The organism is Xanthomonas sp. F14, from assembly GCF_014199865.1.
This window is the reverse complement of the sequence record NZ_JACHOM010000003.1, coordinates 340,860-398,530: the sequence shown is the minus strand read 5'-3', so window position 1 is coordinate 398,530 and position 57,671 is coordinate 340,860. Positions and strand designations below refer to the sequence as shown.

Here is a 57,671-nt window from a genome sequence, read left to right as displayed (position 1 = left end):
CCCGAGCAGGTGCAGGCCTTCCACGACGCTGCGGTGGCGGCAGGTGGCATGTCCATCGAAGATCCACCGGGTGTGCGTGAGAGCCGCATGGGGCCGGTCTGGCTGGCCTACGTGCGCGACCCGGACGGCAACAAGCTGTGCGCGGTCTACCGGCCTGCGTAGGCTGTAATCCCTGCGCTGCTGCGACTGCCGCGGCGCGAGCGCGCACCGAGTCATCGCTTCGCTATGGCGACGGTGGAACAGCCGTCGCCAGGGCGCGCCCTGTGGTTGCAGCGCGCGACAGGCTTAGGTGAGTGACGTCGCGCTAGTGCTTGGCCGCGTCGCGCATGATCAACGTCGCTGCGCCCACCGTGATCGCGTCTTCGACCACGCCGGTGCTCGTCTGGCCGTAGCGGTCGATCGCACGCATGCGCAGGTTGAAGGTGAGATAGGCGGCCGCCACTGCGGTGGACGCGCCCAGCAGTGCGGCGACGCCGCGCTGGTGGCGCGGAGCCAGGGCCGCGCCGACGATCACGCCGGTGGCGATGCGCGCGATCATGCCGGGCAGCACGATGCGGTCGGGCGCGGTTTTCATCTTGTCGCCTGCCAGCTCGCCGCCCGCAAGCGCGAGCATGCCGGCCGACGCCAGCGGATTGGCCAGCAGCGGCGGTGCGCCGTTCTCGGCAGGAAGCTTGCCGGTACGCGCAGCATTGGTCACCGCCGCCAGCGGCGTCATCGAGCGCATGCCGGCGACGGCGCCCATCAGGATGGAATGAATCAAAGCCATGTACACCTCTGCGTGTGCTCAACAATCGCAGGCGGAATGCGCTGCGTGCGGCACGCTGTATGGATGTGCACACACTAGGCCGGCGCATGTATGGGCGTTGGCAAGAGCTTGTGCATGCCGTGCATTGGCGGCGCCCGCACGGCACTGGATGTGCTTGCGATGCGCTGCCGGGAATGTATCGGCTTGCGCCGCGCAACCAGGCGCGCGGCATTGCACTCAGGGAGCCTTGGTGCCCAACAGGAACTTCAGCCCATGGGTGATGCCGCGCGGCGCGACACTCAGGTGATCTTCGTCGTTGAGCACCTCCAGCTCCAGCTGCAGCGACGGATACTGTCTCGCGCGCAGCGTCTGCACCAGGTTCCTGGCATCGATCACCATGTCGTACTGCTTGTTGTAGCGCACCTGCTCGTACTCGCCGACATACATGTAGACCCGTGCCGGCGCATCGGTGTGTACCGCAGCGAAGCGCTTTTCCTGCGCGGCCGTGGCGTGCTCGCCGTACCAATACGAGGGGCTGCCAAGCAGATAGCCGGAAAACATCTGCGGTGTGCTCAACAGGATCTGGGTGCCGAGCAGGCCACCGTAGGAATGCCCGAGAAACAGGCGCTTGCCTTCGTCGGTTCGGTAGCGGCCGGCAATGAAGGGCAGCACCTGCTGGCGCAGGTAGGACGCGTAGGCCGTACTGCCACCGTGGGTTGCATTGGGCGGTGCGGTGCCGCCATTTTCCAGCGTCGGGGTGTAATCGCGCCGCCGGCTGGGCATTGGCTCATCGCCCACCGCGTAGGACAGCCCGACCAGGATGAAGTCCTCGATCGCCGGCCCGTCGCCGTTCAAGCGGCGCGCGATCTGCCGCACCACCGGGAACGCATAGTCGCTATCGGTGACGTAAAGAACCGGATAGCGACGCTCCGGGTGGTTGGCGTAGCCGGCCGGCAAGCCGACAACGACCTGATAGCGGCGGCCTGATGCCGGATCCGGGACATCCCAAACCTGGCTGTCGACAATCTCGTACGGCTGGCCTTCGCCGCGTTGCCCAGCTAGCGCGGTCGCCATGGCCGCTTTGGCAGGTGCCGGTGCTTGCTGCGGCACAGCCGCCTTTTCCTGCGGTGCGGGTGGTGCATTGATGCAGCCAACCAGTGACAAGGCGAGCAGCCCTGCCGGCAATGCCTTGTTCAACACTTTCTCCTGACCACGCGCGGCATTCCCGCGCATCAATTCAAACGGCCGACATACGCCAGCACGGGAGCGGCCGCCATATCGTTCGGGTTGGTGCCGGGCAGGCCTTGTGGCACGTCCATGCCCTTGCTGCGGTAAAAGTCGGTCCAGTACTGCGAGATCTTGCCGGTCTGCAGGTTCTTGAAGTTCATCGGTTGCAGGACGAACACGTGTTGGGCGCGAAACGCGCGTTCGATGAAGTCCGAGCAGTAGTAGCTGTTGTCGTCCTGCACGTAGGTCTGGTTGTAAGGCTTGCCGAGCATGCGCCGTGCCTGCGCGATGGCGCCGGGGATCGCATTGCGCTGTTCTTCCGTCAGCCGGTACACATGGATCTGCCGATGCTTGGCATTGGCTTCTTCGACGAATGCCTGCAGCGGCTGCTGCCGCGAGCCTTGTTCGTCTGCGTGCAGCAGCACCTGTCCGGTACCGTCATGGGCGAGCAGTGCCACATGATCGAAGCTGGGGGCATCCTGCCTGGCGGTGGCATCGTCGATGGCACCGCTCAGGCCGGTGCGGGCGGCGGTGACGAACAGCAAGTCGCCGTCCTGCAGCTGTACGGCGATGGAGGTGGTGGGCAGCAGTGCCAGTGCAAGCACGGCGAGCAAGAAGAGGGTGCGCATGGGAGGCCGGCAGGTGGTGCAAGGGCCACCATTATCGCCAGGAACGCGGGCCGGCTGCCGATGCGCGATGCGCTCTGTAGAATGCAACTGCCAGCGGGCGTCGCCGCCGCCATCGCGTCGCGGCAATCCCTGTCCGTCTGGAGTGTTGCATGCGTGCTTCTTCTGCGTTGTCGCCGATCGGCCGGCTGTTTGCGGTGGCCGCCTTTATCGAGGGGCTGACCTGGGCCGGGTTGTTGCTCGGCATGTTGCTCAAGTACGGCACGCACACCACCGAGCTTTTGGTGTGGCTGTTCGGGCGCCTGCATGGCGCGGCCTTCCTGTTCTATGTGGCGGTCAGCGTGCTTGCCGCGCTGCGCCTGCGCTGGCCGTGGTGGGCGTGGGCGCTGAGCCTGCTGGCCGCGTTGCCGCCGCTGGTGACGGTGCCGCTGGAAATGTGGTTCCGGCGTATCGGTCTGTTGGGCCCGCGCGCACGCACCGGTACCTGAGCACGTCGATGCAGGCCAGGCAGCATTGATGCCGCGTGCTTTGCATGGCATCGCGGCAGACGATGGACTCCACAAACCGCCTTTGCCACCATAGGCGGACCAAGGAAGAGGCGGAGTGTCGCAATGCATTATTGGATGAGGGTGGCGACTGCCGCGCTGGCAGTGGCAATGACCATCACAGTGCCGGCTCGCGCGCAGACGCCGTCGCAACCGCTGGATCTGACGCCCTATCTCAAAAGCGACCAGTTCGAGCGGATCAAGATCTCGCCGACGGGTGAGTATTTTGCACTCACCATGCCGCTGGAAGATCGCACCGTGCTGGGCATCGTACGGCGTCAGGACAAGGTGGCCACCGCGAAAGTCACCGGTGGCGCCAACAGCGTGGTGGACGATTTCTGGTGGGCCAGCGACGACCGCATCGTGGTGTCGATGGCGCAGCGGCTGGGGTCGCGCGACGAGCCGATGGCGATCGGCCAGCTGCATGCCATCGACGCCGATGGCAAGAATGGCCGCCTGTTGGCCAGCCCCTATGGCACCAATCCGGATATCAACGGCGTGCAGTTGAAGATGGACCTGGAGCCAGGCACGTTCATGCTCGATACCTTGCCGGGCGATCCGCGCAACATCCTGGTGTCGACGATCCCGTTCGTCGGCGACCCGAACATCCGCATCGACAAGCTGGACATCCAGACCGGCCGGCGCAGTACCGTGGCGACCTCGCCGGTGCGGCGCGCAAACTTCGTGACCGATCAGCAGGGACGCATCCGCTTTGCCAACGGCGCCGACGTGAGCAACGTCAGCAAGCTGTATTACCGCGACGACGATGCCGCACCGTGGCGGTTGGTCAATGATGCCGCCAGCAGCGGGCATCGCGAATTTCCGCTCGGTTTTGCGGCCGATGGCAGCCAGGCCTATCTGCAGGTGGAACAGGCGAGCGGCACCGATGTGCTGGTGGGATGGGACCCGGCCAGCGGCAAATCCACGCCGTTGTTGCACGACGACACCGTCGACCCCTACCGGATCCTGCGCGATCTGGACGGCACCACGCCGATCGGCGCGTCCTACATGAGCGACCGGGTGCGCAACCGCTTCTTCGACGAGAAGTCACCGACGGCCAGGCTCTACCGCAGCCTGGAAAAAGCCTTCGACGGCAACGCGGTCTACATCACCTCGGCCACCCGCGACCGTCGCCTGGTGCTGGTGTACGTGTGGAGCGATCGCAATAACGGCGACTATTACCTGTTCGATACGGTCAGCAAGCATGCCGACCGCGTGTTCAGCCGCCGCGAGTGGTTCCCGCCCGATGCCGTCCCGGCAAGCAGGCAGGTAAGTTTCCAGGCGCGCGATGGCTTGCAGTTGCACGGCTATCTGACCCAGCCGCTGCATGCCGAGGCAGGCACGCCGCTGCCGTTGATCGTGATGCCGCACGGCGGGCCGTTCGATGTCTTCGACAAATGGGAGTTCGATGACGAGGCGCAACTGCTGGCCGCCGCCGGCTACGCGGTGCTGCGCGTCAATTACCGCGGTTCGGCCAATTACGGGCGTGCCTTCACCCAGGCCGGCGCCAGGGAGTGGGGCGGGCGCATGCAGGACGATCTCACCGACGCCACCCGCTGGGCGATCGCGCAAGGCGTGGCCGATGCCTCGCGCATCTGTCTCTACGGCGCCAGTTACGGTGGCTATGCTGCGCTGATGGGCGTTGCGAAGGAGCCGGCCCTGTATCGCTGCGCCGCCGGCTATGTCGGCGTCTACGATCTGGACATGATGGCGCGCGACACCGCGCGCTACGCGCGCTGGGCCAAGAACTGGACCGGCGACTGGCTGGGCGCCCGCGACACCCTGGCGGCACGCTCGCCGGTGATGCTGGCCAGGCAGATCAAGGTGCCGGTGTTTCTGGCGGCAGGCGGCAAGGACGAGCGCGCGCCGATCGAACACACCAAGCGCATGGAGCGCGCACTGAAAGGTGCCGGCGTGCCGGTGGAGGCGCTGTATTTCCCCAATGAAGGCCACGGCTTCTACACCGAGCCGCATCGTCGCGAATACTACACCCGCTTGCTGGCGTTCCTGAGCACACAGTTGGGTGGCAGTACGGCGAAGTAGGCGGGTGGTGGTTCCATCCGGCGTTGTCCGGATGGAACGTGTGGCCAAGCTGCGCAGCGATCGGTGAGTGTCGCGGCCGGGGCCGCTCCTACGTGGCAGGGGCCTTCGGGTCGCCGGCCCCCACCCGTGCGTGCGCTCAGTTCTTGGGCATCGGCTTCATCTGGTAGTCGGCCGGTGGCGTGGCACCGAGCAGGTGTTGCACGAAGTAGTCCCAACGGCGGCGGCTGACATACGGGGTGAGTTCGCCATAGCCGTGCTTGGCGTTGGGCAGCATCAGCATGTCGAAGGTCTTATTGGCCTTGATCAGGGCATCGGCCACCAGCAGGGTGAGATACGGCGGCACGTTGTCGTCCAGGGTGCCGTGCACCAGCATCAGCTTGCCCTTGAGTTTGCTGGCGTGGGTGGCGTTGGCCTGGTCGTCGTAGTTGGAGCTGCCGTCCTTGTTGACGATGTGCTCACCGTGATACTTCTCGGCCCAGTCGTCCTCGTAGCCGCGGTTGTCGTGGTTGCCGCTTTCCGACCAGGCCACCTTGAAGAAGTCCGGGTAGCGCAGCATCGCGGCGGTGGATGCATTGCCGCCGCCGGAGTGGCCCCAGATACCGACGCGGCCCAGGTCGATCCACGGATAGCGCTGGCCGAGTTCCTTCAGACCGGCCACCTGGTCGGGCAGGGTGTTGTCGCCCATGTTGGCGTACCAGGTGTCGTGGAAGGTCTTGGAGCGCCACGGTGTGCCCATGCCGTCGATGGCGACCACGATGAAACCCAGCTCCGCCAGCGATTGATTGTCGCCATGGCCGGCAAGGAAACTGCGGCCGCGGACCGAACCGGTCTGCGGGCCGGGATAGACGTAATCGATGATCGGATATTTGCGCGCCGGGTCGAAGTTGCTGGGCTTGAACATCAAGCCGTACAGCGTGGTCTTGCCATCGCGCGCCTTGACCGTGATCGGCTCCGGCGGCACCCAGCCGGCCGCCTTGAGGCGGCTGATGTCGGCAGTGGCGATCGTGCTGACCGTGCGTCCGTCGCCGGCATCGCGCAGCAGCGTGACCGGTGGCGTGACCGAGGTGGAGTAGGTATCGACAAAGCGGGCGCCATCGGGTGCCAGCGCAATGCTGTGATCGGCGACTTCTGGCGTGAGCAGCACCGGCTCACCACCGTCCAGGCTCACCTTCCACAGCTGCTGGTAATACGGGTCCACGCCCAGGCTGCGGCCGACGCCGACAAACCACGCGGTGCGCGTCACCGGGTCCACGCGCAGCAGTTCGGTGACGTTGCCCTGGCCGGTGGTGATCGCGCGCTTGGGCTTGCCGGTGGCCAGGTCGTAGAGATACAGCTGGCCCCAATCGCTGCGCTCGGAAAACCACACCGCCTCGTTGCTGCCGGGCAGGTACGCCCAGTTGGCGGCGACCTGGCCGCTTTCGTAATAGGTCTTGGCGGTTTCGTCGAAGGCGGTGCGCACGTCGCCGGTGGCGACATCGGCAATGCGCAACCAGGCCTGCTTGTGGAAGCGCGAGGTGGACACGAAGGCCAGCGTCTTGCCGTCCGGCGCCCACTTCACATCGTCCCACAGGCCCGGCGAGCAACTCACGTCATCGCACAGGGTGGAGCGGTGCTGGTCGGGCGGCAGTTTAAGCCGCAGCACGCTGCGCGTAGGTACGTCGATGACCACGCGCTCGATCATGGTCACGTCCTTGTCGCCGGCCAGCGGATATTTCCACGACTGCAGTTCCGGATGCCCGAGCTTGGTGCTGACCAGGTACATGTCGCCGGTCTTGCGCTGGTCCTGCTGGAAGGTGGCGATCTTGCGCGAGTCCGGCGACCACGCAACGATGGCGTTGTCGCTGTGCTGCCAGCCGGCGTTGTCGGTGGCGTAGCCGAAGTTTTCCACGCCGTCGCGGGTGAGTTGGGTCTCCTGGCCGCTGGCGAGATCGCGCACCCACAGGTTCCAGTTGCGGATGAAGGCTTCGCTGCGCTTGTCCGGCGACAGCACGCCCGGCTCGGCCTTGTCCTTTGCATACAGCTTGCTGCAGCGCGCACGCGCATCGCAGACCACGGCGGTGTCGCGCACGTTGAGGCGGTAGCGGCTATCGGCGGTGCGCTTGACCGCCGGCGCGAAGGTGTCGGCCTTGAGCGGCTTGTCGCCGGTCTTCAGCAGCGTATTGAGCGAGGCGACCAATGCGGACTGCTTGAAGATCGGCGCGCTCCTGCCGGTGGCGGTGTCCAGCTGCAACAGCTGGTTGCCCTTGGCATCGTGGTCGACATAGACCACGTGGGTGGCGTCCAGCCAGTCGATGCGGGTGGCCTGGTGATCGACCAGCGGTTGCGCCAGATAGCTGGTGAGGCGCTCGGCGCGGGCGTAGTCGGCCTCGGTCACGGCGGGCGTCTGTGCGCTGGCGAGTGCCGGCAGGGTGGCCAGGGCGATGGCGGCGAACAGCTGCCGCAACGGCAACGGGGTGGGCATGAAAGACTCTCCGGGACGAAAGGAGCGCGCAACGCGGTCGGCGCGACCGTCCGATGCTACCCGCCAGATGGGCCGGGCGCCTCTGCCAGAAGTCGTGCTCGCGCCATTGTCGACTGGGGCGGGCCGCACGCGTTTCGGCGGCCGACGCGGGGCGGGCCTGTGGTGGAGCGGTTGCCGAGCGCATCGCCCGGTTCGGCATCGCCGCAGCGTGACCGATGAGGTTCGTCGAGCGCGATGCCCATCGAGGGAGATCACACCCGTGGACCGCACGCGCGCCGGTGATCGGCCAGCCACTGACTGCGGGAATGTCCCGGCATGAACTACGCTTCTCGGCGTCCACACAGGGCCATGCGGCACGATTTGGGTTTACTGCACGCACGCAACGTTGACTGGAGGCCGTCTGATGTCATGGTTCCGCCGCTTGGCACTGTCCCCCTTTATCAAGGCACACCCGCCGCGCAAGACGCAGCCTGCCCCGGCGGACCTGATTGCCGCCTATGCGCCGGTGCTGCCTGCCAGCCTGCTTGAACTCTGGCGCCAAAAAGGACTGGGGCACTATGGCGACATGCAACTCGCGCTGATCGACCCCCGGCAATGGCAACCGGTGCTGGATCGCTGGATCGTCTCGCCACCCGATGCGGCGCGGCGTATTCCGATCGCGCTCACCCCCTTCGGCGCGCTGCTGTACTACCGCAAGCTGACCGCCACCGACGAAGACGTGGTCTACCTGGACCCGGTCTCCAAAGACGCCGCTGACCTGAGCTGGAGCCTGGACGACTTCTTCAACCAGTCCCTGTGCGAGGCGGAATTCTGCGACTCCCTGATCCCACCAGCCCTGCTTGCCGCCGCACGCAAAGAGTGCGGGCCGCTCGCGGCGGGCGAGGTCTACGAGATCGATCAGATGTTGTTTTCGATGCAGATGTTGCGGGTCAACAAGGTCGATGCGTTGGCGCTGCACACCCGGCTTCGCGATGCTGTCGACGGCCCTGCAACCGTTGCCGATGCAGCGACGACCAATGGTGAGGCGCTACCCACAGCGCAGCGCTCCATGTTCGAGGACCTCTTCAACGCGCCACAGTCCGGCAACGACCTGCACGGCGTGTACCTTTCGTCGTATATCGATTGGCATCGCATGCTGGCGCTCGAGCCCAACGGGCAGTATCGCCTGCTGTTTTGGAAAATCGATCATCGCAGCCTTGCACGCACCGATGTGCGTGCGTATGCGGGCCGCTACGAGGTAACGCAGACCGAGATTGGCGACGAACACGTGACGCTCGATATTCGGTTGCGCAGCGACTCCAGTGGTAGCGATGCCAACGATGCGCAGCTGGTGGTCATGCGCTCGGGTACCGACATGTTCCTGCTGCGCGCCGACGAGCTGGCAGACATGGCAACGGCCATGGATGGCTCGAAAACGCTGGGCCGCAGCGAGTACTACTTTCGCAAGGTGAGGTTGGGCGATGCATTTGTCGAGGAGCCATCCGGTGGACGCGCTGCGCCCCCGCTTGCCGATCTTCCACGCGCGTTACAGCAACGGGTGACTGCCGAAGCGATCATCGCCACCATCACCCATGTGGACGACATCGACCCGGATGCTGAAGACGACGGCGCCGGCACCGTCATGTGCACACTGGACCGAGGCCAGGACGATGGGCTGCGCATGAACATGCCGATGCGCTCGCCGCCAGACACCGGGCGCGCCCTGTATGGCTGGGTCTGGGAGATGCACCCTGCCGCGTGTCGGGTCGGCATCAACTATCAACGCGGCAGCGATGGCAAGGTGGAACATGGCCCTGTTGTCGGCGATGTGTTGACCAGTCGCCTGAGCGGGGAATGAGATGGCGGTGCGCAGCGCAGGCAGTGCTCGCAGCGCGGCAAGCCAGTCGCTTACTTGCCCATGCAGCGCTTCCAGCGCTCGTTCACGCGTTGAGCGAACCAGGCGGTGGTGAGGGTGCGGGTGATCTTGGGGCTTTCCAGCGTGATGCCGGGCAGCACCGCGCGCGGCAGCGGCTTGCCGGCACTGCGCTCGGCCAGCGCGAAGACCTGGCGATACAGCGCGGTGTCTTCGAAATCGGCAGAGTTGCCGGCTTCCAGGGCGCGGCGTAGCTGCCGGTCGCTCATCGCCAGCTGGCTGCCCAGGGCGCGTGCGGCGCGTTCAGTGCCGCCGGGGGCATCCAGGCTGGCACCCGGTGTCAGCAGGTCGCCGTCCAGGGTCAGCGCGATGCCGCTGGCCCTGCTCAGCGCCGCCTGGAAGGCGGCATTGCGGCTGGCGTACCAGCCGGCATTGAAGTCGGCAAAGCGGTACAGCAGGGCGTCGTAACTGGCCGGATACCCGAGCAGGTGCCTGGTGCCGAACCACAGCCCGCCGCGACGGCTGAACACCTCGTGGCGGATCGAGTCGCCGGACGGATACGGGTAGCGCTCGGCATGCTGCTCGGCAAACGCGATGCTGACCTGCATCGGCCCGGCGGTATGCACCGGGTTGAGCCCGTCGAACAAACGCGCGCCCAGCGGCACGCTGCCGGTGAAGTCTTCGAAGATGCGGCTCAGCTCCTGCTCGGTGCGCGCGCTTGCGATGCGCGTGGCATAGCTGCGGCCGTCGGGCGAGTCGATGCGCAGGGCGGCATCGACCATGAAGCCGGGGATGTGATGCGCGCTGGCGCGGCGGTCGATCTCGGCACGCGAGATCTTGCCGAGATTGGGTACCACCGGGTTGGCCTGGTAGGTCGACTCCTGCTCGGTCACCGCCAGTACCGCGCAGATGTGCTCGGCGCTGGTGTCCAGCCCCTGCGAGGACAGTGCCACGTAGACATCGTCGGCCCAGCCGTTGCGATCGCCCAGCGTGGCCGGCAGGCGTCGCGCGATGTCGGCCTTGACCGCGTCCGGGGAGCGCTGTGGCGCACGCGGCGCCTGGGTGGCGCAGGCCGACAGCAAGGCGACGGCGAGCAGCGTGAGCAGGCGGGGCAGGCGGGATGTCACGGCGTCTCCAGGATCCGGGGGGCGGCGGCAGGTGCCGTGTCGCAGTTTACGTGGCTGTCGCGGGGTGGTTGCATGCGGCGATGTGCAGCAGCCGCGACGGCGCGGGTCGCCCGCCGGTGCGATCTGCAGGCCGATTCAAGCCCGCTGCATGCAGGCCGCTATCGATCTTGACGCATAGCGTGGCGATCACATGACCTGCCGTGTTCGCCGGTCATCATGACCGCGTGTTTTTGCATCGAAGTGGCGTCAGTCAGACGCCGACATCGCCCCGATTCCACTGCCAGCCAACCATGGGAGAGCTCGAGTGCCGCAGCAACCAGCAAACCCGATGCGGGCCGGGCGGCGCTTGCTGTGCACGGCAGCCATGCGGTGTGGCTCATCGTCGCCGTGAGGTGTCGATGAGCAGTGCGACGCCACGCTGGCGGCGCATGGCCGTGGGGATGGCTGCAATGCTGTTCAGCGCGATGCTGTGGGCGCAGCCGCAGCCGTGGAAGAGCATCGAGACCGCCGCGATCGACGACCCCAGGGCCGCCCTGCAGGCCGCCCAGGCCGCGTTCGAGCGTGCCCGCAGCGATGGCGACGCCGATGCGCAGTTCTGGGCCTTGCTGGCGCAGGCGCGGGTGCTGATTTCGCTGGAAGAGACCGAGCGCCGCCAGACAGTCCTGGCCCAGGCGCATGCGATGCTGGAACGGGTGCGCGGCAACGCGGCGCAGGCGCAGCTGTGGCTGGCGATCGTGCAGGCGCTCAGCGATGTGCGCGAGAGCCCCAACCGCGGCATGCTGGCGCGGCTGGAAGCGCTGCGTCAGCAGGCGCGCGCGCTGGGGCGCAACGATCTGCTGTGCGAGATCGAAGCGGTCGACATGTGGAGCATGCTCGCCTCCGGCAGCAGCGACGAGGCCTGGAACGCGGCGCAGGCCAGTTACCAGTGCGCGGTGCGCGAACACAGCTTGAGCCTGGAGCTGGATGCCCTGACCCAGCTCGGCTCGCTGGCCAGCCGCGTGGGTGGTCGTTCGGCAGAAGACAACGACGCCGAAGACTATCTGCTGCGCGCCCTGGCGCGCCTGCGCGGCCAGCCGGCACGCTTCCAGCGCAGCCTGATCGAATACGAATACGGCACTTCGCTGGCAGCGCAGCAGCCGGACGCGTCGCTGCTGCATTTCAGGCGTGCGCTGGCGCTCAGCCGCGAGCTGGGCGATCAGGCCGGCGTGGCCGCGGCATTGACCAGCGCCAGCGAGGTGCTGATCGACGCCGGCGATGCTGCTGCAGCACTGGCAATGGCGCGCGAGGCGCTGCCGTTGATGCAACGCCAGGGCAATGTCGGCCGCGTGGCCGCCTGCCATGCGGTGTTGTTGCAGGCATTGACCGCGCTCAAGTCCGGCAGCCTCGGCATGGAGATCATCGCGGCCCGGGCAGCGGACGACCCCAATCTGCCGTTGGTGCGGCGCGCGCGACTGCTCGATGCCATTGCCCAGGCACTGGCAGCGGAGGGGCGGCATGCCGAGGCCTACCAGGAACTGCAGCGCGCCAACACGCTGCGCGCGCAGAGCCTGGATCGCCAGCGCGATACCGTGATGCTGCGCCTGCAGGCGCGTTATGAAGATGCACGCCGTGGCGCGGAAACCGCCGAGCTGCGCCGCCGCAGCGAGACCGCGCAACTGGCGTTGCAAGCCCGCGAAGCCGGGCAACGCGCCTTGTGGATTGCGCTATGCGCGGCCTGCCTGCTGTTGCTGGGCGCGCTGGTGGTGCTGGCCTTCGGTGCGCGCCACCGGCGGCAACTCTCGCGGCTGGCGATGCGCGACGAACTCACCGGCCTGCCCAATCGCCGCGCCATTCGCGCCGAGGCGCAGCAGCAGGTCGAGCAGGCGGTGCGCTCGCAGGTCCCGTGCATGCTGGCATTGATCGATCTGGACCACTTCAAGCTGATCAACGACATGCATGGCCACGCCGCCGGCGATGCCGTGCTCAAGGCGCTTGCCAGCGCCTCCAGGTTGGCGCTGCGCACGCAGGATCGGCTGGGCCGGCTGGGTGGCGAGGAGTTCCTGCTGGTGCTGCCGGGCTGCAGCGCAGAGGAGATTCCAGCGGTGTTCGCACGGCTGCGCAACGCGGTGGCCGCGATCGAGATCGCCGGCCTGCCCGCCAACCAGCCGGTGCGTTTCTGCATGGGCGCGGTGAGCGTCACTGCGGGGAGCGGCCTGGATGTGCTGCTGGGGCAGGCCGATCTTGCGCTGTACGCCGCCAAGACCGCCGGGCGCGATCAATGGGCGGTGGTTTGACTGCCGCATGCGCGGCTGCGCGGCACCGGCTGCGACATCTGCGCGGGGCTGCGGCACAATCGTGCGGTGGCCCCGCCACGTTGCCTTCCGTCGATTGAGCGAACCGAGACCGCGTGCGAACCGATAGCCGCCTTTCCCGCATGCTGCATGTGCTGTTGCACATGGCCAGAAGCCAGCAGCCGATGACCTCCGAGCAGATCGCCGGCATGCTGTCGACCAATGCGGTGGTGGTGCGTCGGACCATGGCCGGATTGCGTGCTGCCGGCTACGTGCAGTCGAGCAAGGGCCACAACGGTGGCTGGCATATTGCGTGCGACCTGACCCAGGTGACATTGCTGGACGTGCACCGTGCAGTGGGCGGCCCGCATCTGTTTGCGATCGGCGCCGATCACCCCAACCCGCAGTGTGGCGTGGAGCGCGTGGTCAACGCAGCCATCGCCGACGCGCTGGCCGAGGCGCAAGCCGTGTTGCTGCAGCGCCTGGGCACGGTGACGCTGGCAACGCTGGCGGACGAGTTCGATGCACTGTGCACGGCAGCCGCGCTGCCCGCCGGTTCGCCGACAGGCAAACGCAGGCGCTGACGCACACCAGCTGTTGCATACGCCGTTGTACATGGCGTGCAGCCGGGATGGCAGGCGCGCGGTGTGCCTGTGCTTGCAGTCCCGTGCGGCACACGCATGCGCTTTGCGGCAGCTGGTCGGCATCGATCGCAGACAGGGCGCGCTTGGCCAGGCGCAGTTGCCAGGACGCTGTCGTTTCCTGACGTGGCGTGTACATGCGCACCCGCGCAGCATTGCCACGCCGCACTGCCCATTGCTTTCAGGCGATAACGCGAATCGCAGCCGATCACGGCAAGCGCGACAGCAGGCAGCGCATCGGCCCTCGGTCGCACACGCAATCCTTCAACCATCGAGCAGGTAGCAACGTCAGTACAGCGCGGTTGAATCGCCGGTCTTTTCATGTAACATCGAAAAGTACATAAAGCGGATTTCAACCGGGAGCGGACATGCAGCACGACGTGATCATCATTGGCGGCAGCTATGCCGGGCTGTCGGCCGGGCTGCAGCTGGCGCGTGCCCGACGTACGGTCCTGGTGATCGATAGCGGCCAGCGCCGCAATCGCTTTGCCACCACCTCGCACGGGTTTCTCAGCCGCGATGGTGCATCGCCTGCGCAGATTGCCGAGGCGGGACGCGCGCAGCTGCTGGCCTATCCGAGCGTGCAGTGGGCCGACGGCCAGGTGATACAGCTACGCGGCGAGGCGGAAGCCTTCGAGGTGACGCTGGCCGATGGCTCCACGCATACCGCGCGTCGCCTTGTCCTGGCGATGGGGGTGGTCGATCGTCTGCCGGCACTGGCCGGCCTGGCAGAGCGCTGGGGCACGCAGGTGTTCGCTTGCCCGTACTGTCACGGCTATGAGCTGGGCCAGGGACGCATCGGCGTGCTCGCCACCTCCGCCTTTGCGGTGCATCAGGCGGCCATGCTGCCGGACTGGGGTGCAACACAGCTGTTCTTGAACGACGCGGTGGTGCTGGACGAGGCGCAGCATGCGCAATTGCAAGCACGTGGCGTGCACGTGGTGGGCGGCGCAGTGGCGGCGCTGCAAGGCGATGGCGACGTGCTGGAGCTGGTGTTACGCGATGGGCAGGTCTGCGCGCTGGATGGCCTGTTCATCACCACCCAGACCGAGCTCAGTGCCTTGGTCGCATCGCTGGGATGCAGCACTAGCGATGGGCCGCTGGGCCGTCATGTCGCGGTGGATGCCATGCAGGCCACTTCGGTGCCGGGTATCGCTGCCTGCGGCGATGTGGCCAACCCGGCGGCATCGATCGCCTTTGCGGTTGCCAGCGGCGCAATGGCCGGCGTGGCAACGCATCGCTCGTTGATGTTCGGTCTGAGCAACTGAGCGGCGTGTTGCGATCGCCCCTGCAGACCATGCCGGCCTGCAGGGGAGATCGTGGCTGCGCTGCTTACTGGCTGACTTCCTGCATCGCAATCTCGTGCTGCTTGGAATACGCGCGCTGCGCGGTATTCAGCGCTTCCATATCGGTGTTGAGCTGGGCGGACACGGTTTCCAGGTCCTTGGCCAACGGCGCCAGCTCGGCATTGCCGTAGCCGTTGGGCAGGGCCGCCACGCGTTCAAGCGCGGCCATCATCGCGTCGGCACGCTTGAGGTAGGCCGACAGCTTGCCGTCCAGGTCCTTGGCGTTGTCGGGCACGCCCGCGGCCACGGCGGTATTGGCCTGCGCGTTGGCGGCCAGTGCCTTGCGCTGGCTGCCCAGTGCGGTCTTGTAGCTGTCCAGCGGCTTGTGCGCGACGGCATCGGCCACCAGGCTCTGCCCGCGATCGCCCGACACCCACGGGTCGATGATGGTGACTGCGCCATTCCAGACCGAGATGTTGTGCAGCAGGTAGTCGCTGGAGGAGAGCTTGGAGGCGCCGGTGGTGGTGCCGCCACCGCAGGCAGCCAGCAGCAGACTGAAAGAGACAAGCAGGAAGGTGGTGAACGTCTTCAAAGCGAAAGATCCTTGGTACGAGGCCGTTGTTGCCACTGCATGGCGAAGACGGCAAAAACCCCAAGGAAGCGCCCGGACAATCCATGTTGCACTGTTGCTGGCCATCTTCCCTGAGACGAATGCAGCGTGGAGCATTCCATTCACTCTGAGCGAGTGCGCTGCGCCATCAGTATAGCGGCCGCGTGCAGCCGGCAGGTGCGTGTCATGCGCTCGTTGCGCGACCACCAAGTGCTGCATGCGTGCGAGCGATTGCGTTGGCCGGTTGCGCTGCGCGTACACTGCGCCGCCACCATCGAACCGATGCCTGCGTGAAAAAGAAGCGGCCCAAATCACCGCCACCTGCGCCAGCTCCCGCAGCATCCCGGATCCACGAATGGATCATCGGCGGGGGAGCCGTTGTCGTGGCAATCGCCTGTTGCATGCGGCTGTGGCTGGTGCTGGAGGCGATCGTCACGGGGCGCTATATCAGCGTCATCCGCGGCCGGCCGACCAGGATCTTTTACGCGGATGCAGACCCGCAGCGGTTCTGGATCGCCGTCGGCTGGGATGCGTTGCTGACCAGTGTGCCGTTGGCGCTCATCGCCTGGTTCACCTACGTTGCCTGGACCACGTACCGACGCGGCAGGCGGTGACCTGCGTGGTCGTTCCACAGCATGCGCAACTGCGGTGCCGCGGTGCCGCGCTGTCGACGACGACGCGGCTGCGCAGGCGTGCGGCAAGCCGCTGTTGAGTACACGGTGTTGATCAGCCGTCGGGTCACACGGCCGTGGCAACCGTTTGCGCCGATCGATGCCTGCGCATCATGTGGCCATCAGGGCTGTGTCTGCTTTTGCTTGCGTGATGGCGGCTGCGTCTCGCGCTTGGGCCAGGTGTCATAGCTGTAGACGAACTGCTTCTGATCGGCTCCCATGGTCGGGTCGCAGTGCCAGGAAGTGGCGACGCTGCCGGGTTCCAGCACGCCATCGACTTCGCGCACGGCCTGCGCTTCGAACGCGCAGATCGCCCCGTACAGCTTGATATCCCAGTCCGGCGCAGAGGTGGGGTGGGCGTGCTGCACCAGCACGATGTCGCTGCCGTGGAAGTGGTGCACCTGGGCGCCGTGTTGGCGATTGGTGCTGAAGTAGCACGGTGCGCCGATACCCAGCGGGAGCACTTCGTCATCGCGCAGGATTGCGCACTTGCCGGCGTGTTCGCCCAGGCGAATCGTACGCCTGGCAAGGACCGCGGTGATCACCGGATGGCGGGTGGTGACTTCGGACATGGGCTGCGGCGGCGACGTCTGCGGCGCGGTCTGCGCGTGTGCGCCGGTCATCACCAACAGCGCGGCGAGCAACCAGGTCGGAAAGCGGATGCGCATGCAACGTCCTTGTCGTGGGCGCTGCAGTATCGCAGATCCGTTTGCTGGTCAGGCGTGGCTGGCACGCAGGCCGCACTTCAGTCAGACAGCGACGGCCAGCACCCGGGTCGGCATCTGTCTGCTGCATTGCGGTTTCGCGTGCAGCGCCGACAGGCAGCTGGCGGCGACTGACGGCGCGTTTTCGGTTGCGGCAAACATCCTGCAATCAGCGCCGTGCCGGTAGCGTTGCCAGCACACCATCCAGCGCCAGTTGCGTGCTGAAGCCGGCCTTGCTCAGGCGTTTGCTCACTTCGTTGGGCACATCGCGTCCGCTGGTGAGCCGGTTGGGCGCGCCGGTGTAATGGAACAGGCGCCCGCCACGCCGCAACACCCGCGCCAGCTGGTCGTAGAACAGCTGCGAATACAGCTCGCCGGCAATGCCGAAGCGCGGCGGGTCGTGCAGGATGGCATCGACCGAATCGTCTTCCAGCGTGGCGATGTGCTGCGAGATATCGGCGTGGGTCAGCTGCAGGCGTCCGCCGTAGGCGGCATCGGCCGGGTCCGGCGACCAGGGATTGAGCGTGCGCAACCACAGCACGTCGGCATTCTTTTCGAACGAGTGCAGCTGCGCCACCCCGGCTTCCAGGCAGCAGGCAGCGAAGTAGCCCAGCCCACCGCAGGTATCCAGCACGATCTTGCCGCGCGGGTCGACCAGCGCCACCTTGCGGCGCGCATCGTCGAACGGCGACAGCTGCGCCGACGGCAGCATCTTGATGCCATCGATCTCGAAGGTGGGCGCACCCCATTCGGTGGGAACGAGCTTGATCAGCGCACCGCTGAAACGCGAGATCGGGGCGAAATCGTCACCGTCCCAGAAGTACAGCGTGCGCTCCTTGAACTTGCCCGGATACGGGTAGCCCCTGCCGCGCCACTGCCAGGTCTGCGCATCCAGCTGCGCGGTGCCGGTACTGCGGCCCAGGTCCAGCGAGCCGGTCCATTGGGTCAGACCGCTGCCGCGCGCGGCAAGCAGCGCCTGGGCATCGGAGGAAATGAGGAGTGGGCCGGAGTAGTGGGGCACGAGTCGCTGGTCTGGGTGGGCAGGCGTCACGCGCGCTGCGGGTGCGAGGGATGGACTGGCATCGTAACCGACCCCATCACGCATGCGCATCCAGCGCACCGCCGGCATGATGGCGCGGCGGCGCAGCGGCGGTCTCTGCAGCGACGTGGGGCGGCGGGCCGTCTGCAATGGTGTGCCGGTGGTGATGCATGAGCCGTCGTGCCCTGATGCATGCGCCGATTCCTCTGACGCACGCCGCACCGCATACTGCGCACTGCCCCCGTCGACATGTTGTCCGATTGGCGCCAACTGTGGAGGATCGGCAATGCTGAAGGGTGTGTTGTTGGGGTTTGCCTGTTATGCGGCCTATTCGATCAGCGATGCGTTCGTGAAGCTGCTGGAAGGCACGCTGCCGGTCTACGAAGTGCTGTTTCTCGGTGCGCTGCTGATGCTGGTGGCCGTGCCATTTTTGAAGAAGCCGGACGACCGGTTGCGCGAACTGGTGATGGCCAAGCAACCCAGCCTGTGGCTGTTGCGTGCGCTCACCGGTGCCATCGGCAATCTGACCTCGGTGATTGCGTTCACCACCTTGCCGATGGCCGAGGCGTTTGCGCTGATCTTCCTGATGCCGATCTTCGTCACCGTGCTGTCGGTGGTGTTTCTCAAGGAAGAAGTGCACTGGCGGCGCTGGTCGGCGGTGATCGTCGGCTTCATCGGTGTATTGATCGTGCTGCGCCCGGGCTTTCGCCATCTCACCCATGGGCATGTGGCCGCGATCGTATGCGGCCTGGTCGGTGCGATCTCGGTCATCACCCTGCGCATGGCCGGGCATAGCGAAAAACGCCTGACCTTGTACGGCGCCGGGGTGATCGGCCCGTTGGTGATGGGCGGGATCATGATGTTGCCGACCTTTGTCTGGCCCACGCTGTATCAGTGGGGGCTGTTGGCCGGCTACGGCCTGCTTGCCGGCCTGGCGGCGATCTGCCTGATGTACGCCACGCGCATGGCGCCGGTGAGCGTGGTTGCGCCCACGCAATACAGCCAGATGCTGTGGGCGATCGCCTTCGGCTACCTGCTGTTCCATGACCACCTGGACTGGCCGATGGCGGTCGGCATCGCACTGATTCTGGGCGCGGGCCTGTTCACGCTGATCCGTGAGGAGCAGGTGTCGCGGTGGTGGCGGCGGACGAAGATTGTTTGAGAGCGGGGATTGGGGAATCGGGATTCGGGATTGGCAGCGGCAAGTGACACCAGCGACAACACGCTTTGACGCCGTTACCAATCCCCAATCCCGACTCCCCAATCCCGGTTTTTACGGGGGCGAAGTGGATCCCTTGCGCGGTGCGCGCCAGGTTTCAACGATGCGCGCGTACTCGCCGCTGGCCTTGCTCAGGTGCAGCCACTGGTCGACGTACGCTTTCCAGGGCTGGTCGTTGCGCGGTAGCAGGAAGGCTTTTTCGCCGTATTGCAGCGGCTGCTCCGGTGCGATTGCGCACAGGCCGGGCAGGCGTGCCTGCTGGTGGAGCGCTTCGGAGGCGTCGGTGATCATCACGTCCGCGCGCTGCTGCAGCAGCTCCTGGAAGATGGTGGTGTTGTCGGCGAACAGGCGCAGGTGCGCGCGCGGCAATTGTTGGCGCGCGAAGGCCTCGTTGGTACCGCCGGGCGGTTCGATCACACGCACCTCGGGGCGATTGAGTTGCGCCAGGCTGCGGTAACGCGCCTGGTCGGCGCAGCGCACCAGCGGAATCTTGCCGTCCACATCCAGCACCGCGCTGAAATTGGCCTGGCGTTGCCGCTGCAAGGTGACCGAAATGCCACCGACCGCGATGTCGCAGCGATCGGCGAGCAGGTCGGGCATCAGTTGCGGCCAGCTGGTGCGGACGAACGCCACGCGCGCGCCCAGGCTGCCGGCCAGCTACTGCGCCAGGGCGATATCGCTGCCCTCGAACTGCCCGTCGGCACGCAGCAACGAGTAGGGGCGATAGTCGCCGGTGGTGCAGACCCGCAGCACGCCGGATTGCAGCACCGCATCCAGGCGTGAGGCAGGCTCGGGCGCGGCTGCGTGCGCAAGGCCGCAGCTGAGCAGGAACGCAAGGCAGATGCGATGGCGCATGACGTGGCCTCGGAAAGATGCGGCCATGATAGTCGTGGTCAATGCGGTGTGGCCGACGTCAACGGCATGTCAGCACGATCCTGCCCGGGATCACGGTGCGGTAGCGCTGCGTTGCGCACTGTCGTTGCTTCATTCGAACCGATCGGAGTCACCCTCATGCAGCTCAATCCACGCACTGCGCGTCCGATGACCACCGCCATTGCCGGGCTGTCGGCACACGGCACGCCCGATCCGGATACCAATGAAGACGAAATCCCGCTTGAAGAACAGACCCCGCAGCAGGGCGGTTTGCGCGAGGAGGTGGGCGATCTGGAAGAAGACGACGATCAGGCATTGCCCGGCCGCGTCGGTGGCGGGCTTGCGGGTGGTTGATGCGGGGGGGTAAGAGCGGCTAACCAAGCACTTGAGTAGCCACCAGGCGTGTGCGGCCGACACTGAGATTCTTCAGCATCGTCTGGAGGTTCCCAGGCCGGATGGTCGAGGGCGCGATGCCCTCGTCAAGGGAACTGCACATGCCCGGGTTCGAAGTACAGAAGTACACCGGCGTGTTGCCGTCTTCGGGCAGCGCGGGGATCGTGTCCAGGATGGCCTTACCGCGGATATCGGTGATCCGAATGGACAAGGGTTGGTTGCCGAGCTGCTCGCCGAGGAAGTGGTTGTAGTCCATCTTCTGCAGGCTCTTCCAGCTGCTGCCTTGTTTCACTTCGAACTTGACCACCGGGTAGGCGTGATTGCGCACCTGGATCGCCGCCCACCAGCGCGAGCTGCCTTCCTTGATGCGGTATTGCACGTTGCCGGTGGTGGGTGCGCGCACGATCTTCCAGCTGATCGGGATGCGCCCCTGCACGGTGTCGCCGATGGCCGCGAAGGCGTTGGGCGATAGGTCCAGGCCGCCCGATGCGCCCTCTGGGTACAGGTCGGTGACGTAGACCACGGCCTTGCCCTTGGGCCCGGTCACTTCCAGATAGGCGCCGGCCAGTGCGGCCCTGACCCCGCCGAAGTTCATCTGGGTTGGGTTGAGCGCGGTGATGAAGGCATTGCTTGGAATGGGATCCAGCAGCACCGCGCCGCCGGAATAGCCGGAGCTGGTGTAGGTCGCGGTGCCGGTGAAGGTGCTGTTCCAGCCGGTGGCCTTGCTGGCATCCGCGGCAGCGGCCGTCTTCGCTGACGGCGTGGCGACGCTGGCGCTCGTCAGCCCCCAGGCCTGCTGCAGGACCTGCAGCTTGTCGGCACGCGGACTCCCATCACTGGCGAGCAGGCCACCGTTGTTGGCATTGCCCACCTCCCAGCTACCGAGCACGGCACTGCGCATGCCGGTGTTGCGCAGATACCCGCTCAATGCGTGTTGCCATGCCCGGTCGCGTGGATCGCCATCGCCCAGGCCGCCGCCCAGGCTCACCGGCAGCACCGCGTGATCGGCCGAGAATTGTCCGAAGTCGCGCTGCCAGCTCGCCGGCAGGCTGCGCGGAAAGTCGGCCGCTGCAAACGCGTCCGCCGCGTCGCGATCCGGCCCGGCCAGCTTCGGCATCAGCAGCAGATGTGCGCGCGGAATGCGCAGCGGCAAGCAGGCGAGCGGCTGCAGATTGCTGCCGGCGGCCTTGCGTGCGGAATCGCTGCAGACCGCGTCGTTGCCCACGCCTTCCACACCGATCACCCAGGCCGGCGCCTGCTTCAGCACCGCGGCCGCTGCTCGCGCGGCGATGCGGTTCCAGTCGGCGTCTGCCGCATTGCCCGCCCAGTTGGCATTGCGGTAGCCGCTGCTGCCCAGGTCGATCCCGAGCACGCCCGCGGTGCTGCCGTAGCGGCGCGCGAGCAGGCCCAGGCCCTCCATCCAGGCGTCGTGCTGCGTGCCCAGCTGCGGCGCCGCATCGTCGCAAGCGCCATCGGCAAAGGCGAGCAGTACCTGCATGCCGCGTTGGGTGCTGGCGCGCACCACGGCGTCGAGCAGTTGCAGGGACGTGAGGCCAGCCAGCGCGGGGTCGCCGGCCACCTCGGCGGCGGCCACCGGTCTGGCTTGCAGGGTTGCTGCGCAGATCGGCACGCGCACGGTATTGATGTCCGACGCCTGCATCTGATCCAGCAGGTGCTGCAGCGTATTGCTGTGCAGTCCGGTGGCCACAAGCGCTGCGCGATCAAAGCCGGGCCAGGTCACGCCGCGTACCTGCAGCGCCTGGCCGCGCGCATCGGTGAGGTGTCCGCGTGCATCGACCTGCACGGCCAGTGCGGTCACGGGAGTCAGCAAGGCCAGGCCAAGCAGCAGATGAGCATGAGAGCGCATGGGAGTGTCCTGAGGGATGGCCCGCGCAGGAGACCAGCGATCGTCGTGTGCGGTCCGTGCGCCGGGTCAAGGAAGCGGGCAGGAGTGTGGGAGCCGCGGCAGGCGAGCGGCCGCACTGGAATGGGGATCGCGGTTTGTGCGGGATGCCGCGCCGCGGTTTTCGGCTGTGTGCTGATGCATCGCCGGCCAGCGGTGACGATGCTGCGTTGCGCTGGTGACCGACGTAACGGCAGGCATGGCGTGGACGTGGTCGAAAGGCTTTGCTCGTGCGCTGGTAGTGCATGTGCATGTGCTGTGCGAGTGGACAGCGTTGCAACGCACCAGTGCCAGGCAGGGCGATGACTGCTCCGGCGATGCGTTGCGCGCATCCCCGATGGCTGTGGTTCCTCAATGAACGCAGCGGTGGACGCACGGATATGCAGCGCACCACGATGGGGCAAGCCAACCACGGTTCGCCTGCGCACGCTGCGGCCTACCCGGCGCCGCAGCGCAAACCGCTGGTGCGCGCTGCCGCGATCTCGTATTTTTGACGGCTTGTTCACTTGCCGGTGCCGTGCCCCATGTCCGATCCGTCCGCGCCCGATCATCTGCAACGCAGCCTGTCCAATCGCCACCTGCAGCTGATCGCCATCGGTGGCGCGATCGGCACCGGGCTGTTCATGGGCTCGGGCAAGACGATCAGCCTGGCTGGCCCGTCGATCCTGTTCGTCTATCTGATCATCGGCGCGATGCTGTTCTTCGTGATGCGCGCGATGGGCGAGCTGCTGCTGTCCAACCTGGAGTACAAGTCGTTCATCGACTTCTCCACCGATCTGCTCGGGCCGTGGGCCGGGTTCTTCTGCGGGTGGACGTACTGGTTCTGCTGGATCATCACCGCCATCGCCGACGTCATCGCGATCGCCGCCTATGCGCAGTTCTGGTTCCCCGGATTGGCGCCGTGGATTCCGGCCATCCTGTGCGTGCTGTTGCTGCTGAGCCTGAACCTGGTGACGGTCAGGTTGTTCGGCGAGATGGAGTTCTGGTTCGCGCTGATCAAGATCATCGCCATCTGCGCCTTGATCCTCACCGGCGCCGGGCTGGTGGCCTGGGGCTTCCGTTCGCCGTCGGGCAACGTGGCCTCGCTGTCGAACCTGTGGAACGACGGTGGCATGTTCCCGATGGGCATTGGCGGCTTCTTTGCCGGGTTCCAGATCGCGGTGTTCGCCTTCGTCGGCATCGAGCTGGTCGGCACCACCGCTGCGGAAACCGCAGACCCGCGCCGCAACCTGCCCAAGGCGATCAACTCGATCCCGGTGCGCATTTTGATTTTCTACGTGCTGGCGCTGATCGCGATCATGGCGGTGACGCCGTGGCGGCAGGTGGTGGCCGACAAGAGCCCGTTCGTGGAGCTGTTCGTGCTGGCCGGCGTGCCGGCGGCGGCGAGCCTGATCAACTTCGTGGTGCTGACCTCGGCCACCTCGTCGGCCAATAGTGGCATCTTCTCCACCAGCCGCATGCTCTACGGCCTAGCCGAGGAACAGCACGCGCCCAAGGGTTTTGCCAAGCTCTCGCGTGCAGCGGTGCCGGCACGCGGCCTGCTGTTCTCCTGCCTGTGCCTGTTGCTGGGCGCGATGCTGGTGTACCTGATCCCCAACCTGGTCACTGCGTTCACGCTGGTCACCACCTTGTCGGCGGTGCTCTTCATGTTCGTGTGGTCGCTGATCCTGTGCGCCTACATCGCGTACCGGCGCAAGCGGCCCGAGCAGCACGCGGCATCGGCGTTCAAGATGCCCGGTGGCGTGTTGATGTGCTACGTGTGCCTGGCGTTCTTCGCCTTCGTCATCGTGCTGCTGACCTTGCAGGCCGACACGCGCCAGGCCCTGCTGGCCAGCCCGGTGTGGTTCCTGATCCTGGCGATCGGCTATGCGGTGAAGCGGCAGCAGACGCGCAGCGGCTGAGCGCGCGTATCAGCCAAGACATCCAGCGTAGACCTCATCAAGGCCCCGCACTGCGGGGCCATGGCGTCTGTGGCTGCACGGCGCTGCGATAAAGGCCACTGGCAGCTAAGCGCGTTTTGCGCGCGACGTTGACGCGGATCGGGTGGAACGGGATGCTCGCCGCCATCCATTGCCACGGCCCATCGCATGATCACGACGCACCCGATTGCCGGAACGCAGCACACGCAAGGCTGCTGGGTCGACCTGTGCCAGGCCAGCGCGCAGGAACTGGCGCAGGCCGCAGACAAGGTGGGCTTTGCGCTGCCGGATCGCGCGGCCATCGGCGAGATCGAATTCTCCAGCCGGGTGCGGCGCCAGGGCGAGGTGCTGTTTCTCAACGTGCCGCGCTTTCAGGACGACGATGGCCCGACTGCGCCGCTGGGCTTTGCGTTGTCGCCGACCATGCTGGTGACCCTGCGCGAGCAGCACATGGGCTCGCTGGATGCGGTGGCCGCGCGTCTTGCACATGAGCCCTGCCATAGCGCCGACGACCTGCTGTTGCGCATCTTCGACCAGTTGGTGGGGCGCCTGGCAGACCGGCTGGAATCGCTGGAAGCCGAGGTCACCGACACCACCCGGCAGGTGTTCGACAACCCGCACAAAACCAAGGACCTAGAGCGCATGCTGCATCAGGTTGGAGGCATGGGCCGGCGTCTGGGCGGGCTGCACAATGCCGGGCAAGGCCTGCTGCGCCTGGTCACCTATCTGGACGGTGCCGCGCCGGACTGGTTCGGTGCCGATGCGGCCAAACGCATCGGCTTGCTGCACAAGGACCTGACCACCTTGAGCGAGTTCCAGCAGCACATGGACGACCGCATCGAGTTCCTGCTCGACAGCGTGCTGGGCATGATCAACATGGACCAGAACAACGTGATGAAGGTGATGGCGGTGGCCTCGGTGGTCGGCATTCCGCCCACCGTGCTGGTCGGCATCTGGGGCATGAACTTCGCCTACATGCCCGAGCTCAAGTGGCATGACGCGTATTACTGGGCGCTGGGCGTGATCGTGCTGAGCATGCTGGTGCCGCTGGCATGGTTCCGCAAGCGCGGCTGGGTGTGATGCATCAGAGCCGGAAACCGTAGGAGCGCACCTGGGCGCGATATGGCGTTACCGGGAAGGCCCTCGCGCCCAGGGGCGCTCCTACGAGTGCCGTCAACGCAATCATCTGTTGCCTACGGTTGCATGACTAAGCAATGCCAGGCTAGGGCAGCGCGGTAGCTGTGCAGCGCGCGGCAGACTGCAGGAAACCCGTAGGAGCGCACCAGGGCGCGATGCGGCGTTGCCGGGACGACGCGGCGTTACCGGGAAGGCCCTCGCGCCCAGGGGCGCTCCTACAGAGTGCCGTCAACGCAATCATCCGTTGCCAACGGTGGCGTGACCACGCAATGCCAAGCTGGGTCAGCGCGGTAGCTGCGCAGCGCGCGGCAGACTGCAGGAAAACCGTAGGAGCGCACCAGGGCGCGATGCGGATTTACCGGGAAGGCCCTCGCGCCCGGGGGCGCTCCTACGAGGTGCCATCAACGCAATCATCTGTTGCCTACGGTGGCGTGACTACGCAATACCAGGCTAGGGCAGCGCGGTAGCTGCGCAGCGCGCGACAGACTGCAGGAAACCCGTAGGAGCGCACCAGGGCGCGATGCGGCGTTACCGGGACGACGCGGCGTTACCGGGAAAGCCCTCGCGCCCAGGGGCGCTCCTACGAGGAGCCGTCAACGCAATCATCCTTTGCCTACGGTGGCGTGACCACGCAATGCCAAGCTGGGTCAGCGCGGTAGCTGTGCAGCGCGCGGCAGACTGCAGGAAACCCGTAGGAGCGCACCTGGGCGCGATGCGGCGTTACCGGGACGACGCGGCGTTACCGGGAAGGCCCTCGCGCCCAGGGGCGCTCCTACAGGGTGGGCTGGGATGCGCAGCTGTCACTGCGCACTGCGCCGAGACCGGAAAACTGCCCAGCTGCGTAGCGTGCGACCAGGCGAGACGCATTGTTGATTGCTGCCGGGCGGCCTGGATCAGCCCTTGGCCTGGAAGCTGGCTTCCTCGTACGGCTGCACCACCACCCAGCCTTCGCCGGCAAAACGCATCTGCAGGCTTTCACCCGAGCCTCGGCCAAACAGCGTGCCGATCGACACGTCGGTGACCAGCTCCGGGGACAGCGTGCCCGACCAGGCCACGGTGGCATTGGGGTCGGTGAACACCGGGCCGCTGGCGGCGGTGACCGGCAGGGTCAGCGGCTCGTAGTGCGAAGTGATCGCCACGATGCCGTGGCCGCTCAGGCGCACGTTGAACAGGCCGCCGGACAGCATGCCGGCCACCTTGCGCATCATCGTGATCTTGTGCTCGACGCCGGATTCGAACGCCAGCACGTCGTTGCCGTTGACGAAGATCGCGTCGCCATTCAAACGCAGCAAGGTCACCAGCTTGCCGAGGTCGGCCAGATACACCCGACCCTGGCCTTCGGCCTTCATCAGCTGCATGCCTTCGCCGCTGACCGCCTTCTTCAGCAGGTTGCCCAGGCCCTGTTCCAGCAATCCCTCGCGGGTGAACTTGACGTTACCGGTGCGCGCGACCATGGCGCCAGCCTTGGACCACACCATGCCGTCGAGGCGCACCTCCAGCAGGTGCGGATTTTCCAGTTCGAACGGATCGGGGCTGACGTCCTTTTCCTTGGAATGGGCGAGAAATTCGTTGAGCGTGCGTACGGCCATGGGTCCGTCCTGGAGGGTGAAAGAGTGCGCATGATACGCGGCAGGCCTGTATCTTCGAAGCATACTGGTGTGCGCGTCGCTGTGCGTCTGCACAGATGGCGCGCCGATGTTGCGGCGCACATGGTGCTCAGTCAGCGCGTCGCGCGCGATGACTGCTACAACCAGGCGACCCTCCATCAGGATCTATGCGTGGTGGCGAAGTGGTACTGCAGCTTTTTGCAGCGTCATGGATGCGGGTTGGCATCGACGCACTGCACGGCGATGAAGAGATGACGCCGATACGCCACTGGTGCAGTGACTCTGTGCGCGCCACGTTACGACGTATGCAATCCCAGCTGCATTACACAGTTCGGCACGAAGGCACGTCGCAAATAAAACAACCGCTCGGTTTGCACAACGCTTCTGAGATCGGCGTCGGATTCGTGGCATTGTTGCCGGGCTAGATTGATCCTACAGAAAACGTCTTTACGTTGTTCAAGGAGTGGGGCGATGGGCGTTGTGGGTGGCAGTCGAGTGGAAGGTGGCTGGTCTGGAATGTCTCTGCGTAGTCGCGCGATTGCGTCGCTGTTGGTCCTGGCTGCTGCTGCCACTGGCTTGCATGGCGCGCCCGCGCAAGCGGCAGTGGGGCCGGGTGTGGTGAGCGGCGACACCATCGTGCACGACCCGTCGATGCTCAAGCTGAGCGATGGGCGTTACTACATCTATGCCACCACCGGCGTGGTCACCAGTACCGACCGCACCAAGTTCAGCAATGCGGGCGCGATCTTCAGCAGCATGCCGAGCTGGGTGCGCAGCTACAACCCGGACAACCAGCTATGGGCGCCGGATGTGTCCTTCCATGGCGGCAAGTATCTGATGTATTACACCGCCTCCAAGTTCGCCACCAATACCTCGGCGATTGCGCTTGCCAGCAGCAGCACCGGCAAGCCTGGCTCGTGGAAGGATCAAGGCATCGTCTACACCTCCAAGAGCAGCGACGACTACAACGCCATCGACGGCAATCTGGTGGTGGACGGCAATGGCAAGTGGTGGTTGGCGTTCGGCTCGTTCTGGTCGGGGATCAAGCTGATCCAGCTCGACCCCGGCACCGGCAAGCAGCTGTCCGGCAACACGACGCGCTACAGCCTGGCGAGCCGGCCGTCCCCGGGCGCGGTGGAGGCGCCTTTCATCCAGCAGGCCAATGGCTGGTACTACCTGTTCGTGTCGTTCGATGCGTGCTGCAAGGGCGCCAGCAGCACCTACAAGATTGCGGTGGGGCGTGCGCGCTCGGTGACCGGGCCGTACCTGGATCGCGCCGGGGTGGACATGCGCAACGGCGGCGGCACGGTGATCCAGTCCGGGTTGGGCAGCATGCATGGGCCGGGCGGGCAATCGGTGTTCCGCGATGGCGACGGCGACATCCTGGTCTACCACTACTACGACGACCGCGGCGACGCGCGCCTGGGCATCAACCGGCTGGGTTATGACGGCAGTGCATGGCCGGTGGTGCAGTAGCAGCAATCAAGCGAACACGCTGCTGCGCGCTGCACTGGCGCAGCGATCAGGCGATGTTTGTTGCAGCGATCCGCTGGCGTTGCCGACTGCCAGAACCGCGAGGCTGCCAGCGCCGCCGGGCATGCCCGGCAGCGGCTGGCGCACACTCATCGCGTGGCCGCTTCGGGCTTGCGCACGCGTTTGACCGGCGCCGGCTTGCTCGCGGTGTCCGGATACAGGTTCAACAGCATCAAGGTGACGCCGTTGGTCCAGCCGAAGCCGTCCTGCAGCGCGTATTCGCCACCGCCACCGCCGGCGGCATCGGCTTCCAGGCCGTATTTTTCGACCAGCTTGTGCTCGCGCGCGAACAGCGCCTGCACCTGGGTGAGGAAGCGCTCGCCGATGGTGCGCGCCAGCGCGTCTTCGCCGTAACGGCGCAGGCCGTCCACCGCCACCCATTGCAGCGGTGCCCAGCCATTGGGCTCGTCCCACTGCTGGCCGGTCTTCACTGCGGTGGTGGCCAGGCCACCGGGGCGTAGCAGGCGCGCACGCACCGTGCTGGCGGTGCGTTTGGCGTGCGCGTCGGTTGCCAGGCCGGTGAACAGCGGATACAGCGCCGCGGCCGTGACCTGATCGCTGAGCTTGCGGGTCTGCCAGTCGTAGTCGGCGTAGTAACCGGCCGCATTCCACAGGTGCGCATCGATGGCCTGCTTGCGCTGCAGTGCCAGCGCCGCATAGTCCTGCGTGCATTCGGCACCCGGCTGCGCACAGGCCTGGGCCAGGGTGCGCTCCAGGTGATACAGCAGGCTGTTCAGGTCGATCGGCACGATGGCGGTGGTGCGGATGGTGCGCAGGTTCTGCCCATCGGCCAGCCAGCGGCTGGTGTAGTCCCAGCCGCTCTCGGCACCGGCGCGCAGGTCGCGGTAGACCTCGGCGGCCGGGCGGTCACCGGCCTCGGCGGCGGTGCGGGTGTCGTGCAGCCAGGCTTCCGGGCGCGGGGTGTCGCGCTCGTCCCAGTAGCGGTTGAGCAGGCTGCCGTCGGCCAGACGCACCACATGGCGCGCGGCCTGGCCGGGCTGCAGGTCTTCGCTGCCCTGCATCCAGTAGGCGTATTCCTTCCGCAGTTGCGGCAGGTAGCGCTGGTAGACCGCTTCGCCTTCCACGCCGGCCTGCAGTTCCACCATGTAGGAGAAGAACGGCGGCTGCGAGCGGCTGAGGTAGTAGCTGCGATTGCCGTTGGGGATATGCCCGTAGGTGTCGATCAGGTAGGCGAAGTTGTCCAGCATCTGGCGGCTGAGCGTGGTCTCGCCGCTCTTCACCAGGCCCAGCATGGTGAAGTAGGAATCCCAGTAATACACCTCGCGGAAGCGCCCGCCCGGCACCACGTACGGATGCGGCAGCGCCAGCAGGCTGCTGTAGGGCGGCACGTGGGTCTGGCTGCGCACCAGCTTGGGCCACAGCTCGTCGATGTGTTCGCGCAGCGCGGTGTCCTGGCGGATCGCGTCGGTCTGCACCGGCGGCGACTCTTCGAAATTGGCGTCCACGAACTTGCGCAGGTCGAAGCCGGGGTGATCGTGCTGCGCCAGATAGTCGGCGTTGATCAGCGCCGGGTCGCGCAGCGGCAGGAAGTCGACGAAGTGCTTCTGGTCGTCGAACAGCTCGCCGCTCTGCACCGCCTGGAACAGTTCCGGGTAGGCCAGGTCGGGCGTGGGCGGTGTGGCCGCCGGTGCGTTGACGACCGGAGTGTCCATGGGCGCGGCGGTCAGCGTGCAGGGCGCCACGAACATGCTCAGCGACAGGCCAAGCAGCGACGTGCAGCACGGGGGCGCGGCAGAACTCATGGCATCTCCAGAACGGGCAGTGACGTGCGGCATGGTAAACGACCGAAGTGGCGGGCGGGGCCGGACGACGGTGTCGGCAGGCCGACAGGCTTCGCACGGAGACGACTGGATTCAGCAAGGTGATCCGGCGCGGTGCTGCAGGTGGTTGCGCGGGTTGGGTTGCCGATTCAGGCCTATCGGCCCGGATCGAGGCAGCTTGAGCCACGTGCGGACCGCGTCGGATTGCCGACATCGCTGCAAGATGCGCGCCACAGCGCGCGGCGCGCGGCAATGCCTGTGCACGGCAGCTGGCGTACGTGGGAATGGCCTGCGGCAGCGCGGCCTTGCCCGTCTGACCGATTGCAGCGGCGTGGACGCACCGGTGGCACGCCGGATAAAGCCAGGTGGCGTGCCGTCCTTGCGCGTCAGCCTTGGCGCGGCCGACCGGTCTGCAACAAGCGCTGCAGCTGCAGCGCGTTGGGCACCGCCAGCCCGGCGGCGGTGTTGTCGAAGATCACCCAGCATTCTGCCTGCGGGTGCGCTGCGTTGCGCACCGCGTCGGCCAGTGTCTGCAGCGCACTGTCGTCGTAGCTGCTGTAGTAGATGCGCGGTGCGCCATGCCAGCGCCAGTACTGCGGGCCGGCTGTCGCACCCGGTGTGGCGGCGTCCGGCACCGGCGCCGGATCGGCGGCGCAGCGTGCGATGCGGTGGCGTGCCAGCAGCGCCTGTGCCTGCGGGAGAAACCAGCTGGCATGGCGCGGTTCGCAGACCACGCCGCCGTCCCAGCGCCGCCGCAGCATGGCGAAAAACCTGGCCGCCACCGGCGCATCGAACACAGCGCTGGGCGGCAGTTGCAGCAGCAGGCAGCCCAGTCGCGTGCCCAGCGCACCGGCCTGGGCCAGGAAGGCATCCAGCAATGCACCGGTACCTTGCAGGCGTGCATCGTGGCTGATGCTGCGCGGCAGCTTGACCGAAAAGCGGAAATCCTCCGGCACGCTGTCGGCCCAGCGTGCGTAGGTACTGGCACGGTGCGGACGATGGAACGAGGAGTTGATCTCCACTGCATCAAAACGTGTGGCATAGCGCTGCAGGACGCTGGCACCATCGCCGAATGCGGCGCGGTCGGCGGCCGGAATCGACCAGCCTGCGCAGCCACAGCGCACGCGCGGCAGGGCGATGGATGAACGAGCCTGCATGAGGTGTACGCAAGACGGGTGGGCAGCACTCTATGCATGCGCGCGTGTCAGCGTTGCGTGTGCACTGCGCTCACGGCCGACTCACCGACGACTTCGATACTGGGCGCATGCCAGAAGGTCCTTCCCTTGTCATCCTGCGCGAACAGACCGAAGCGTTTGTCGGCCGCAAGATCCTGCGCGTGTCCGGTAACAGCAAGCAGGACATCGCGCGGCTGGAGCAGCAAAAGGTGCTGGCGTTACGCAGCTGGGGCAAGCACTTCCTGATCGAGTGCGCGCAGTTCAGCGTGCGCATCCACTTTCTGTTGTTCGGCAGTTATCGCATCGACGAGGACAAGCCGAATGCGGTGCCGCGTCTGCGCCTGGAGTTTTCCAAGGGCCAGCGGTTGAATTTCTACGCCTGCTCGGTGCAGTTCATCGAGCGCCCGCTGGACGAGGTCTACGACTGGACCGCAGATGTCATGAACCCGCTCTGGGATGGCGCGCAGGCACGGCGCAAGTTACGCGCCGCACCCGGCATGTTGGCCGCCGATGCATTGCTGGACCAGACCATCTTTGCCGGCGTCGGCAACATCATCAAGAACGAAGTGCTGCATCGCATCCGTGTGCACCCGGAAAGCACGGTGGGCGCATTGCCGGCGCGCAAGCTCGGCGAGCTGGTCACCCAGGCGCGCGACTATAGCTTCGACTTCTACACCTGGAAAAAGGCCTTCGTGCTGAAGAAGCATTATCAGGTGCATACCAAAACCAGCTGCCCGCGCGACGGCGCGCCGCTGCAGTATCGAAAGCACCTGGGCAAGGCCGGGCGGCGGGCGTTTTTCTGCGAGGTCTGCCAGCGGCTGTACCGTCCGGAGGATGACTGAGCATGTGCGGCCCGCACCCTGGCCAGCCGGCATCGACCGCCGTAGGGCGAACGACCGCCGGCACAGCCTGCAGGATCAATGCCGCCGGGGCAGGACAGTGCCCGTCGGCAAGCAGGGAGAGTCGACCGCCACGCTCGCTAATGTGAATGGCGGCTGGCGCCTGCGGCCCAAACAACGAATTTCAAACGCGCGCAAACGCCACGCCCGCTAGATTTGCGCGTCCTGCACCGGGTTCACGGTGCAGGACGCGCATCTCTCATCTCATCGGTCTCCCGCATTGTGATTACCCGCAGGAAGGAAACGCTTGTCCCGCATGTCGCCGCTGTCGCATGCACGGGCGCCATCCTGTTCTTTCTTGCCTGTCTGTTGCTGTATATGCCGCCACCGCGCGACACGGTGCGACACGACGACAGTTTGCAGGTGTATTTCGTGCCGCGCCCGCAGTTGACGCTGCCGGCGCCGGCGCCGGCGACACCGCCGCAGCAACGCGACTCCACACCGCGCGCGGCCCCTGCCGCGGCCTCATCCGCGCGCAGTGCGCCACCGCCGACACGCACCCCACCGCCGCAGCGGCAGGTGGCGGCCGCCAACGTGCCCGCTGGCGAATCGATGGCGGCCCAGCTCTACACCCGCGAAGGCCGCTTGCGCATGCCGCGCGATGCGCAGGTCGACCCGATGGCGCAAGCCGGCGCTGCGTTGCCGCCGGGCATGGCCGACGAACGCGCGCAGGCCAAGGCGCGCAACGTGATGGAACGGGTCAATCCGGTGCAATACCAGGACACGCGCTTTGCCAAGGACTGGAAGAGCGACGGCACGCTGGGCGATGTGGCGATGCAGGAAATGAATCGCGGCATGAAGAAGTTCAACGACATGCTCAACGGGCCGCAGACGCAGGTGGCCAAGGCGCGACCACCGCCGGATGTGCGCTTCAACCCCGCGCTGGCGGGCAATCAGGCCGAGATGGGCAGCGAGGCGACCGGCGATGCCTACAAGGCCGCGCCGATCGCGCACGAGACACCGCCCGATCTCAAGGGCGAAGCCAGCCGCCGCATCCGCGAGGCGCTGGCCGCGCTGGAGCAGCGCAGCGCGCGTTGCGATGCGTCCAAACGCAAATCCCTGTTGTCGCCGGTGCGCACGCACCTGGGTGATCTGGAGCGTGCCGAGCACGCCTTGAACAACGGCGCCGACCCGGTGATGGCTGCGCAACTGCTGCCGCGCCAGGCCGACAGCGCCTACGATCTGGCCCGCCGCGCGCTGTGGTACGCGGACCGCCAATTGAAGCAGTGTGCGATCGGGTGAGTGGGGCAGTGACTGCGGTTGTGTGCAGCTGACCAGCAGTGGCGGGCAAAACCTCTCTAAGGCTGTACCGATGGCGGCAACGTATCGATCACACTCGCAGCGTTGACGTGTGACCGCGAGTGAGTCGATTGCGCAGTGCCCTCACCGCTCGCGGACACGCCGTGAGTCCGTCCATGGAGGCTCCTTGGCTGCATCCATGCCGCCCAGGGTCCCGCAACCGGCAAGGACACCGCATTAGAAAGTTGGTCGGCGGCCAAGTGAAAACCTGATTGTTGCTCGGATTGCGATGGAAGATTTTCGGCCGCACGACAATCCGAATAACGCATAGCAAGCACTGCTCTTGCCGTGCACACCGACCATCCCGACAGGCCCTTGCCTGCCCACCGTCGCGGGACCTTACGCGGCATGGATGCCGCGTAAGAGCCTACACGGACGTACTTGCGGCGTGTCCTGCGATGGTGGGCAGGCAAGGGCCCTGCAGCCAAACCTGGCGTTGGCAACTGATTGATTGAAGAAGTAAGGCAGTCTTCGTCAGGTATCGGGACTAGAGCCCCTCCCGCCGGGGTAAGAAAGCACGGCTTTCGCGGCAAGCGCGCGCATGCCTTGGAGCGCCCGCGACGCAAGCGCGGTTGGAGGCGCGCAGCGGGAGTTGTGAGGGCAGGTCCATGAAACGGCGGATCAGCCGGCAGCCGGACTATCGCCCCGCGCTACATCAGGCGCTGAGGCCGTCCTGCGCCAGACTCTGGCGGTAACGGTCTTTCTCGACACTCAGCGCGACTTCCGCGCGCAGGAACACTTGTCCGATCGGCTCGTCGCCACGGGTTGCCTGTGCCTGGCCGATCAGCACCGTCAGCCCGTGCGCATGCTGCTGCTGGGCGATGTCGCGCAGGCGCTGCAGCTTCTGTTCGGCATTGGGATCGCGCAGTACGGCGATGAATTCGGCGCTGTCGGTCACGCGGTCCACGCTGTCGCCGTTGACTTGCGCCTGCGCGGCCAGGGCTTGGTCGAGCTGTTGCAAGGCGCGACCCAGGAGCCGCTCGCTCTGTTTTTCAGCCAGCGCGGCCAGTTCCTGCACTTCCAGAATCACCAGGTAATAACCGGCATCGGCGGCCGCCGGTGCCACCGGCTGCAGGATCGCCTCGCGCTCGAGCTGCAGCTCGCGCTTGCGCTCGTCCAGCAGGCGCATGGTGACGCGCGCCAATGCCTGCAGCCCGGTGCGTTGAGTGTCGGTGAGCGTGCGCGGCTCGGTGTCGAGCACACAGACGGTGCCCAACGCCACGCCGTCGGAGGTGACCAGCGGCATGCCGGCATAGAAGCGCGCGCCGGTCTCGCCGGTGACCACAGAGACATCGGCAAAACGGCTGTCCTGGGTGAGGTCGCGCACTTCCATCAATTGCTCGGGGCTGCGGATGGCGTGATCGCACACTGCCTGGCTGCGATCGGTCTGCTGCATGCCCAGACCGAGCTGGGCCTTGAACCATTGACGGTCGCGATCGACCAGCGACATCAGTGCGATCGGCGTGTCGCACAGGGAGGCCGCCACCTGCACGACGTCCTGGTAAGTGTCCTCGGGCAGGCTGTCGACGATGCGATAGCCGTCCAGGACCTGTTGGCGGGAGGCTTCGTCAGCCGGTGGCATTTGCTTCATCGGGTAAGTCGGACAAGCGCGAGCGAGAAAGAGGCCACGATACCGGCACCATCGATAACGCCGCGTGGATTTGCCATACGCCCGAGCACAGCCTGCAGGGCGGATTCAGATCCACATCCCCCGCCGCGCTACGAGGCTAGGGGACATGCAACCGGCGGACTGAAGCGCCGGCGCGAGATTTCAAACCCAAGTGTGATGCCTGCGCATTGCACGCAGGCACCGGCGACTCATACGCGCACGCACCGTTGCGTACGCGGATCTGGAAACGGCGCGGCTCGAAAGCCGCGCCGTCGGTGTGCGACTGACCAGCCTCAGCGCTTGACCGGCTCGCCGTCCACGTCCAGCACCTGCACCTCACCCAGCTTGAGCGCACGCACCGGGGCTTCGATCTTCTTCAGGTCGCCCACGATCACCCAGGTCATCGCGTTGGGCGCGATGATTTCCTTGATGGCCTTCTGCGCGGCCGGCTGGTCGATCGCTTCCAGGCGCGGCTTGAGCGTCTGCACGTAATCGTCGGGGCGGTCGAACTGCACGATGCCTTCGATCGCACCTAGTACCGCGCCGGTGGTTTCGAAGCTGCCGGGCAGGGCGCGGATGCGCTGGTTCTTGATCTTCTCGATCTCGTCGGTGGTCAGCGGCTTGTCGCCGATGATCGCGGTGGCTTCCTTGAGGATCTCGTTGGCCGACTCGGCGGTCTTGTCGGTCTGCACCGGCGCGGAGAACATGTAAGGCCGCTGGCCCTGCGCATCCAGCATGCGGGTACCGGCACCGTAGGCCCAGCGCTTGTTCTCGCGCAGGTTCATGTTCAGGCGCGAGGTGAAGGTGCCGCCGAAGGCGCCGTTGGCCACGCCGATCGCCAGGTTGTCCGGCGCCTTGGTGGACGGTGCGAGCAGGCCGGCGAGAATCACCGACTGCGGCGCATCCGGGCGGTTGATCAGGTACACGCGCGGCTTGGGCTGCGCGGCGACCTGGACCAGGTTCTTCTTCGGCAACGGCGTGGCAGGTGCCTTCCAGTCACCGAAGGCGGCATCCAGCTGCGGGATGATCTGCGCCAGCGTGGTGTCGCCGGCCACCAGGATGCGCAGGTTGTCCGGACGCAGCCACTGGCGGTGGAAGGCCTGCAGGTCCTGGGCGTTGAGGCTCTTGATCGCCGCCTCGGTGCCGCTGCCGGTGAGCGGGATGCCGTAGGGGTGGTTCTGGCCGAACAGCAACGGCGGCAGCGCACGCAGCGCCAGGCTGTTGGGCTGGGTCTTTTCCTGCGCAATGCCGGCCAGCCACTGGCCACGGATGCGCTCGATGTCGGCAGCCTTGAAGGCCGGGTTGCGCACGATGTCGGAGAACAGCTGCAGCGACGGCTGCAACTGGTCGTTGAGCGCATCCAGCGAGGCGCTGCAGCTGTCCAGATCGCAGCCGACCGCCGTGATGGCGCCCAGGCGCTGGCGACGCTGCGCCACTTCCACCGAATCCAGCGCGGCGGTGCTCTCGTTCATCAGCGCGGCGCTGAAGCTGGCGGTACCGAGCTTGTTGCCCTGGTCGGCCGCATACCCGGCATCGAACAGCAGCTCCACCTGGGTGACCGGGATGGTGTGGCGCTCGGCCAGGATCACCTCGACGCCGTTCTTCAACTTGCCGCGCTGCAGCTGCGGGAAGCTCAGGTCGGGGAACTGGCTGGTCTGCGGCACGCCCTTGCTGCGGTCCAGCGTGGAGGCGGTGGTTTTGTATTTGCCAGCGGCCGGCAGCCTGGGCGCCGGCTTGCCGGGTTCTTCGCCACGCGCGACCACCGCCTTGTCTTCGGCGGCGGGGTCGAAGTCCTTGCCGGCCGGCAGCACGGTGAGCAGATAGTCGCCCTTGCCGAACCAGGTGGCCGCGGTCTGCTTGACGCTGTCCACGGTGGCGGCCTGGCCGCGCTGCAGATCCTGCTTGTAGGCGCCCGGGTCGCCGCGGTAGACCTGGCCCTCGGCCAGGATCACCGCCTTGCCACCGAAGCCGCCGACCTTTTCCAGCCCGCGCACGAAGCCGGCGCGGTAGGCCACCTGCGCGCGCTGCAGCTCGTCGGCGGTCGGGCCCTGGGCAATGAACTTCTTGAGCTCCTCGTCGATGATCGCCTCGACCTTGGCCGGGTCCACGCCGTCCTTCACGTCGGCCTGGATCTGCACCTGGCTGGACAGCGCGAACGGCTGGATCGCCGCCGACACGTCATCGACCAGATTGTCCTGGTAGACCAGGCGCTGATACAGCCGCGAGGTCTTGCCGCCGCCGAGCACGGTGGTGGCCAGGTCCAGCTGGATCGCCGCATCGCTGCCCAGCTGCGGTGCGGCCCAGGTGCGGTAGATGCGCGGCTGCGAGACGTGGTCGTGCTGCACGCCACGCTTCTGCGCGGCCAGCGGGGTCACCCACGGCTGCTGGCGCGCCACCGGCTTGCCGGACGGGATGTCGCCGAAATACTGCAGCGCCTTGGCACGCGCCTGCGCCACGGTGATGTCGCCGGCCAGCACCAGGGTGGTATTGGCCGCGCCGTAGTTGTCGTTGAACCACTGTTTGACGTCGGCCAGCGAAGCCGCGTCCAGATCTTCCATCGAGCCGATGGTGTCGTGCTGGTACGGGTGGTTGGCCGGGAACAGGTTGGACAGGATGTTCTGGTCCACGCGGCCGTAGGGGCGGTTCTCGCCCTGGCGCTTCTCGTTCTGTACCACGCCGCGCTGGGTGTCGAGTTCTTCCTGGCCGATCGCGCCGAGCAGGTGGCCCATGCGGTCCGATTCCAGCCACAGCGCGGTGTCCAGCGCGGTGGTCGGCACGGTCTCGAAATAGTTGGTGCGGTCGAACCAGGTGGTGCCGTTCATGTCGGTGGTGCCGACCTTTTCCAGCGGCGCGAAGAAGCTGCCCTTGTTGTTCTCCGAGCCGGAGAACATCAGGTGCTCGAACAGGTGCGCAAAGCCGGTCTTGCCGGCCGGTTCGTCGCCGGAACCGATGTGGTACCAGATGCTCACCGCCACCACCGGCGCCTTGTGGTCTTCGTGCACCACCACGGTCAGGCCGTTGGGCAGGGTGAAGCGGGTGTAGCCGATCTCGGGAATGGCACTGCTGGCCGCGGGCTTGGACAGGCTGGCCGGGGCGGCAGCGACGGCGGGAGCAACGGTACCGGCAGCGACGCCGAGCACACCGGCGATCAACAGGGACAGCGGACGCAGCATGTGACACTCCAGAGCAGGACAATCGGCCGAGGGTAGTGGCTGCCCGGCGGTGTCGCAAATGCTGTCCGGCAGGGGGGCCGGTGCGGCCACCGGCGGGGCGGCGTGCGACGGGACGCCCGGGCCGGCGCGGGTGGGGGTGCGGCAACCACCGGCCCGCCAGCAGGCCCGGCGCACGCACTCAAGTTGATCATCGCCTCGCCGTTACCTGGGGCGACCTACCTTGCCCAGACGTTGCCCGCCGATCACGCCATGACCGTCCTGTTGCCGCCCGTACCCATTCCCGCCGACGACGCCCTGCGCGTGGAGGCGGTGCGTCGGTTGGGGGTGCTGGATACCGAGCCGGAGGCCGAATTCGACGATATCGCCTGGCTGGCGGCCCACATCACCGGCGCCCCGATGGCGCTGGTGTCGCTGCTGGACGCCGACCGCCAGTGGTTCAAGGCGCGTTGTGGCACCGATCTGGAAGGTACCCCGCGCGCGATGTCGTTCTGTTCCTACACGGTGATGGGGACCGAGCTGCTGGAAGTGCCCGATGCGTCGGCCGATCCGCGCTTCGCGCGCAACCCGCTGGTCACTGCTGCGCCAGGGGTACGCTCGTATGCGGGCGTTCCGCTGGTCGGCCGTGAGGGCTATGCCTACGGCACCTTGTGCACGCTCAGCACCCAATCGCGGCTGCTCGACGAAAACCAGAAGCAAGGCCTGATCCGCCTGGCGCGGCAGGCTGTCGGTCAACTGGAGGCGCGTCGCGACCGGTTGGCTGCGCAGGCGCAGCGGCAGACCCTGAGCCGTTTGCTGGAAGCCATGCCCGACGGCGTGGTGTCCTGCGACAGCGACGGGCTGCTGCATGAGTTCAACCACGCCGCACGGCAATGGCACGGCACCGATCCGCGCCTGTTGCCGCCGACGCAATGGGCCCAGCACTTCGATCTCTATAACGCCGACGGCAGTGCGCTGCTGCCCACCGACGCCATCCCGCTGGTGCGCGCCTGGGCCGGCGAGCACGTGCGCAATGCCGAGATGGTGATCCGCGCCACCGGCCAGCCGGCACGCAGCGTGCTGTGCAATGCCGACCCGGTGGTCAGCGACCAGGGCGCGGCATTGGGTGCGGTCTGCGTGATGCACGACATCACCCAGTTGCGCGATGCCTCGGCTGCGCTGGCGGGCGAGCGCGCACGCCTGCAGTCGCTGGTGGACGCCTCGCAGGATGTGGCGATCATCGCGTTCGATCCGAACGGGCGCATCGAATTGTTCAACCCCGGCGCCGAGCGCCTGCTGGGCTACGCGGCCGACGAGGTGTTGGGCCGCTGCCCGGCGCAGTTCCACCTGCCGGCCGAGCTGGAGCGGCACATGGCCACGCTGGCGTTGTCGCCGCCGTCGTACATCAAGCTGGCCGCCGCCGCTGCAGGCGACTTGCTCGAAGAAGAAATCTGGACCCTGGTGCGCAAGGACGGCGGACTGCGGCGCGTCCGGCTGTGCTTCAACATCATCCACGACGCGCAGCAGGGACTGTCCGGCTATCTGGCAATGGCCATCGACGTCACCGCCGAGCTGCAGGCGCAGGCCGCCGCGCAGCTGGCGGCCGAGCACTTCCGCGGTGCGTTCGAAACCGCCCCGCAGGGCATGGCGATCGTCTCGCTGGATGGCGACTGGCGCGACGTCAACCCGTCGCTGTGCAGCATCCTGGGATATCCGCGCGAGCAGCTGTTGCGCACCACCTTCCAGACCATCACTCACCCCGACGATCTGGACATGGACCTGCGCCTGGTGCAGGAACTGATCGACGGCAAGCGCGACAATTACAGCTTGGCCAAGCGCTACATCAGCCAGCAGGGCGCGGTGATCTGGGCGCAGCTGTCGGTGTCGCTGGTGCGCGACAGCAGCGGCGCGCCGGTGCATTTCGTCTCGCAGATCCAGGACGTCACCGAACGCCATGTCGCCGCCGAGCGCCTGGCCGAAAGCGAAGCGCGGCTGCGTGCGATCAGCGATGCCACCCCCACCCTGGTGGGACATTACGATGCCGCACAGCGCTGCCTGTTCGCCAACCAGGCGCATCGCGACTGGCTCGGCGTGGAGCCGGCCAGTCTGGTCGGCTGCGCGATCACCCAGGTACTGGGCGAGGAGCTCGGTGCGGAGGCGCGCGCTGCGCTGGCGCAGGTGAGCGCCGGGCAGCGGGCCCACTTCGAACACGTTCTGCGTGGTGGCGCGACACCGCGCGATGTGGAAATCACCCTGGTGCCGGAAATGCAGGGCGCAACGACGCAGGCGCAGGGATTCTTCCTGATGGCGCAGGATGTCACCGCGCACAAGACCCTGCATCGGCTGATGCACGAGCGCGCGACCCGCGACGCCCTGACCGGCCTGCCCAATCGCCACGCCTGGTCCGAGGCGCTGCAGGTTGCGGTGACCCAGGCGCAACAGCAGCGGTGCGCGGTCGCGGTGATGTTCCTGGATCTGGACGGCTTCAAACGCATCAACGACGTCCACGGCCACCGCGCCGGCGACGCGGTACTGGTCGCCTTCGGCCGCTGCCTGCAGCAGGCGGCCGAAGGCCGCTATCTGGTGGCACGCCTGGCCGGCGACGAATTCGTGGTGCTGCTGGACAACCTGCAGGATCCGCAGACCGAATGCGCCGCCGTGGCAGACCGGATCCGCGCCGCATCGGCGGCGGGCGCCATGTTCGGTGAGCAACATCTGCCGATCCGGTCCAGCATCGGCGTCGCCTGGCAACACGGCCAGCAGGCCGACGCTGCCAGCCTGATGCACGCGGCAGACGAAGCGATGTACGCCGTCAAACGCACCCGCCACGGCAACGACAGCGCCTGCCGCGACGCCGCGCGCTGACGCAGCGCATGCAGCAACACACACTTCTCCAACAGCAGAAGGTGTCCGCAGGGCGGGTGAGGGTAGGGCCTACCCATAAAACCGCGTCAATCGCATCGATGATGGTCACTACCCACGATGTTGAGACCCATTATCTCGGTCGTCTGGAGAGGTGATGCAGGCGATGGATGCATCGATTGCAGAGCGATGATCTGGGGTTTGGCTGCAAGGCCCTTGCCCGCCCACCATCGCAGGACACGCCGCAAGTACGTCCGTGTAGGCTCTTACGCGGCATCCATGCCGCGTAAGGTCCCGCGACGGTGGGCGGACAAGGACCAGTTGAGATGGTCGGTGTGCATGACACAAGCGATGTGCTGTAAGCACTGTTCGGATAATTGCGCGTCGGGTCATCTTCCCAGCGCAAGTCGGCGAGCTTTTCAAGAAAGCAGCCGACCAGCTCTCTGGCGCGGTGTCCTTGCCGATTGCGGGACCCTTGGCGGCATGGATGCCGCCAAGGAGCCTCCATGGACGGATTCACGGCGTGTCCCGCGAGCGGTGAGGGCGCCGCGCGCTCGACTCACCGAGTATCTAATCACGCCTCAACGCCGCCGCGAGTCGAAGCCTTGGTTGCTCTACGCATTGCGCTTCGACTGGCGTGGACAATACGGATAGTTCAGTTGCAGAGCGATGATCTGCGGCTTGGCTGCAGGGCCCTTGCCCGCCTACCATCGCAGGACACGCCGCAAGTACGTCCTTGTAGGCTCTTACGCGGCATCCATGCCGCGTAAGGTCCCGCGACGGTAGGCGGGCAAGGACCCATCGGGATAGTCGGTATGCATGGTTGTGAGCCGTGCACGTTGTGCGGCTGTCTGCTGATCTGCGGTCTGGTCAGCTTTTTTGGATTCGATGACGCGCTTGTTCTGATGCAGATGCGGCTTTCGGGCACGCTTGCCCGAATCCCCGCTCCGCGCCCCAGCCCGCGTTTGCGTCACGCGCGCCAGTGGCGCGCATGCCGTGCCTTCGCGCTCGCAGGGAAAGGCGCTCTACATCCATCCATCAAGCCGCCTGTACCACCGAGCGCCGTTGCGTCAGCGCAGCCTGCTCCGGCACCAACCGGAACACTGCCACTGCGCGGGTCAAATCCGCCGCCTGGTCTTCCATGCTGCGTGCCGCAGCGGTGGCTTCTTCCACCAGCGCTGCGTTCTGCTGGGTCATTTCATCCAGCTGCATCACCGTGGTGCTGACCTGCTCGATGCCTGCGCTTTGCTCGGTGCTGGCGGCGGTGATCTCGGCCATGATGTCGGTCACCCGCTGCACCGAGCTGACCACCTCGGTCATCGTGCTGCCGGCCTGTTGCACCAGGTCCGAGCCCTGCGCCACTTTTTCCACCGAATCGGAGATCAGTTGCTTGATCTCCTTGGCCGCGCCGGCCGAACGCTGCGCCAGCGCGCGCACTTCGGTGGCCACCACCGCAAATCCGCGGCCCTGCTCGCCAGCGCGTGCCGCTTCCACCGCCGCGTTCAAGGCCAGGATGTTGGTCTGGAACGCGATGCCGTCGATCACTCCGATGATGTCGGAAATCCGCGCAGACGATTGCGTGATCGCCTGCATGGTGCTGACCACTTCCTGCACCACGCGGCCGCCACTTTCTGCCACTTCGCCGGTGCCCTTGACCAGCTGATTGGCTTGGCGCGCGTTGTCGGCGTTCTGGCGCACGGTGGAGGTGAGTTCTTCCATCGACGCGGCGGTTTCTTCCAGGTTCGCCGCCTGGTGCTCGGTGCGTGTGGACAGGTCGGCATTGCCGCTGGCGATCTCGCCGGCGGCGGTGTTGATCATCTCGGCCGAGTGCTGGATGCCCTGCACGATGGTGGTCAGCTGGATCGCCGTGCGGTTGGCTGCATTGGCCAGGCGGCCGAATGCGCCTTCGTAATGCGATTCCACCCGCTGCGACAGATCGCCATCGGCAATCGCGGCCATGATGCGGCCGACATCGTCCAGGCCTGCATCGGCCTGCTGCATCAGGCGGTTCAATGCCTGCACCATTTCGGCGAATGCGAACTGGTAGCGCGCCTGCTCGCCGCGTGCGGAGAAGTCGCCGCGTGCGGCCGCGTCGGCCAGGCGTGCGATATCGCTGTTGATCGCCGACAGGTTGCTCTTCACCGTGTCCAGCGCTTCGTGCAGCGCCGCGCGCTGGCCGGGCAGGCGACGCATGTCGCGGCGCAGATCGCCGCGGCCGTACTCGCCCATCAGGTCCATCGCCTCGTTGATGGCATCCAGATGCTCGAACACCACCGTGTTCACGCCATGCGCCAGGGTGCCGTAATCGCCGGGGAAATCCTCCGGAATGCGGTGCGCGATGTTCTCGCCCTGCTGCAGGCGGATCATGGTCTGCATCTCGCCGTTGAAGCGCTGCAACTGGGTCTGCATCTGCTGCATGCTGTGCATCAGCTGGCCGGTTTCGTCGCGCGACTCGACCCGGATATCGTTGTCGAAGCGGCCCGAGGCGATCGCCTCCGCGGTACGCGATGCTGCCCGCAGTGGTGCGGCCATCGCCGAGGCGATCAACCAGCACAGGCCGATCACCATCGCCACCAAGGCGCCGCCGATCAGGGTCAGGGTGCGGGTGAAGCCCCAGGCCTGCACCTGGATGTCTTCGGCGTACACGCCCATCACCAATACCCAGTTCCAGGCCGGAAAGGTTTTGGCATAGCTGATCTTGGGCAGCTGTTCCTGCTTGCCCGGCTTGGGCGCGTCGTAGTAACTGAAGCCGTCGCCGCGCTCGATCGCCGTCTTGATGTCGCGATAGACGTACTGCCCGGCATCGCTCTTGTAGTCGCTCATGTCGGTGCCGACGGCGCGCTTGGGATGCATCAGGATGCGCATCTGCGGGTCGACGATGAAGAAGTAATCCACCCCGTCGTTGGTGCGCATGTCCGCCAGCGTGGTGCGTGCAGCTTCCTTGGCCTGCTCGACCGTCAGTTCGCCGGCCTTGGCCTTGTCTGCGTAGTGCTGCATGACGGTCAGGCCCATCTCCACCTCGGTCTTGACGCTGAGCTTGCGCGCCTCGATCAGGTCCAGGTATTGCAGGCGGGCCGCGGCCACTGCCAGCAGGATCACGCCCACCGTCAACAAGCTGCACAACAGCACGAACTTGCGGGTAAGCGGGAGATTGGCAACGTGACGACGCAACAGGGAGACAACAGGCATGGCAACGGCATCCAGAACGCGCGTAGGGCGCTATGTCATGAATAGCGGCTGATTCACATGCGGGTTGAATGCTAATTGCGGCAGCGTCCGCTTGCGGCAGCTGCAATGTAGGAGCGCCCCCGGGCGCGATGGGGCGTTATCGATAACGCTTCATCGCGTCCGGGGGCGCTCCTGCAAGGTCATGGGCATCGATCCAGCGATCGATGGGTGACGCGACATTGGTGACTTGCAGACTGTCGGCAGCTTGCAAGGTAATGGCGGACACGCACTACGTGCCCGCCGTATTGCATCAGCCGGCCGCGCAGAAGCCGAATTCGGCCGTCGCACCGGCGGCCAGGGTGCGGTTGAAGTCCACCCCGCTGGCCTTGAGCGTGCTGCCGCTCTGCGACCAGGTGACGTTCCAGGCGTTGTTGACAGTGCCGGTGACCGGCAGCGCGATCGCCCAGGTGCCGCTGGCGGTGCCGGTGTTGGTGACCTGCACGCGATTGCAGTAGCCACCGTTCCACTGGCTGTCCACGCTCACCTTGGTGCTGAAGCTGCCGCTGGGTGTCGGCGTCGGAGTGGGAGTAGGTGTGGGCGTCGGCGTGGTGCTGCTCACCGTGCCCCACAGCGTCCGTAGCAGCGCCATCTTGTCTTCGCGCACGCTGGTCCAGTCGTCGCGCAGGATGCCGCCGGTGTCGCCGCTGTTGGGATTCCACGACCAGTAGAAGCCCTCGTTGATGCCCTTGCTGCGCAGGTACTTCACCAGCGCGTCCTGCCAGACCTTGTCGCGTGCGTCGCCTTCACCGTACTTGCCGCCGAATTCGCCCAGCAGCAGCGCATACGTGCCGGCGAACTGGCCAAAGTGACGGTCCCAGATCGCCGGCATGTTGTTGGGGAAGTTGCTGTCGTTGAAGTACGCCTGCGCGTACACGTCCGGCCCGTACACATGCGGTGCCAGCAGCAGCCGGTTGGCCGGAATGTTCAGCGGGGTGCAGGCCAGCGGCTGCAGGTTGCCGCCCCAGAAGATGCCGCCATTGGTCGAGCAGACCGGATTGTCGGTGATGCCTTCCACCGCGATGATCCACTTCGGCGCCACCGCCAGTACTGCGGCCGAGCCGCGCTCGGCGGCCTTGTTCCAGTCGGTGGCCGCGTTGCCGGTGCCCCAGGTGGCGGCACCGTGCGGCTCGTTCTTCAGGTCCAGGCCGATCACGCTGGGCACGTTCTTGTAGCGGTTGGCGACAAAGCGCAGATCGTCCAGCCACTGTGCTTCGGAATACGAGCCGGTGTACCAGAGCTCGGAGATGGCGGCGCAATCGGGGGTGTGGTGATCCAGCAGCACATACATGCCGCGCGCGTTGAATTCGTTGATCACCTTGTCCAGGATCTGCAGCGAGCTCAGACCCTGCAGATCGGCATTGAGGCTGTAATCGATGCTGGTCGGCATCGTGCTGCTGCGCAGGGTGGCCGGGCAGAACGGCAGACGCACGGCGTTGAAGCCCAGGCCCTGCATCTGGTTGATCATGTCCTTCCAGTTGCGTGCCCACAGACCGTGCATGACATGGTTGCCGGTCTCGAAGCCGAACACGTTGACGCCCTTGAGCTGGACCACCTTGCCGCTGTCGTCGACAATCTTGTTGTTGCTGATGGAGTAGCTGAAGGCCGGTGCGGCGGCGAGCGCCAGCGCGGTGGCCAGTGCGAGCGTACTGGCAGTCCTGAAAATGGACATGGTCATCTCCCTAGCGAACCCGGCTCGACACCCGAACCCGGTGAGGGGGGCATCTTGGTCCGCGGCCGCATCGTTTGGCGTGATCCGGACCACAGAAAGGCGCATTGCCGCACCGGTCACACGCAGGCTGCGGGCCGGGTCGCTTTCGCGCACACTATCGCCGCTGTCGCCTGTCCGCAGGCTGTCCTTTCTGTCCCCGGAGTGTCTTCCAATGTCCTTTCTGCGTGCCGAACTGGCGCAATGGCGCGCCTCGCCTGCGCGCGAACTGATGGCCGGTGCGGTCGCTACCTTTGCGCTGATTCCCGAAGTGATCGCTTTTGCGTTCGTGGCTGGCGTCGACCCGCAAGTAGGGTTGTTCGCGTCGTTCGTGATCGGCATTGTCATCGCGTTCTTCGGCGGCCGCCCGGCGATGATTTCCGCTGCGGCCGGGTCGGTGGCCCTGGTGGCCGCACCGCTGGTGGCCGCACACGGCTTGCCCTATCTGCTGGCGGCCGGGCTGCTGGCCGGTGCGGTGCAGATCCTGTTCGGTCTGTTGCGGCTGGGCGTGCTGATGCGCTTTGTCAGCAGTTCGGTGCGCACCGGCTTCGTCAATGCGCTGGCGGTGCTGATCTTCGCCGCGCAGCTGCCGCATCTGCAGCACGCCAACCTGGCCACCTGGGGCATGTTGGCGTTGGGCCTGCTCATCATCTACGGCCTGCCGCGGCTGCCGCTGCCGGGCGTGTCGGCAATCCCTTCGCCGCTGCTGTGCATCCTGGTGCTGACGGTGCTGGGCTCAGCGTTGCACCTGCCACTGGAGACGGTGGCCGACCTGGGCAAGCTGCCCAACGCACTGCCGGTCCTGCAATGGCCGGCGGTGCCGCTGACGCTGGAGACCTTGCGCATCATCGCCCTGCCGGCGCTGGCCATCGCGATGGTGGGGCTGCTCGAATCGCTGATGACTGCACGCGTGGTCGACGAACTCACCGACACCCCGAGCAACAAGAACCGCGAGTGCACCGGGCTGGGTCTGGCCAACACCGCTGCCAGCCTGTTCGGCGGCATCGCCGGCTGCGGCATGATCGGGCAGACCGTGGGCAACGTGAAATACGGCGGGCGCGGCCGTCTCTCCACCCTGTTCGCCGGGGTGTTCCTGCTGATCCTGATGGTGCTGCTCAAGCCGTGGGTCTCGCAGGTACCGGTGATCGCGCTGGTGGCGATCATGGTGATGGTCTCGGCCGAGACTTTCGACTGGCGTTCGCTGCGCACCGTGGTCACCCATCCGCGCACCTCCAGCGTGGTGATGCTGGCCACCGTGGCGGTGACCCTGGTCACCCGCAACCTGGCCGCCGGGGTGGCGGTGGGAGTGGTATTGAGCGGGGTGTTCTTCACCTTCAAGGTGGCCGGGCTGCTGCAGATCACGCACAGCGACGGCGACGACGGCGTGCGTACCTACCACGTGCGCGGGCAGGTGTTCTTCGCCTCGGCCGACGTGTTCATCGACGCCTTCGACGCGCGCCAGGTGCCCGGCCGGGCAGTGGTGATCGACGTCGGCCGCGCGCATTTCTGGGACATCACCGCGGTGGCGGCGCTGGACAAGGTGGTGCAGCGGCTGCGTCATCATGGGCTGGACGTCCAGGTCAAAGGGCTGAATGCCGGCAGCCGGCGCCTGATGCAGGCGCACGCGCTGGGCGACGATGCGCTGGAGTCCGCACTGCCGTAAGCGCGCTGGTGCGCCGGCCGGTCGTGCGCCTGCACATCCGTGTACGCCGGCTGGCCGTGCGCTGCGCCGGCCGGCGGGCGGACTCAAGTTCGCGCGTTCAGCGCCGATGAACCGGCATCGAGACTGCCGGTAACCCGTCGTGATGCCAGTGCGTTCCAGCCCGAGAGGTGTGCCCGCGTGCCGTGACCGGCGCTGCGGGCCTGCGTCTGCACGCGGGATGGTGCGGCAATGACCACGGCACCGTTGCTGGAACGCATGGTGGACCTGACCGCCATCCGCGATGCCGATCTGCTCGACCTGAGTCTGCTGCGCACCATGCGCGAGGTCTGTGCGTCCGAGGAACTGTCGTTGCTGCGCATCGCGCCAGACGGCCGCACCATGGCCGAAACGCGGCTGCGCGAGGATGGCCGGCTGTCGCTGACGGTGGCCGACATCCACGACGCGCAGATGCGTGCACAACTGGCCGACCTGCATGGGTCGGGCGATGTGGTGCAGTTGCAGCAGGACGGCCGCGCGCTGCTGGTGTACCCGATGATGGAGGCACGCGGCATCCGCACCTGCCTGCGCGTGGGCGGCTCGCGCGCACCCGGCGCCGCCGAACAGGTGATGCTGCAGGGCTTTGCGCGTTTTTTCCAGAATTACCGCAGCCTGCTCGACGATGCCCAGCGCGATGCGTTGACCGGCCTGCGCAACCGCAAGACCTTCGACGATGTGATCCTGCGCCTGTTCGCCGGTGGTGCGGATGCAGCTGCCAGCGAAGGCGTGTGGCTGGGGATCGTTGACATCGATCACTTCAAGCGCGTCAACGACAGCTTCGGCCACCTGTACGGCGACGAGGTGCTGTTGCTGGTTGCGCAGTTGATGCAGCGCTGCTTCCGCCAGGACGATCTGCTGTTCCGCTTCGGCGGCGAGGAGTTCGTGATCGTGTTGCGCGGCGTGGACCGCGACACCGCGGTGAGTCTGTTCGAGCGCTTCCGTATGGCGGTGGCCGAGCAGGTGTTTCCGCAGGTCGGCAAGGTCACGCTCAGTACCGGCATCGTCGAGCTCACCGACGGCCAGTTGATCAGCCAGCTGCTCGACGAGGCCGACAAGGCGCTGTACTGGGCAAAGCAGCACGGCCGCAATCGCACCGAGGTCTACGCCGAACTGGTGGCGAGCGGAAAGATGCAGCAGGTCGCCCAGCAGGTCGGCAGCGTCGACCTGTTCTGAGCGGCAGTGGCGCTGGCGCGACGGCGGGCATCGCCTGTCGTCGTGCATAGCCGATCGAACGCCGCAGTGGCTACACTCCAGGGCTGTTCGGACACTACCTGGGTGCTGCAGTGAAGCGAGTTGTTACCAAACGCGTTGCAATGGGAATGCTGGCGATGGCGGTCTCGACCGCACTGATGGCGGCGACGCCGAGCTTCGATGGCGCGCGCATCTCGCGCGACGTCAAGGAGCTGGCCTCCGATGCCTATGAAGGCCGTGGCCCGGCCACCGCCGGCGAGGAAAAGACCATTGCCTACCTGAGCAAACAGTTCGCCGACGCCGGCCTGCAGCCGGGCGGCGATCTGACCGACGGCAAGCGCGCCTGGACCCAGGCGGTGCCGCTGCGCCGCGCCGATATCGTCGGCACGCCGACCATCGCCCTGCAGCATGCCGGCAAGCCGCAGGCGCTGACCCAGGGCAAGCAGATCGCCATCCGCGCCGCGCTGGACGGCTCGTCCAAGGTCGACATCGCCAACGCACCGCTGGTGTTCGTCGGCTACGGCGTCAAGGCGCCGGAGCGCGACTGGGACGACTTCAAGGGCGTGGACCTGAAGGGCAAGATCGCGGTGGTGCTGATCAACGACCCGGATTTCGAAACCGGCAAGGGCGCCTTCGACGGCGCCGGCATGACCTACTACGGCCGCTGGACCTACAAGTACGAAGAAGGCGCCCGCCAGGGCGCGCTCGGCGTGCTGGTGGTGCACGAAACCGCGCCCGCCTCCTATGGATGGGACACCGTGGCCAGCTCCAACACCAACACCATGTTTGACGTGGTGCGCGACAACCCGCGTGCCGCGCATCCCACCCTGGAAGGCTGGATCCAGCGCGATCTGGCCGCCGACCTGTTCAAGCAGGCCGGGCTGAATTTCGACACCTTGAAGAAGCAGGCGCAGACGCGCGGCTTCAAGCCGGTGGAACTCAAGGGCCAGGGGCTGAGCGCCAGCTACCAGGTCAAATCCGACGTGATCACCTCGCACAACGTGGTCGCACGGCTGCCAGGCAGCACGCATCCGGATGAAACGCTGATCTACAGCGCGCATTGGGACCACATCGGCGTCGGCAAGCCGGACGCACGCGGTGACACCATCTTCAACGGCGCGCTGGACAATGCCAGCGGCACCGCCGCACTGCTGGAGCTGGCGCGCGGCTTTGCCGCCGGCCCCAAGCCGCAGCGCTCGGTGGTGTTCCTGGCGGTCACCGCCGAAGAAAAGGGCCTGCTGGGCTCGGAGTTCTACGCCTCCAAGCCGCTGTATCCGCTGGACACCACCGTGGCGGTGATCAACATGGACGGCATGAGCCCGTTCGTGCCATCGCGTGATTTCGGCATCTACGGCACCGCAAAACTCGAATTGCTCGATCAGCTCAAGACCGTCGCCGGCCAGTGGAAGCTGCGCTACACGCCCGATCCCAAGCCGCAGGCGGGGTACTTCTTCCGCTCGGACCATTTCTCCTTCGCCAAGCGTGGCGTGCCGGCGCTGTCCTACGCGGCCGGGCAGGATTGGGAAGTGGGCGGCGTGGCCGCGGGCAAGGCCGCCTCCGACGACTACACCGCCAAGCGCTATCACCAGCAGGGCGACGAGTGGAAGCCGGACTGGACCTTCGCCGGTGCGGCGCGCGATCTGGGCGTGCTGTACGCGCTGGGCCAGCAACTGGCCGATTCGCGCCAGTGGCCGAACTGGAGCAACGATTCGGAGTTCCGCGCCACCCGCGACGCCAGCGAGGCTGCGCGCAAGTAACACCGGCCGATACAGCGGCAGCGCTTCCGTCAGGCGGCGCTGCTGTTGTTCGATGCGGCATGTGCGCATGCCGCCTCCTGCCTACAGCCATGTGCCCGGTGCTTGCAGGTCTGGTCGGCTAGTTCAAGGCCGAGGCCGCGGGCGTCTGCGCGCGCTCGGGTGCCACGCATGCGTCGCTCGCAGAGCGGCTGAAAGCAGGGTTGATCCCTTGGGCCAGTGCTCACTCACGGGCGAGAGACGAAGGCGCAGAGCAGTTGATCTGCGCCTTGGCTGCAAGGCCCTTGCCCGCCCACCCTCGCGGGACACGCCGCAAGTACGTCCGTGTAGGCTCTTACGCGGCATCCATGCAGCGTAAGAGCCTGCGACGGTGGGCGGGCAAGGACCACCGGAGATGGTCGGTGGGCACGGTGCAAGCAAGGCACGATGCATTCAACGACGCGGCTCAACGTCTGATGTCCATCGCTCGACCAACAGCTTTTCACCTGGCCACCGACCAACTCCCCGGTGCGGTGTCCTTGCCGGCGATTACAGGCGCAACGCAGCCTTCGTGCACTGCGCCGACGTGGGCCAAGCCCGACATCGCTTATTCCGATACACCATGACGCGCGGCAGAATGCCTTAGATCCGCTCAGCCCATCGCCTTGATCGCGCGCGCCGGCAGGCTGGCGCTGCAACCGATTGCAGGTCCTGGCACATCACTTGCACTTGTCTGACATGACAGTGCGGTTTGCCGCCCGTGACAGCACGCGTGCCAGGCTGCAATCTGTTGGGGTAGCGTTCGGTCGCTGCGGCGTAGTCTGCCGCGCGGTCCTCGTCGGGTGGGGCGAAGACTGCAGCGCGGCCTTCGTTTCCTTTAACGGTCGATTCTTTAAGATGAGCCGCGACGTCATCGTCGCAGCCAGGAGAGCTTGTGCATCGGAGTGGTCTTAGAGCTGCCAATTCTGCGACGTGGTCCCGCACTGCCGGGCTCGCCCGGACTGCGGTGCATGCGGCGACGTCGCCACGCGTAGCGGGTAGGGATCTCCCGCGTCAGCCCACACTGCCGCGATCGTGCGGCGGGCAGCCTTGATGGACGGCACTGTGACTCTTTCCCCCGCACCAACCGATCTTCCCCCCGTTTCCGCCCTCGACGCCGGTCAGCCCACGCTGCCACCGGAAGCGCCGCTGGCCATGCCCGAGCAATCCCTGCGCGAAGGCCGTCTGCAGGTGCCGCATCAGCGCACCGCGCCGGTCGGCATCGGCGTGCGGCGTTTCTATCTGATCGGCGGCACCTTCGCTACTACCGCCGTGGCGGTGTGGGTGATGCTCAGCGTGTTGTGGCCCGATGGCCTCAGCGTGCTGGAAGGCTGCCTGCTCGGCCTGTTCGTGCTGCTGTTCGCCTGGATCGCGATGTCCTTCGCCAGCGCGGTGGCCGGTTTCGTCACCGTGGTGGCGCGCGCCGGACGCAAGCTCGGCATCGACCCGGAAGCGCCGCTGCCGACCCTGCACACGCGCACCGCGTTGCTGATGCCCACCTATAACGAAGACCCGCGCCGGCTGCTGGCCGGCCTGCAGGCGATCTACGAATCGGTGGCCGAAACCGGCCAGCTGGAGCATTTCGACTTCTTCGTGCTCAGCGATACCACCCGCGAACACATCGGCCGTGCCGAAGAACTGGTGTACAACGAGCTGTGCGACCGCGTCGACGGACACGGGCGCATCTTCTACCGCCGCCGCGCCGACAATGCCGCGCGCAAGGCCGGCAATGTCGCCGACTGGGTGCGCCGTTTCGGCGGCAACTACCCGCAGATGCTGATCCTGGACGCCGACAGCGTGATGACAGGCGACACCATCGTGCGGCTGGTCGCCGGCATGGAAAACAACCCGGACGTGGGCCTGATCCAGACCCTGCCGGCGGTGGTCAACGGGCAGACCCTGTTCGCCCGCATGCAGCAGTTCGGCGGGCGCGTATACGGGCCGATCATCGCCTTCGGCGTGGCCTGGTGGCACGGCGCCGAGAGCAACTACTGGGGCCACAACGCCATCATTCGCACCCAGGCCTTCGCCGATCACGCCGGCCTGCCGTCGCTGCGCGGGCGCAAGCCGTTCGGCGGGCATGTGCTCAGCCACGACTTCGTCGAGGCGGCGCTGATGCGGCGTGGCGGCTGGGCCATGCACATGGTGCCCTACCTGCAGGGCAGCTATGAGGAAGGCCCGCCCACGCTGACCGACCTGCTGATCCGCGACCGCCGCTGGTGCCAGGGCAACCTGCAGCACGCCAAGGTGGTGGGCGCCAAGGGCCTGCACTGGATCAGCCGCATGCACATGCTGATCGGCATCGGGCATTACTTCACTGCGCCGATGTGGGGCCTGCTGATGCTGATCGGCATCGGCATTCCGCTGGCCGGTGGCGGGATCGATCTGGCCGGCGACCTGCCGTTCTCGCCCGCCCGTTACTGGCATGGCAGCAGCCAGGGCAACGCGATCTGGATCTTCGTCTGCACCATGTTCGTGCTGCTGGCGCCCAAGCTGCTGGGCTATATCGCGCTGCTGCTCAACCCGCGCGAGTTGCGCGCCTGCGGCGGCGCGATCCGCGCGCTGCTGAGCATCCTGCTGGAAACGGTGCTGGCGGCGCTGATGGCGCCGGTGGTGATGTACCTGCAGTCGCGCGGCGTGTTCGAGGTGCTGGCCGGCAAGGATTCGGGCTGGGATGCGCAGGTGCGCGACGACGGCAAGCTGTCGTGGCCGGCGCTGTTGCGCAGCTACGGCGGGCTGACCGTGTTCGGCCTGTTCATGGGCGCGGTGGCCTATACGGTGTCGCCATCGCTGGCGGCCTGGATGGCGCCAGTGATCGTGGGCATGGCGGTGTCGATCCCGGTGGTGGCTGTGACCTCGTTGCGCCGCACCGGCCTGGCCCTGCGCCGCGCCGGCATCTTCTGCATTCCCGAAGAGCTCGATCCGCCCAAGGTACTGGTGCGTGCGGCCGAGCTGCGCCGTGCCGCCGCACTGGAGCCGTCGCTGATCTGAGCGCGCAGGCGGCGCATGGCTGGATCGGTGCGCGTTGCGATCTGCGCGTCTGTCGCGCCGGGGCAGCGGCGAGCACCAAGCGGCGAGAGCGGTCGGGCTGTCCGGCTCGGCCGGCCCGTGATCGGTCTGGCCGATGGCGCAAGGCATAATGCTCGGCCCGCAAGCGGAGCTGCACAATGCTGGAAGTGATCGAACGCGAGACCGGACCGAACCCGCAATGGACCGTGCTGTGGCTGCACGGCCTGGGCGCCGATGGCAGCGACTTCGCCCCGATGGTGCCGGAACTGGTGCGCCCGGACTGGCCGGCGCTGCGCTTCGTGTTTCCGCATGCGCCGATCCGCCCGATCACCATCAACAACGGCGTGCGCATGCGCGGCTGGTACGACATCGTCGGCATGGATTTCGCCACACGCGCCGACAAGGCCGGCATCGCCGAATCGGTGGCCCAGGTCGAGGCATTGATCGCCCATGAGCAATCCCGCGGCATCGCCCCCGAGCGCATGCTGCTGGCCGGGTTCTCGCAAGGCGGCGCGGTGACCCTGGCGGTCGGGCTGCAGCGCAGCGTACCGCTGGCCGGGTTGATCGCCCTGTCCACCTATCTGCCCGAGCCGGCGGCGGCCGCCAGCCAGCTGCAGCCGGTCGCTGCCCGCCAACCTGTGTTCATGGCCCACGGCACCGCCGACCCGGTGGTGCCGTTCGGTGCCGGCCAGGCCAGCATGCAGACCCTGCGCACGCTCGGTTTCGAACTGGACTGGCACACCTACCCAATGGGCCACCAGGTCTGCCTGGAAGAGATCGAAGCCTTGCGCACCTGGATGCAGGCGCGCTTCACCGCCGCCTGAGGCCATGGCCCAGCACGCGCCCCAGACCGCCTGGATGCCGGACCTGTGCCGGCTGCCGCGGTTGGGCGCCATGCTGGGCCTGGCCGAACTGGTGGTGCTGGTGGTGACCCTGGTGCCCGACGCCGGTGCGGCGCGCAGTATCACCCTGTCGCGCTTTGTCTCTGCCAGCGGCCTGGCGCTATGGCTGGCGCTGGCGGTCAGCGTGCTGCTATGCGTGCTGCGGCCGGCGTTGTCGCGGCTGCCGCCACGGGTGGGCGGGCTGGCCGCGCTGTCGATCGCCGCGGTGGTGGCGATGCTCGGCGCCGGAATCGTGCACGCCCTGTACGCGGCGCTCGACCAGGCCCCGCTCGGTCCCCTGGTCGGCTTCTGGCGCTTCACCCTGGGCAGCGCGGCGACGGTGGTGCTGATCACCGCGCTGGCATTGCGCTACTTCTACGTCAGCGACCGCTGGGAAGCGCAGGTGCAGGCCAATGCGCGTGCCCAGGCCGATGCCTTGCAGGCACGCATCCGTCCGCATTTCCTGTTCAACAGCATGAATCTCATCGCCAGCCTGCTGCGCCGCGACCCGGTGGTAGCCGAGCAGGCGGTGCTGGACCTGTCGGATCTGTTCCGCGCCGCGCTCGGTGCCGGCGAAGGCATGTCCAGCCTGCGTGCCGAATGCGAACTGGCCGAACGCTACCTGGCGATCGAATCGCTGCGCCTGGGCGAGCGCCTGCAGGTGCGCTGGCACCGGCAGGAGCCGTTGCCGTGGGAGCTGCCGATGCCGCGCCTGGTGCTGCAGCCGCTAGTGGAAAACGCCGTGCTGCACGGCGTCTCGCGCATGCCCGAGGGCGGCACGCTGTACCTGTCGCTGCGCCAGCGCGGCAACCAGTTGCAGATCCGTATCGTCAATCCGGCCCCGCAGCCGGGCACCCAGTTGCCGCTGGTGGCCGGGGCCGGGCATGCCCAGGCCAGCATCTCGCACCGGCTGGCGTTCCAGTTCGGGGCCGGGGCACGGATGGCGGCCAGCTGGGCCGAGGGCTACTATGCCTGTGAGATCACATTGCCGCTGTCGTGACGGGGGAGTCGCTGCAGCGAAGGGGGATGTCCATGACGGCCACGCAAGTGCGGGTGCTGATCGCCGATGACGAGCCGCTGGCGCGCGAGCGCCTGCGCCTGCTGCTGGGCGAACATCCGCATGTCGAAGTGATCGGCGAGGCCGAAAACGGCCAGCAGGTGCTGCAGCAGTGCCATCACCTGCATCCGGACCTGGTGTTGCTGGACATCGCCATGCCCGGCGTCGACGGCCTGGAAACCGCGCGCCTGCTGCGCCAGAGCCAGCCGCAGCCAGCGGTGGTGTTCTGCACCGCCTACGACCAGCACGCATTGTCGGCCTTCGATGCCGCCGCGCTGGACTACCTGATGAAACCGGTGCGCCCCGAACGCCTGGCTGCCGCACTGGAAAAGGTGGCCACCTTCCTGGCCGGGCGCGCCCCCAGCGCCACGCCGCCGCCGTTGCGCACGCATCTGTGCGCACGCCTGCGTGGCAGCCTGCGGCTGATCGCCATCGGCGACATCCGCTACCTGCAGGCCGAGGAAAAGTACGTCATCGTCCACCACGCCCGCGGCGAGGACCTGATCGAAGAGTCGCTCAAATCGCTGGAAGACGAATTCGCCGACCGCCTGGTGCGCATCCACCGCAATTGCCTGGTCGCGCGCGCCGAGCTGGTGGAACTGCGCCGCAGCGGCGATGGTCAGGTGCACGCGGTGCTGCGCAATGTGCCGCACCCGCTGGAAGTGAGCCGCCGCTGCGTGGCCAGCCTGCGCGAGCAATTGCGTTAGGGCGTGACCTGTCACGTGTGGTGAGGTGCGTTGCTCGGTCGCGGCACTGTGCTGCGGTCGCCGGCGTGCGCCCCAGGTAGGAGTTACGCGCCCGGTCCGTGATAATGGCCCGATGACCACGCTCCGCATCGCTACCCGTAAGAGCCCGCTCGCCCTCTGGCAGAGCGAACACGTCGCCGCCGCGCTGCGCCAGCACCACCCCGGGCTGGAGGTCGCGCTGGTGCCGATGAGCACCCGCGGCGACGAGGTGCTGGACCGTTCGCTGGCCGCGATCGGCGGCAAGGGCCTGTTCCTGAAGGAGCTGGAGCTGGCGATGTTGCGCGGCGAGGCCGATTGCGCGGTGCATTCGCTCAAGGATGTGCCGATGGAGCTGGACGCGCCCTTCGTGCTGCCGGCGATCATGGAGCGCGGCGATGCCGCCGATGCATTGGTGTCCAATCTCTATGCCAACCTGCAGGCGCTGCCGCTGGGCGCACGCGTGGGCACCTCCTCCTTGCGGCGTCAGGCGCAGCTGCGCGCGGCCCGCCCGGATCTGGAATTGATCGACCTGCGCGGCAACGTCAACACCCGCCTGGCCAGGCTCGATAACGGCGGTTACGACGCCATCGTGCTGGCCTGCGCCGGCCTGCAGCGGCTGGGACTGGATGCGCGCATCACCGCGCGTCTGGACGTCCCGGACTGGCTGCCGGCACCGGCCCAGGGCGCGGTGGCGGTGGAATGCCGTGGCGACGATGCGCGTATCCATGGCCTGCTGGCAGTGCTGGACGCCGGCCGCACGCGCGCCTGCGTGGAAGCGGAGCGGGCGATGAATCGCGCGCTGCACGGCAGTTGCCATGTGCCGGTGGCGGCATTCGCGCGTTGGGAAGGGCAGGGCCTGTTCCTGCAGGGCATGGTGGGCAGCGCCAGCGATGGACGCCTGATCCACGCCGAGGCGCACGGCAGCGCCGACGACACCGAGGCCCTCGGCCGCCTGGTCGCGCAAGGCCTGTTCGACAAGGGCGCCGCGCAGCTGCTGGCCGAGCTGTAACGCGCCGTCGCGTCAACGTGTAACGTGACCGACATCGACGCCGAGGCGCAAGCTCCAGACCTGGCCGCGACGCACGCAATGCCCGCCCCCACGCAACCCCCGCTCCTCGTAGGAGCGGCCCCGGCCGCGAGAGGCTTTACCGGGAACTCCCTCGCGGCCAGGGCCGCTCCTACCGCTCGCGGTTGCGTAG

Annotated in this window: 39 protein-coding genes and 2 pseudogenes (1 of these 41 only partly in view); 24 read left to right on the top strand and 17 right to left on the bottom strand. The window is 66.7% G+C overall.

Annotated elements, in window-relative coordinates:
* Positions 1–162, top strand: the 3' portion of a protein-coding gene (locus tag GGR73_RS13075; RefSeq protein WP_154831386.1) for a VOC family protein. 234 nt of this gene lie to the left of the window's left edge; 162 of the gene's 396 nt are visible here — the last part of the coding sequence; its start codon lies off the left edge, out of view; it ends in the stop codon at positions 160–162.
* A 142-nt stretch (positions 163–304) separates the two neighbouring features.
* Here the strand turns inward: GGR73_RS13075 and GGR73_RS13070 are convergent, their stop codons facing one another.
* From GGR73_RS13070 to GGR73_RS13060, 3 genes are all read right to left on the bottom strand, one after another.
* A complete protein-coding gene (locus GGR73_RS13070; protein ID WP_184457264.1) occupies positions 305–766 on the bottom strand; it encodes a DUF4126 domain-containing protein in 462 nt (153 codons plus the stop codon).
* A gap of 216 nt (positions 767–982) precedes the next feature.
* Positions 983–1,942 carry an alpha/beta hydrolase gene (locus GGR73_RS13065; RefSeq protein ID WP_260400411.1) on the bottom strand — a complete coding sequence of 320 codons (960 nt, stop codon included), beginning with the start codon at positions 1,940–1,942 and terminating at the stop codon, positions 983–985.
* Between the two features lie 35 nt (positions 1,943–1,977).
* Complete coding sequence (locus GGR73_RS13060) at positions 1,978–2,601, bottom strand: YiiX/YebB-like N1pC/P60 family cysteine hydrolase (protein ID WP_115510376.1); 624 nt, start codon at positions 2,599–2,601, stop codon at positions 1,978–1,980.
* A gap of 149 nt (positions 2,602–2,750) precedes the next feature.
* Between GGR73_RS13060 and GGR73_RS13055 the strand changes: the two genes are divergently transcribed.
* Entirely contained in the window at positions 2,751–3,086 is a 336-nt protein-coding gene (locus tag GGR73_RS13055; protein WP_184457260.1) for a DUF3817 domain-containing protein, read from the top strand.
* Positions 3,087–3,254: 168 nt separating this feature from the next.
* Positions 3,255–5,186, top strand: a complete 1,932-nt coding sequence (locus GGR73_RS13050; RefSeq protein WP_257998522.1) for an alpha/beta hydrolase family protein — start codon at positions 3,255–3,257, stop codon at positions 5,184–5,186.
* Positions 5,187–5,322: 136 nt separating this feature from the next.
* Here the strand turns inward: GGR73_RS13050 and GGR73_RS13045 are convergent, their stop codons facing one another.
* On the bottom strand, positions 5,323–7,647 hold the full coding sequence (locus GGR73_RS13045) for a S9 family peptidase (RefSeq protein ID WP_184457258.1): 2,325 nt from the start codon (positions 7,645–7,647) through the stop codon (positions 5,323–5,325).
* Between the two features lie 403 nt (positions 7,648–8,050).
* Between GGR73_RS13045 and GGR73_RS13040 the strand changes: the two genes are divergently transcribed.
* A complete protein-coding gene (locus GGR73_RS13040) occupies positions 8,051–9,484 on the top strand; it encodes a GAD-like domain-containing protein (protein WP_184457256.1) in 1,434 nt (477 codons plus the stop codon).
* 50 nt (positions 9,485–9,534) lie between these two features.
* Here the strand turns inward: GGR73_RS13040 and GGR73_RS13035 are convergent, their stop codons facing one another.
* Complete coding sequence (locus tag GGR73_RS13035; protein ID WP_104569122.1) at positions 9,535–10,626, bottom strand: DUF1615 domain-containing protein; 1,092 nt, start codon at positions 10,624–10,626, stop codon at positions 9,535–9,537.
* 398 nt (positions 10,627–11,024) lie between these two features.
* Here GGR73_RS13035 and GGR73_RS13030 point away from each other — a divergent pair, with 398 nt between their 5' ends.
* The 3 genes from GGR73_RS13030 (at position 11,025) to GGR73_RS13020 (ending at position 14,805) form a co-directional block, all read left to right on the top strand.
* On the top strand, positions 11,025–12,899 hold the full coding sequence (locus tag GGR73_RS13030) for a GGDEF domain-containing protein (protein ID WP_102255609.1): 1,875 nt from the start codon (positions 11,025–11,027) through the stop codon (positions 12,897–12,899).
* A 140-nt stretch (positions 12,900–13,039) separates the two neighbouring features.
* Entirely contained in the window at positions 13,040–13,480 is a 441-nt protein-coding gene (locus GGR73_RS13025; protein ID WP_221232394.1) for an Rrf2 family transcriptional regulator, read from the top strand.
* A gap of 425 nt (positions 13,481–13,905) precedes the next feature.
* On the top strand, positions 13,906–14,805 hold the full coding sequence (locus GGR73_RS13020) for an NAD(P)/FAD-dependent oxidoreductase (protein ID WP_184457254.1): 900 nt from the start codon (positions 13,906–13,908) through the stop codon (positions 14,803–14,805).
* A gap of 64 nt (positions 14,806–14,869) precedes the next feature.
* On the opposite strand, the gene GGR73_RS13015 is transcribed toward GGR73_RS13020, so the two are convergent.
* Positions 14,870–15,415, bottom strand: coding sequence for a hypothetical protein (locus GGR73_RS13015; RefSeq protein WP_184457252.1), 546 nt, complete (start codon positions 15,413–15,415; stop codon positions 14,870–14,872).
* 419 nt (positions 15,416–15,834) lie between these two features.
* Between GGR73_RS13015 and GGR73_RS13010 the strand changes: the two genes are divergently transcribed.
* Positions 15,835–16,047 (top strand): hypothetical protein, encoded by a 213-nt coding sequence (locus tag GGR73_RS13010; RefSeq protein ID WP_039523300.1) that lies wholly within the window; start codon positions 15,835–15,837, stop codon positions 16,045–16,047.
* Positions 16,048–16,226: 179 nt separating this feature from the next.
* Here GGR73_RS13010 and GGR73_RS13005 read toward each other — a convergent pair whose 3' ends face one another.
* Together GGR73_RS13005 and GGR73_RS13000 are read right to left on the bottom strand one after the other, a co-directional pair.
* Positions 16,227–16,772, bottom strand: coding sequence for a hypothetical protein (locus GGR73_RS13005; RefSeq protein WP_456362955.1), 546 nt, complete (start codon positions 16,770–16,772; stop codon positions 16,227–16,229).
* Between the two features lie 205 nt (positions 16,773–16,977).
* Positions 16,978–17,829: an MnmC family methyltransferase gene (locus GGR73_RS13000; protein ID WP_184457250.1), complete on the bottom strand. Its 852-nt coding sequence runs from the start codon at positions 17,827–17,829 to the stop codon at positions 16,978–16,980.
* A 304-nt stretch (positions 17,830–18,133) separates the two neighbouring features.
* Between GGR73_RS13000 and GGR73_RS12995 the strand changes: the two genes are divergently transcribed.
* Positions 18,134–19,009 (top strand): DMT family transporter, encoded by an 876-nt coding sequence (locus tag GGR73_RS12995; RefSeq protein ID WP_016902964.1) that lies wholly within the window; start codon positions 18,134–18,136, stop codon positions 19,007–19,009.
* 111 nt (positions 19,010–19,120) lie between these two features.
* Here GGR73_RS12995 and GGR73_RS12990 read toward each other — a convergent pair.
* A pseudogene (locus GGR73_RS12990) lies at positions 19,121–19,921 on the bottom strand (transporter substrate-binding domain-containing protein).
* 156 nt (positions 19,922–20,077) lie between these two features.
* Here GGR73_RS12990 and GGR73_RS12985 point away from each other — a divergent pair.
* Positions 20,078–20,293 (top strand): hypothetical protein, encoded by a 216-nt coding sequence (locus GGR73_RS12985; protein WP_024937810.1) that lies wholly within the window; start codon positions 20,078–20,080, stop codon positions 20,291–20,293.
* A 125-nt stretch (positions 20,294–20,418) separates the two neighbouring features.
* Here the strand turns inward: GGR73_RS12985 and GGR73_RS12980 are convergent.
* Positions 20,419–22,199: pseudogene (locus GGR73_RS12980) on the bottom strand (expansin EXLX1 family cellulose-binding protein).
* A gap of 560 nt (positions 22,200–22,759) precedes the next feature.
* On the opposite strand from GGR73_RS12980, the gene cycA reads away from it, so the two are divergent.
* Positions 22,760–24,136, top strand: a complete 1,377-nt coding sequence (gene cycA / locus GGR73_RS12975; protein WP_039523314.1) for a D-serine/D-alanine/glycine transporter — start codon at positions 22,760–22,762, stop codon at positions 24,134–24,136.
* A gap of 186 nt (positions 24,137–24,322) precedes the next feature.
* Positions 24,323–25,234, top strand: a complete 912-nt coding sequence (locus tag GGR73_RS12970; protein ID WP_039523317.1) for a CorA family divalent cation transporter — start codon at positions 24,323–24,325, stop codon at positions 25,232–25,234.
* A gap of 950 nt (positions 25,235–26,184) precedes the next feature.
* On the opposite strand, the gene GGR73_RS12965 is transcribed toward GGR73_RS12970, so the two are convergent.
* On the bottom strand, positions 26,185–26,880 hold the full coding sequence (locus GGR73_RS12965; RefSeq protein WP_126965514.1) for an AIM24 family protein: 696 nt from the start codon (positions 26,878–26,880) through the stop codon (positions 26,185–26,187).
* A gap of 534 nt (positions 26,881–27,414) precedes the next feature.
* Between GGR73_RS12965 and GGR73_RS12960 the strand changes: the two genes are divergently transcribed.
* A complete protein-coding gene (locus GGR73_RS12960; protein ID WP_160955218.1) occupies positions 27,415–28,374 on the top strand; it encodes an arabinan endo-1,5-alpha-L-arabinosidase in 960 nt (319 codons plus the stop codon).
* Between the two features lie 146 nt (positions 28,375–28,520).
* On the opposite strand, the gene treA is transcribed toward GGR73_RS12960, so the two are convergent.
* Both treA and GGR73_RS12950 read right to left on the bottom strand, forming a co-directional pair.
* Positions 28,521–30,194 carry an alpha,alpha-trehalase TreA gene (treA, locus tag GGR73_RS12955; RefSeq protein WP_184457248.1) on the bottom strand — a complete coding sequence of 558 codons (1,674 nt, stop codon included), beginning with the start codon at positions 30,192–30,194 and terminating at the stop codon, positions 28,521–28,523.
* A 404-nt stretch (positions 30,195–30,598) separates the two neighbouring features.
* Positions 30,599–31,369, bottom strand: a complete 771-nt coding sequence (locus GGR73_RS12950; RefSeq protein WP_184457246.1) for a DUF72 domain-containing protein — start codon at positions 31,367–31,369, stop codon at positions 30,599–30,601.
* Between the two features lie 107 nt (positions 31,370–31,476).
* On the opposite strand from GGR73_RS12950, the gene GGR73_RS12945 reads away from it, so the two are divergent.
* Together GGR73_RS12945 and GGR73_RS12940 are read left to right on the top strand one after the other, a co-directional pair.
* Positions 31,477–32,229 carry a DNA-formamidopyrimidine glycosylase family protein gene (locus GGR73_RS12945; protein WP_126967301.1) on the top strand — a complete coding sequence of 251 codons (753 nt, stop codon included), beginning with the start codon at positions 31,477–31,479 and terminating at the stop codon, positions 32,227–32,229.
* A 279-nt stretch (positions 32,230–32,508) separates the two neighbouring features.
* Positions 32,509–33,528 carry a hypothetical protein gene (locus tag GGR73_RS12940; RefSeq protein ID WP_184457244.1) on the top strand — a complete coding sequence of 340 codons (1,020 nt, stop codon included), beginning with the start codon at positions 32,509–32,511 and terminating at the stop codon, positions 33,526–33,528.
* Positions 33,529–34,240: 712 nt separating this feature from the next.
* Here the strand turns inward: GGR73_RS12940 and GGR73_RS12935 are convergent.
* Together GGR73_RS12935 and GGR73_RS12930 are read right to left on the bottom strand one after the other, a co-directional pair.
* Positions 34,241–35,176, bottom strand: a complete 936-nt coding sequence (locus GGR73_RS12935; RefSeq protein ID WP_166771673.1) for a GAF domain-containing protein — start codon at positions 35,174–35,176, stop codon at positions 34,241–34,243.
* A 311-nt stretch (positions 35,177–35,487) separates the two neighbouring features.
* A complete protein-coding gene (locus tag GGR73_RS12930) occupies positions 35,488–38,367 on the bottom strand; it encodes a M16 family metallopeptidase (protein WP_184457242.1) in 2,880 nt (959 codons plus the stop codon).
* Positions 38,368–38,469: 102 nt separating this feature from the next.
* On the opposite strand from GGR73_RS12930, the gene GGR73_RS12925 reads away from it, so the two are divergent.
* Entirely contained in the window at positions 38,470–41,208 is a 2,739-nt protein-coding gene (locus GGR73_RS12925) for a PAS domain S-box protein (RefSeq protein WP_456362954.1), read from the top strand.
* 1,035 nt (positions 41,209–42,243) lie between these two features.
* Here the strand turns inward: GGR73_RS12925 and GGR73_RS12920 are convergent.
* A complete protein-coding gene (locus GGR73_RS12920) occupies positions 42,244–44,376 on the bottom strand; it encodes a methyl-accepting chemotaxis protein (protein ID WP_179465000.1) in 2,133 nt (710 codons plus the stop codon).
* A 307-nt stretch (positions 44,377–44,683) separates the two neighbouring features.
* A complete protein-coding gene (locus GGR73_RS12915; RefSeq protein ID WP_184457238.1) occupies positions 44,684–46,102 on the bottom strand; it encodes a cellulase family glycosylhydrolase in 1,419 nt (472 codons plus the stop codon).
* A 211-nt stretch (positions 46,103–46,313) separates the two neighbouring features.
* Here GGR73_RS12915 and GGR73_RS12910 point away from each other — a divergent pair, with 211 nt between their 5' ends.
* From GGR73_RS12910 to hemC, 8 genes are all read left to right on the top strand, one after another.
* On the top strand, positions 46,314–47,801 hold the full coding sequence (locus tag GGR73_RS12910) for a SulP family inorganic anion transporter (protein WP_065032137.1): 1,488 nt from the start codon (positions 46,314–46,316) through the stop codon (positions 47,799–47,801).
* Positions 47,802–48,029: 228 nt separating this feature from the next.
* The gene (locus tag GGR73_RS12905; protein ID WP_184457236.1) at positions 48,030–49,010 is read left to right on the top strand and encodes a GGDEF domain-containing protein; all 981 of its coding nucleotides are present in this window, start codon (positions 48,030–48,032) and stop codon (positions 49,008–49,010) included.
* 146 nt (positions 49,011–49,156) lie between these two features.
* Positions 49,157–50,785 (top strand): M28 family metallopeptidase, encoded by a 1,629-nt coding sequence (locus tag GGR73_RS12900; protein ID WP_184457459.1) that lies wholly within the window; start codon positions 49,157–49,159, stop codon positions 50,783–50,785.
* Positions 50,786–51,853: 1,068 nt separating this feature from the next.
* A complete protein-coding gene (gene mdoH, locus GGR73_RS12895; RefSeq protein WP_039811277.1) occupies positions 51,854–53,791 on the top strand; it encodes a glucans biosynthesis glucosyltransferase MdoH in 1,938 nt (645 codons plus the stop codon).
* Between the two features lie 176 nt (positions 53,792–53,967).
* The gene (locus GGR73_RS12890; RefSeq protein WP_024937791.1) at positions 53,968–54,633 is read left to right on the top strand and encodes an alpha/beta hydrolase; all 666 of its coding nucleotides are present in this window, start codon (positions 53,968–53,970) and stop codon (positions 54,631–54,633) included.
* A 4-nt stretch (positions 54,634–54,637) separates the two neighbouring features.
* The gene (locus tag GGR73_RS12885) at positions 54,638–55,690 is read left to right on the top strand and encodes a sensor histidine kinase (protein WP_024937790.1); all 1,053 of its coding nucleotides are present in this window, start codon (positions 54,638–54,640) and stop codon (positions 55,688–55,690) included.
* A 32-nt stretch (positions 55,691–55,722) separates the two neighbouring features.
* Positions 55,723–56,454, top strand: a complete 732-nt coding sequence (locus tag GGR73_RS12880) for a LytR/AlgR family response regulator transcription factor (RefSeq protein ID WP_016903806.1) — start codon at positions 55,723–55,725, stop codon at positions 56,452–56,454.
* Positions 56,455–56,566: 112 nt separating this feature from the next.
* Positions 56,567–57,481, top strand: coding sequence for a hydroxymethylbilane synthase (gene hemC, locus GGR73_RS12875; protein WP_065032133.1), 915 nt, complete (start codon positions 56,567–56,569; stop codon positions 57,479–57,481).
* Positions 57,482–57,671 lie beyond the last annotated feature (190 nt).

Excerpts from the sequence above, each read along its gene's own strand:
- GGR73_RS12880 (WP_016903806.1), top strand. The coding sequence starts at position 55,723 with ATGACGGCCACGCAAGTGCGGGTGCTGATCGCCGATGACGAGCCGCTG.
- hemC (WP_065032133.1), top strand. The coding sequence starts at position 56,567 with ATGACCACGCTCCGCATCGCTACCCGTAAGAGCCCGCTCGCCCTCTGG.
- GGR73_RS13045 (WP_184457258.1), bottom strand. The coding sequence starts at position 7,647 with ATGCCCACCCCGTTGCCGTTGCGGCAGCTGTTCGCCGCCATCGCCCTG.
- GGR73_RS12905 (WP_184457236.1), top strand. The coding sequence starts at position 48,030 with ATGACCACGGCACCGTTGCTGGAACGCATGGTGGACCTGACCGCCATC.
- mdoH (WP_039811277.1), top strand. The coding sequence starts at position 51,854 with ATGGACGGCACTGTGACTCTTTCCCCCGCACCAACCGATCTTCCCCCC.
- GGR73_RS12950 (WP_184457246.1), bottom strand. The coding sequence starts at position 31,369 with ATGCAGGCTCGTTCATCCATCGCCCTGCCGCGCGTGCGCTGTGGCTGC.
- GGR73_RS12995 (WP_016902964.1), top strand. The coding sequence starts at position 18,134 with ATGCTGAAGGGTGTGTTGTTGGGGTTTGCCTGTTATGCGGCCTATTCG.
- GGR73_RS13020 (WP_184457254.1), top strand. The coding sequence starts at position 13,906 with ATGCAGCACGACGTGATCATCATTGGCGGCAGCTATGCCGGGCTGTCG.
- GGR73_RS13040 (WP_184457256.1), top strand. The coding sequence starts at position 8,051 with ATGTCATGGTTCCGCCGCTTGGCACTGTCCCCCTTTATCAAGGCACAC.
- GGR73_RS12985 (WP_024937810.1), top strand. The coding sequence starts at position 20,078 with ATGCAGCTCAATCCACGCACTGCGCGTCCGATGACCACCGCCATTGCC.
- GGR73_RS12915 (WP_184457238.1), bottom strand. The coding sequence starts at position 46,102 with ATGTCCATTTTCAGGACTGCCAGTACGCTCGCACTGGCCACCGCGCTG.
- GGR73_RS13060 (WP_115510376.1), bottom strand. The coding sequence starts at position 2,601 with ATGCGCACCCTCTTCTTGCTCGCCGTGCTTGCACTGGCACTGCTGCCC.
- GGR73_RS12930 (WP_184457242.1), bottom strand. The coding sequence starts at position 38,367 with ATGCTGCGTCCGCTGTCCCTGTTGATCGCCGGTGTGCTCGGCGTCGCT.
- GGR73_RS13050 (WP_257998522.1), top strand. The coding sequence starts at position 3,255 with ATGACCATCACAGTGCCGGCTCGCGCGCAGACGCCGTCGCAACCGCTG.
- GGR73_RS12965 (WP_126965514.1), bottom strand. The coding sequence starts at position 26,880 with ATGGCCGTACGCACGCTCAACGAATTTCTCGCCCATTCCAAGGAAAAG.
- GGR73_RS12945 (WP_126967301.1), top strand. The coding sequence starts at position 31,477 with ATGCCAGAAGGTCCTTCCCTTGTCATCCTGCGCGAACAGACCGAAGCG.
- GGR73_RS12885 (WP_024937790.1), top strand. The coding sequence starts at position 54,638 with ATGGCCCAGCACGCGCCCCAGACCGCCTGGATGCCGGACCTGTGCCGG.
- GGR73_RS12935 (WP_166771673.1), bottom strand. The coding sequence starts at position 35,176 with ATGAAGCAAATGCCACCGGCTGACGAAGCCTCCCGCCAACAGGTCCTG.
- GGR73_RS13005 (WP_456362955.1), bottom strand. The coding sequence starts at position 16,772 with ATGCGCATCCGCTTTCCGACCTGGTTGCTCGCCGCGCTGTTGGTGATG.
- GGR73_RS12900 (WP_184457459.1), top strand. The coding sequence starts at position 49,157 with ATGCTGGCGATGGCGGTCTCGACCGCACTGATGGCGGCGACGCCGAGC.
- GGR73_RS12890 (WP_024937791.1), top strand. The coding sequence starts at position 53,968 with ATGCTGGAAGTGATCGAACGCGAGACCGGACCGAACCCGCAATGGACC.
- GGR73_RS13010 (WP_039523300.1), top strand. The coding sequence starts at position 15,835 with ATGCGGCTGTGGCTGGTGCTGGAGGCGATCGTCACGGGGCGCTATATC.
- GGR73_RS13030 (WP_102255609.1), top strand. The coding sequence starts at position 11,025 with ATGAGCAGTGCGACGCCACGCTGGCGGCGCATGGCCGTGGGGATGGCT.
- GGR73_RS12970 (WP_039523317.1), top strand. The coding sequence starts at position 24,323 with ATGATCACGACGCACCCGATTGCCGGAACGCAGCACACGCAAGGCTGC.
- GGR73_RS13055 (WP_184457260.1), top strand. The coding sequence starts at position 2,751 with ATGCGTGCTTCTTCTGCGTTGTCGCCGATCGGCCGGCTGTTTGCGGTG.
- GGR73_RS13025 (WP_221232394.1), top strand. The coding sequence starts at position 13,040 with ATGCTGCATGTGCTGTTGCACATGGCCAGAAGCCAGCAGCCGATGACC.
- GGR73_RS13070 (WP_184457264.1), bottom strand. The coding sequence starts at position 766 with ATGGCTTTGATTCATTCCATCCTGATGGGCGCCGTCGCCGGCATGCGC.
- cycA (WP_039523314.1), top strand. The coding sequence starts at position 22,760 with ATGTCCGATCCGTCCGCGCCCGATCATCTGCAACGCAGCCTGTCCAAT.
- GGR73_RS12960 (WP_160955218.1), top strand. The coding sequence starts at position 27,415 with ATGTCTCTGCGTAGTCGCGCGATTGCGTCGCTGTTGGTCCTGGCTGCT.
- treA (WP_184457248.1), bottom strand. The coding sequence starts at position 30,194 with ATGAGTTCTGCCGCGCCCCCGTGCTGCACGTCGCTGCTTGGCCTGTCG.
- GGR73_RS12910 (WP_065032137.1), top strand. The coding sequence starts at position 46,314 with ATGTCCTTTCTGCGTGCCGAACTGGCGCAATGGCGCGCCTCGCCTGCG.